The sequence below is a fragment of the Phaeobacter sp. B1627 genome (genome assembly GCF_006265095.1).
Taxonomy (GTDB): Bacteria; Pseudomonadota; Alphaproteobacteria; order Rhodobacterales; family Rhodobacteraceae; genus Epibacterium.
The window spans coordinates 57,240-114,432 of record NZ_VCNK01000014.1; the positions used below are offsets into that span (position 1 = coordinate 57,240).

General features: G+C 62.7%; 50 protein-coding genes, 1 tRNA gene and 1 pseudogene (2 of these 52 only partly in view). 27 read left to right on the forward strand and 25 right to left on the reverse strand.

Going from position 1 to position 57,193, the window contains the following annotated elements:
• The 3 genes in view from FGE21_RS08270 to FGE21_RS08280 are tightly spaced (at most 26 nt apart) and all read right to left on the reverse strand, a layout consistent with a single transcriptional unit that may run on beyond the window.
• Positions 1 to 801: the 5' portion of an MATE family efflux transporter gene (locus tag FGE21_RS08270; protein WP_139662829.1), read on the reverse strand. It extends 522 nt beyond the left edge of the window; the window shows 801 of its 1,323 coding nt (coding positions 1–801); the start codon lies at positions 799 to 801; its stop codon lies off the left edge, out of view.
• A gap of 26 nt (positions 802 to 827) precedes the next feature.
• Entirely contained in the window at positions 828 to 1,346 is a 519-nt protein-coding gene (locus FGE21_RS08275; protein ID WP_139662830.1) for a PaaI family thioesterase, read from the reverse strand.
• A complete protein-coding gene (locus tag FGE21_RS08280) occupies positions 1,343 to 1,765 on the reverse strand; it encodes a PaaI family thioesterase (RefSeq protein ID WP_139662831.1) in 423 nt (140 codons plus the stop codon). Before FGE21_RS08280 ends, FGE21_RS08275 begins: the two co-directional genes overlap by 4 nt.
• Before the next feature lie 126 nt (positions 1,766 to 1,891).
• Here FGE21_RS08280 and FGE21_RS08285 point away from each other — a divergent pair, with 126 nt between their 5' ends.
• The 9 genes from FGE21_RS08285 to FGE21_RS08325 all read left to right on the forward strand — a co-directional run bounded on the left by FGE21_RS08285 (position 1,892) and on the right by FGE21_RS08325 (position 11,284).
• Positions 1,892 to 2,260 carry a MerR family DNA-binding transcriptional regulator gene (locus FGE21_RS08285; RefSeq protein WP_139662832.1) on the forward strand — a complete coding sequence of 123 codons (369 nt, stop codon included), beginning with the start codon at positions 1,892 to 1,894 and terminating at the stop codon, positions 2,258 to 2,260.
• 411 nt (positions 2,261 to 2,671) lie between these two features.
• A complete protein-coding gene (locus tag FGE21_RS08290) occupies positions 2,672 to 3,073 on the forward strand; it encodes a MerR family DNA-binding transcriptional regulator (protein ID WP_139662833.1) in 402 nt (133 codons plus the stop codon).
• Positions 3,074 to 3,170: 97 nt separating this feature from the next.
• Entirely contained in the window at positions 3,171 to 4,952 is a 1,782-nt protein-coding gene (locus FGE21_RS08295; RefSeq protein ID WP_139662834.1) for an acyl-CoA dehydrogenase C-terminal domain-containing protein, read from the forward strand.
• A 97-nt stretch (positions 4,953 to 5,049) separates the two neighbouring features.
• Positions 5,050 to 5,262 carry a hypothetical protein gene (locus FGE21_RS08300; RefSeq protein WP_139662835.1) on the forward strand — a complete coding sequence of 71 codons (213 nt, stop codon included), beginning with the start codon at positions 5,050 to 5,052 and terminating at the stop codon, positions 5,260 to 5,262.
• 35 nt (positions 5,263 to 5,297) lie between these two features.
• The gene (locus tag FGE21_RS08305; protein WP_139662836.1) at positions 5,298 to 6,461 is read left to right on the forward strand and encodes an acyl-CoA dehydrogenase family protein; all 1,164 of its coding nucleotides are present in this window, start codon (positions 5,298 to 5,300) and stop codon (positions 6,459 to 6,461) included.
• Between the two features lie 285 nt (positions 6,462 to 6,746).
• Positions 6,747 to 7,379: a glutathione S-transferase family protein gene (locus tag FGE21_RS08310; protein WP_139662837.1), complete on the forward strand. Its 633-nt coding sequence runs from the start codon at positions 6,747 to 6,749 to the stop codon at positions 7,377 to 7,379.
• Positions 7,380 to 7,389: 10 nt separating this feature from the next.
• Positions 7,390 to 8,601 (forward strand): acetyl-CoA C-acetyltransferase, encoded by a 1,212-nt coding sequence (locus FGE21_RS08315; RefSeq protein ID WP_139662838.1) that lies wholly within the window; start codon positions 7,390 to 7,392, stop codon positions 8,599 to 8,601.
• A complete protein-coding gene (locus FGE21_RS08320; RefSeq protein WP_139662839.1) occupies positions 8,601 to 9,086 on the forward strand; it encodes a cupin domain-containing protein in 486 nt (161 codons plus the stop codon). The genes FGE21_RS08315 and FGE21_RS08320 overlap by 1 nt, the downstream gene beginning before the upstream one ends.
• Entirely contained in the window at positions 9,083 to 11,284 is a 2,202-nt protein-coding gene (locus FGE21_RS08325; protein WP_139662840.1) for a 3-hydroxyacyl-CoA dehydrogenase NAD-binding domain-containing protein, read from the forward strand. Before FGE21_RS08320 ends, FGE21_RS08325 begins: the two co-directional genes overlap by 4 nt.
• 228 nt (positions 11,285 to 11,512) lie before the next feature.
• Here FGE21_RS08325 and FGE21_RS08330 read toward each other — a convergent pair whose 3' ends face one another.
• Both FGE21_RS08330 and FGE21_RS08335 read right to left on the reverse strand, forming a co-directional pair.
• Positions 11,513 to 12,205: a Hint domain-containing protein gene (locus FGE21_RS08330; protein ID WP_139662841.1), complete on the reverse strand. Its 693-nt coding sequence runs from the start codon at positions 12,203 to 12,205 to the stop codon at positions 11,513 to 11,515.
• Positions 12,206 to 12,351: 146 nt separating this feature from the next.
• Positions 12,352 to 13,002: a sulfotransferase family 2 domain-containing protein gene (locus tag FGE21_RS08335; RefSeq protein ID WP_139662842.1), complete on the reverse strand. Its 651-nt coding sequence runs from the start codon at positions 13,000 to 13,002 to the stop codon at positions 12,352 to 12,354.
• Between the two features lie 199 nt (positions 13,003 to 13,201).
• On the opposite strand from FGE21_RS08335, the gene FGE21_RS08340 reads away from it, so the two are divergent.
• Both FGE21_RS08340 and FGE21_RS08345 read left to right on the forward strand, forming a co-directional pair.
• A complete protein-coding gene (locus FGE21_RS08340; RefSeq protein WP_139662843.1) occupies positions 13,202 to 14,830 on the forward strand; it encodes an AMP-binding protein in 1,629 nt (542 codons plus the stop codon).
• Positions 14,831 to 14,941: 111 nt separating this feature from the next.
• Positions 14,942 to 15,952: a hypothetical protein gene (locus tag FGE21_RS08345; protein WP_139662844.1), complete on the forward strand. Its 1,011-nt coding sequence runs from the start codon at positions 14,942 to 14,944 to the stop codon at positions 15,950 to 15,952.
• A gap of 241 nt (positions 15,953 to 16,193) precedes the next feature.
• On the opposite strand, the gene FGE21_RS08350 is transcribed toward FGE21_RS08345, so the two are convergent.
• The 6 genes from FGE21_RS08350 to FGE21_RS08375 all read right to left on the reverse strand — a co-directional run bounded on the left by FGE21_RS08350 (position 16,194) and on the right by FGE21_RS08375 (position 22,907).
• Positions 16,194 to 17,630, reverse strand: coding sequence for an SPOR domain-containing protein (locus FGE21_RS08350; protein ID WP_139662845.1), 1,437 nt, complete (start codon positions 17,628 to 17,630; stop codon positions 16,194 to 16,196).
• A 182-nt stretch (positions 17,631 to 17,812) separates the two neighbouring features.
• The gene (upp, locus tag FGE21_RS08355; RefSeq protein ID WP_139662846.1) at positions 17,813 to 18,445 is read right to left on the reverse strand and encodes a uracil phosphoribosyltransferase; all 633 of its coding nucleotides are present in this window, start codon (positions 18,443 to 18,445) and stop codon (positions 17,813 to 17,815) included.
• Between the two features lie 154 nt (positions 18,446 to 18,599).
• The gene (locus tag FGE21_RS08360) at positions 18,600 to 19,844 is read right to left on the reverse strand and encodes a phosphopentomutase (RefSeq protein WP_139662962.1); all 1,245 of its coding nucleotides are present in this window, start codon (positions 19,842 to 19,844) and stop codon (positions 18,600 to 18,602) included.
• Complete coding sequence (locus FGE21_RS08365) at positions 19,844 to 21,148, reverse strand: thymidine phosphorylase (RefSeq protein WP_139662847.1); 1,305 nt, start codon at positions 21,146 to 21,148, stop codon at positions 19,844 to 19,846. Before FGE21_RS08365 ends, FGE21_RS08360 begins: the two co-directional genes overlap by 1 nt.
• A 5-nt stretch (positions 21,149 to 21,153) precedes the next feature.
• Positions 21,154 to 21,591, reverse strand: coding sequence for a cytidine deaminase (locus tag FGE21_RS08370; RefSeq protein ID WP_370285573.1), 438 nt, complete (start codon positions 21,589 to 21,591; stop codon positions 21,154 to 21,156).
• 224 nt (positions 21,592 to 21,815) lie between these two features.
• On the reverse strand, positions 21,816 to 22,907 hold the full coding sequence (locus FGE21_RS08375) for a cupin domain-containing protein (protein WP_139662848.1): 1,092 nt from the start codon (positions 22,905 to 22,907) through the stop codon (positions 21,816 to 21,818).
• A gap of 243 nt (positions 22,908 to 23,150) precedes the next feature.
• Between FGE21_RS08375 and FGE21_RS08380 the strand changes: the two genes are divergently transcribed.
• A complete protein-coding gene (locus FGE21_RS08380) occupies positions 23,151 to 25,430 on the forward strand; it encodes an NADP-dependent malic enzyme (protein WP_139662849.1) in 2,280 nt (759 codons plus the stop codon).
• A gap of 370 nt (positions 25,431 to 25,800) precedes the next feature.
• Positions 25,801 to 27,690, forward strand: a complete 1,890-nt coding sequence (prpE, locus tag FGE21_RS08385) for a propionate-CoA ligase PrpE (RefSeq protein WP_139662850.1) — start codon at positions 25,801 to 25,803, stop codon at positions 27,688 to 27,690.
• A gap of 243 nt (positions 27,691 to 27,933) precedes the next feature.
• Here the strand turns inward: prpE and FGE21_RS08390 are convergent, their stop codons facing one another.
• On the reverse strand, positions 27,934 to 28,143 hold the full coding sequence (locus FGE21_RS08390; RefSeq protein ID WP_139662851.1) for a CsbD family protein: 210 nt from the start codon (positions 28,141 to 28,143) through the stop codon (positions 27,934 to 27,936).
• A 214-nt stretch (positions 28,144 to 28,357) separates the two neighbouring features.
• A complete protein-coding gene (locus FGE21_RS08395) occupies positions 28,358 to 28,900 on the reverse strand; it encodes a hypothetical protein (RefSeq protein ID WP_139662852.1) in 543 nt (180 codons plus the stop codon).
• Positions 28,901 to 29,050: 150 nt separating this feature from the next.
• Here FGE21_RS08395 and FGE21_RS08400 point away from each other — a divergent pair, with 150 nt between their 5' ends.
• Complete coding sequence (locus FGE21_RS08400) at positions 29,051 to 30,484, forward strand: amidase family protein (RefSeq protein ID WP_139662853.1); 1,434 nt, start codon at positions 29,051 to 29,053, stop codon at positions 30,482 to 30,484.
• Positions 30,485 to 30,615: 131 nt separating this feature from the next.
• Here FGE21_RS08400 and FGE21_RS08405 read toward each other — a convergent pair whose 3' ends face one another.
• Positions 30,616 to 31,371: an NAD kinase gene (locus tag FGE21_RS08405; RefSeq protein WP_139662854.1), complete on the reverse strand. Its 756-nt coding sequence runs from the start codon at positions 31,369 to 31,371 to the stop codon at positions 30,616 to 30,618.
• Positions 31,372 to 31,546: 175 nt separating this feature from the next.
• On the opposite strand from FGE21_RS08405, the gene glyA reads away from it, so the two are divergent.
• On the forward strand, positions 31,547 to 32,842 hold the full coding sequence (gene glyA, locus FGE21_RS08410) for a serine hydroxymethyltransferase (protein WP_139662855.1): 1,296 nt from the start codon (positions 31,547 to 31,549) through the stop codon (positions 32,840 to 32,842).
• 112 nt (positions 32,843 to 32,954) lie between these two features.
• Here glyA and FGE21_RS08415 read toward each other — a convergent pair whose 3' ends face one another.
• A complete protein-coding gene (locus FGE21_RS08415) occupies positions 32,955 to 33,320 on the reverse strand; it encodes a hypothetical protein (protein ID WP_139662856.1) in 366 nt (121 codons plus the stop codon).
• 179 nt (positions 33,321 to 33,499) lie between these two features.
• Here FGE21_RS08415 and FGE21_RS08420 point away from each other — a divergent pair, with 179 nt between their 5' ends.
• Positions 33,500 to 34,258, forward strand: coding sequence for an alpha/beta fold hydrolase (locus FGE21_RS08420; protein WP_176695389.1), 759 nt, complete (start codon positions 33,500 to 33,502; stop codon positions 34,256 to 34,258).
• Between the two features lie 65 nt (positions 34,259 to 34,323).
• Here FGE21_RS08420 and FGE21_RS08425 read toward each other — a convergent pair whose 3' ends face one another.
• Complete coding sequence (locus FGE21_RS08425) at positions 34,324 to 35,226, reverse strand: Dam family site-specific DNA-(adenine-N6)-methyltransferase (protein WP_139662858.1); 903 nt, start codon at positions 35,224 to 35,226, stop codon at positions 34,324 to 34,326.
• Between the two features lie 75 nt (positions 35,227 to 35,301).
• Between FGE21_RS08425 and rffA the strand changes: the two genes are divergently transcribed.
• From rffA to FGE21_RS08440, 3 genes are read left to right on the forward strand one after another with little or no spacing between them, the layout of a single operon-like run.
• The gene (gene rffA, locus FGE21_RS08430; protein ID WP_176695390.1) at positions 35,302 to 36,555 is read left to right on the forward strand and encodes a dTDP-4-amino-4,6-dideoxygalactose transaminase; all 1,254 of its coding nucleotides are present in this window, start codon (positions 35,302 to 35,304) and stop codon (positions 36,553 to 36,555) included.
• 1 nt (position 36,556) lies between these two features.
• Positions 36,557 to 37,120: a DapH/DapD/GlmU-related protein gene (locus FGE21_RS08435; protein ID WP_139662859.1), complete on the forward strand. Its 564-nt coding sequence runs from the start codon at positions 36,557 to 36,559 to the stop codon at positions 37,118 to 37,120.
• Complete coding sequence (locus FGE21_RS08440) at positions 37,117 to 38,028, forward strand: hypothetical protein (RefSeq protein WP_139662860.1); 912 nt, start codon at positions 37,117 to 37,119, stop codon at positions 38,026 to 38,028. The genes FGE21_RS08435 and FGE21_RS08440 overlap by 4 nt, the downstream gene beginning before the upstream one ends.
• Before the next feature lie 403 nt (positions 38,029 to 38,431).
• Here FGE21_RS08440 and FGE21_RS08445 read toward each other — a convergent pair.
• Positions 38,432 to 38,506, reverse strand: a tRNA-Asn gene (locus tag FGE21_RS08445).
• A gap of 332 nt (positions 38,507 to 38,838) precedes the next feature.
• Here FGE21_RS08445 and FGE21_RS08450 point away from each other — a divergent pair.
• Both FGE21_RS08450 and FGE21_RS08455 read left to right on the forward strand, forming a co-directional pair.
• Positions 38,839 to 40,587, forward strand: a complete 1,749-nt coding sequence (locus FGE21_RS08450) for a methyl-accepting chemotaxis protein (protein WP_370285576.1) — start codon at positions 38,839 to 38,841, stop codon at positions 40,585 to 40,587.
• A gap of 245 nt (positions 40,588 to 40,832) precedes the next feature.
• A complete protein-coding gene (locus FGE21_RS08455) occupies positions 40,833 to 41,054 on the forward strand; it encodes a hypothetical protein (RefSeq protein WP_139662862.1) in 222 nt (73 codons plus the stop codon).
• A 16-nt stretch (positions 41,055 to 41,070) separates the two neighbouring features.
• Here the strand turns inward: FGE21_RS08455 and FGE21_RS20355 are convergent.
• The 3 genes and pseudogenes from FGE21_RS20355 to FGE21_RS08465 form a co-directional block, all read right to left on the reverse strand.
• Positions 41,071 to 41,323, reverse strand: a pseudogene (locus FGE21_RS20355) (hypothetical protein); the annotation flags it as partial.
• 98 nt (positions 41,324 to 41,421) lie between these two features.
• Entirely contained in the window at positions 41,422 to 43,884 is a 2,463-nt protein-coding gene (locus tag FGE21_RS08460; protein WP_255731448.1) for an ATP-binding protein, read from the reverse strand.
• A 67-nt stretch (positions 43,885 to 43,951) separates the two neighbouring features.
• Positions 43,952 to 44,425: a molybdopterin-dependent oxidoreductase gene (locus FGE21_RS08465; protein ID WP_176695391.1), complete on the reverse strand. Its 474-nt coding sequence runs from the start codon at positions 44,423 to 44,425 to the stop codon at positions 43,952 to 43,954.
• Positions 44,426 to 44,767: 342 nt separating this feature from the next.
• Here FGE21_RS08465 and FGE21_RS08470 point away from each other — a divergent pair, with 342 nt between their 5' ends.
• Positions 44,768 to 45,382 (forward strand): response regulator transcription factor, encoded by a 615-nt coding sequence (locus FGE21_RS08470; RefSeq protein WP_139662864.1) that lies wholly within the window; start codon positions 44,768 to 44,770, stop codon positions 45,380 to 45,382.
• 270 nt (positions 45,383 to 45,652) lie between these two features.
• Here the strand turns inward: FGE21_RS08470 and FGE21_RS08475 are convergent, their stop codons facing one another.
• Complete coding sequence (locus FGE21_RS08475; RefSeq protein WP_139662865.1) at positions 45,653 to 46,969, reverse strand: mannose-6-phosphate isomerase; 1,317 nt, start codon at positions 46,967 to 46,969, stop codon at positions 45,653 to 45,655.
• 360 nt (positions 46,970 to 47,329) lie between these two features.
• Here FGE21_RS08475 and FGE21_RS08480 point away from each other — a divergent pair, with 360 nt between their 5' ends.
• Complete coding sequence (locus FGE21_RS08480) at positions 47,330 to 47,665, forward strand: TfoX/Sxy family protein (protein ID WP_139662866.1); 336 nt, start codon at positions 47,330 to 47,332, stop codon at positions 47,663 to 47,665.
• A 145-nt stretch (positions 47,666 to 47,810) separates the two neighbouring features.
• Here FGE21_RS08480 and ndk read toward each other — a convergent pair whose 3' ends face one another.
• Complete coding sequence (gene ndk, locus FGE21_RS08485; protein ID WP_139662867.1) at positions 47,811 to 48,233, reverse strand: nucleoside-diphosphate kinase; 423 nt, start codon at positions 48,231 to 48,233, stop codon at positions 47,811 to 47,813.
• A gap of 290 nt (positions 48,234 to 48,523) precedes the next feature.
• Positions 48,524 to 50,113 carry a DUF2235 domain-containing protein gene (locus FGE21_RS08490; protein ID WP_139662868.1) on the reverse strand — a complete coding sequence of 530 codons (1,590 nt, stop codon included), beginning with the start codon at positions 50,111 to 50,113 and terminating at the stop codon, positions 48,524 to 48,526.
• 227 nt (positions 50,114 to 50,340) lie between these two features.
• Between FGE21_RS08490 and FGE21_RS08495 the strand changes: the two genes are divergently transcribed.
• Genes FGE21_RS08495 through FGE21_RS08505 form a run of 3 tightly spaced genes read left to right on the forward strand, consistent with a single transcriptional unit; the run spans position 50,341 to position 53,448 of the window.
• Positions 50,341 to 52,197 (forward strand): ABC-F family ATP-binding cassette domain-containing protein, encoded by a 1,857-nt coding sequence (locus FGE21_RS08495; RefSeq protein ID WP_139662869.1) that lies wholly within the window; start codon positions 50,341 to 50,343, stop codon positions 52,195 to 52,197.
• On the forward strand, positions 52,194 to 52,817 hold the full coding sequence (locus FGE21_RS08500) for a MarC family protein (RefSeq protein ID WP_139662870.1): 624 nt from the start codon (positions 52,194 to 52,196) through the stop codon (positions 52,815 to 52,817). Before FGE21_RS08495 ends, FGE21_RS08500 begins: the two co-directional genes overlap by 4 nt.
• 49 nt (positions 52,818 to 52,866) lie before the next feature.
• Positions 52,867 to 53,448 carry a TIGR02281 family clan AA aspartic protease gene (locus tag FGE21_RS08505; RefSeq protein WP_139662871.1) on the forward strand — a complete coding sequence of 194 codons (582 nt, stop codon included), beginning with the start codon at positions 52,867 to 52,869 and terminating at the stop codon, positions 53,446 to 53,448.
• A gap of 171 nt (positions 53,449 to 53,619) precedes the next feature.
• Here FGE21_RS08505 and FGE21_RS08510 read toward each other — a convergent pair whose 3' ends face one another.
• A complete protein-coding gene (locus FGE21_RS08510; RefSeq protein ID WP_139662966.1) occupies positions 53,620 to 54,093 on the reverse strand; it encodes a DNA polymerase III subunit chi in 474 nt (157 codons plus the stop codon).
• 8 nt (positions 54,094 to 54,101) lie between these two features.
• Positions 54,102 to 55,574, reverse strand: coding sequence for a leucyl aminopeptidase (locus FGE21_RS08515; protein WP_139662872.1), 1,473 nt, complete (start codon positions 55,572 to 55,574; stop codon positions 54,102 to 54,104).
• 641 nt (positions 55,575 to 56,215) lie between these two features.
• Here FGE21_RS08515 and lptG point away from each other — a divergent pair.
• Positions 56,216 to 57,193 carry the 5' portion of an LPS export ABC transporter permease LptG gene (gene lptG, locus FGE21_RS08520; protein ID WP_139662873.1) on the forward strand. 129 nt of this gene lie beyond the right edge of the window, so 978 of the gene's 1,107 nt are visible here — the first part of the coding sequence; its start codon is at positions 56,216 to 56,218; the stop codon falls past the right edge of the window.

Consider the following 57,193-nt stretch of genomic DNA (forward strand, 5'->3'; position numbering starts at 1 on the left):
CGTGACATCGCCGAGGTCCGCTGCGAGAAAGAGAAAGGTGGTGAAGGACACCGTCAGCAGCACCGAGCGCAACATGATGTCGCCATTGACCTGCATCATCCGCCGCAGCCGCCCGCGATCAAAGATCCGGCCCCAATCATACCACTGATTGCCCCGAAACGCCGATCCGCAGAGCCAGAGCCCCAGCGCCAGCCCGGTCCATTCCGCCAGCAACGTCGCCGTCGCGACCCCCTCGACGCCCCAGCCGAGGCCCAGAACAAACCACAGATCCAACAGGATATTCAGCCCGTTCATCCAGATCTGCAGCACAAAGACGCCGCGGGTGCGTTCCATTGCGATCAGCCATCCGGTGACCGCATAGAGGCCGATGGTCGCAGGCGCCCCCCAGATCCGGATTTCCAGATATTGCCGGGCCAGGCTCTCCACTTCGGCGCTGGCGGGCGAGAGCGCAAAGGCACCGCGGAACACGAGGGCCTGCGCGAGGATGAAGAGCAGACCGGCCGCCCCCGCAAGGATCAGCCCCCGCATCAGCAAGGCGCCGGTCTCGGCCTCATCACCGGCGCCACGGGCCTGCGCCGCCAAGCCGGTGGTGCCCATGCGCAGGAAGCCGAAGACCCAATAGATGGTTGACAGGATCACCGCGCTGATACCGACGGCCCCGATCGGCGCCGCCTGCCCCAGCTGCCCGACAACGCCCGTGTCGACCGCACCGAGGATCGGGACGGTGGCATTGGACAGAACAATGGGCAGCGCAATTTTCAGCACCCTTGCGTGGGTGATCGGCCCGCTCGCCTCAGACATGTGCAACGTCCCTTGAAACGATCAGATCAGCTCTCGGACGCGCGGTCCTGCGGCATCAGGAAATGGCCGGTGGCCTGGGCAAACAGCTTGTCCTTGTGATCCTGCCAGGCCTCCACCTGGACCGACGCATAGCGCCGCCCCGAGCGGTTGACAGTGGCGCGCGCGTAGGAATCGCGTGGCAGGCCCGAACGCAGATAGTCGACGGTGAAATCGATGGTCTTCGGCAGCCGTGGCATCTGTCCGGATGTCATCGCCTCCACATCCAGCGCGCCGGATTCGAACTGCGGCCAGAGGTGGAACCATTGCAGGGTGATCACCGCCGTGACCTCCAGAAAGGCCGCCGTCGCGCCGCCGTGCACTGCTGGCAGCAGGGGGTTGCCGATCAGGTTGTCATGGAAATGCATGGTCGAGGTCACCTCGTCCCCGCGCCGCTCGAAGGTGATGCCGAGAAAGCCGATATAGGGCACCGATTCGACCAGCGCGCTCAATGCTGCATCGCGACGTTGCTTGATCACCTGTACGGGTTCCGGACGGGGGCGGCTCATCGCTTGATCTCCACGGTGAAGGCGCCCGAGGCCGTTGCCACCGGGGTTTCGGTCTCATCATCGGTGGCAATCGCCCGCACGAAGGCCACGTTGCGGGTGACATGGTGACAGGTGGCGGTGGTGCGGATGGTCTGCCCCGGCGTGGCCCCGCGCATATAGTCGATGCGCAGATCGATGGTGGCGGTGCTGGAGGGGGCGCTCGGGTGGCTCATCACGGCCGCGCCGCAGCAGGTGTCCATCAGCGCGGACACGGCGCCGCCGTGGATCACGCCGGTGTCCGGGTCGCCGATCAGCTTCTTGTCATAGGGCATCACGATCACCGCGCGGCCATCGCCGATCTCGGTCAACTCCATCCCCAGCGCCCGCGAATGCGGGATTGCTTCGATGAACTGACGCGCCAGTTGGGTCTTGTCGGCCATGAGCTGCTCCTTGCCCGGATGTCCCCCTTTTATTCCGCGCAGCCCGCCAAAGCGCAAGGCCTGCAAAAACTCGCAGTTGCACCACTTGGTTCAGTTGCATAGGTTGCGCCTCAAGGGAGGACGTGGATGACCGAGACATTACTGTCATTCAAGGAGATGTGTGCGCAGTTCGATGTAACCCCGCGCACCCTTCGGTATTATGAATACATTGAACTGCTGAAGCCGGACCGGCAGGGTCGGTCACGGTTTTACGGTCCCCGCGAGGTCGCGCGCATGAAGCTGATCCTGCGCGGCCGGAAATTCGGGTTTCAGCTGGAAGAGATCCGGCAATGGCTGATGATCTATGAAAACGAAGGCAACGCGGCGCAGATGCGCGCCTTCATCGAAATGGCCGACCGCCAGATGAAAGAGCTGCAGTCGCAGCGCCAGCAGATCGAGGACGCGATGCGCGAACTGGGCACGCTGCGCGAAGCAACGCTCAAGCTGCTGGACTGAGGGAACGCAGACGCGCCGGACAGGAGGACAGGCTGGCAGAACAGGCGGGCAGAACAGGCTGGCCCGCCCTCTGACCCTGTCCCTTCTGACCCTGTCCCTCATACCTCGCACCTCATACCCCGGCATATCCCGGCCGGTGCCTGTGCACCCTGAGTATTTCGTCTGATAATTCCCCCCGGGCGCCGGCCCCGTCGGCGCGGGATTTCGTTGACCCTTCATTTTTACGAAGTTTTCGCGATCCCCCCGGTTCGTTTCGGGCGAGGATCACCTTGACGTAGCGTCACCTCCCCTTGTCACAACGTCACCTTCAGAAGTGACGCGGCGTCGAAGTTACGTAAACGTAAAGTTCATGTTGTAACCTTTGGGCAGACGCCTAAAGTTGACGTTGTGACCATCAACGTAAAGAGACCCGTGACCGAAGACATCAAATCCATTCGCGAGATGTGTGACGAGTTCGGAGTGACTCCGCGCACGTTGCGGTTCTACGAGGCCAAGGAACTGTTGTTTCCGACCCGGGATGGTCAGAAGCGTCTGTTCACCAAACGCGACCGCGCCCGGCTGAAATTGATTCTGCGCGGCAAGCGCTTTGGCTTCAGCCTGGAGGAAATCCGTCAGCTTCTGGACCTCTATCACATGGGCGACCAGCAACTGACCCAGCTGAGCCGCACCTATGAGATCGCGCAGGACCGTCTGGCCGACATGGAACGTCAGCGCGACGAGCTGAACGAAGCCATCGACGACCTGAAAGATCAGCTGAAATGGGGCGAGAAAGTCATCGCCTCCATGCGAAACGGTGCGAAGGCCGCGGAATAACCCCGCAGGCCCTCGTGCAACCGGCCATTCGGCCAGCCGGCCCCAAGTGCCGTCCACCAATATCTGACCGCGAATAGCGCAACCGACGAGGAACGCGATGCCAAGCTACACCGCCCCCACCAAGGACACACAATTCGTCCTGCATGACGTTCTGAACATCAAAGACTCCGGTATTCCGGGCTATGATGAGCTTGATCCGGAGTTCACCGGTGCCGTCCTCGAAGAGGCGGGCAAGATCGCCAGCGCCGTGCTGCATCCGCTGAACACGGTCGGTGACACCGAAGGCTGTCGGCTGGAAAACGGCGTGGTCTATACGCCGACCGGCTTCAAGGAGGCCTTCGAGCAGGTCAAGGAGGGCGGCTGGACCGGTCTCGACATGCCGGAACAATACGGCGGCCAGAACATGCCCTATGTCATGGGCACCGCCGTGGGCGAGTTCTTCTCTGCCGCGAACCAGGCGTTCACCATGTATCAGGGCCTGACCCATGGTGCGGCCTCGGCAATTCTGGTGCATGGTACGGACGCGCAGAAGGATATGTATCTGCCCAAGATGGTGTCCTGCGAATGGACCGGCACCATGAACCTGACGGAGCCCCACTGCGGCACCGATCTCGGGCTGATGCGCACCAAGGCAGAGCCGCAGGACGACGGCTCCTACAAGATCACCGGCCAGAAGATCTTTATCTCGGCGGGCGACCACGACATGGCGGAGAACGTTATCCATCTGGTGCTGGCCAAGATCCCCGGCGGCCCCGAGGGCATCAAGGGTGTGTCGCTGTTCATCGTGCCGAAGTTCATTGTCAACGATGACGGCACCCCCGGCAGCCGCAACGGTGTCTCGGTCGGAAAGATCGAAGAGAAGATGGGTATCCACGGCAATTCCACCTGCGTGATGGATTATGACGCGGCCACGGGCTGGTTGCTGGGCGACATGCACAAGGGCATGCGCGCCATGTTCACCATGATGAACGAGGCCCGGCTTGGGGTTGGCATGCAGGGTCTGGCACAGGCCGACGCCGCCTACCAGAACGCGCTGGACTACGCCAAGGACCGCCTGCAGGGGCGCGATGTCACCGGCGTCAAGAACCCCGACGGCCCGGCTGATCCGCTGATCGTGCACCCGGACATCCGTCGCAACCTGATGGATCAAAAGAGCTTTGTCGAAGGCGGCCGGGCGTTCCTTCTGTGGGGGGCGACGCTGATCGACAAATCCCACCGCGGCGAGGACAAGGACGCGCTCGGGCTGATCTCGCTGATGACGCCGGTCATCAAGGGCTTCTTGACCGACAAGGGCTACGACATGACCGTGCAGGCCCAGCAGGTCTATGGCGGTCATGGCTACATCGAGGAATGGGGCATGTCGCAATACACCCGCGACGCCCGTATCGCGATGATCTACGAGGGCGCCAATGGCGTTCAGGCGCTGGATCTGGTCGGCCGCAAGCTGGCGCAGGACGGCGGCAAACACGTCATGGCCTTCTTTGAGCTGATCAAAGCGTTCTGCAAGGAAAACGGCGATATTTCCGAGGCCTACACCAAGGAGTTCATCGATCCCCTGAAGGCGGCCTCGAAGGATCTGCAGGCGGCTGGCATGTATTTCATGCAAAACGGCATGAAGAACCCCAACCACGCGCTCGCCGGGTCCTATGACTTCATGCATATGTTCGGGCAGGTGTGCCTCGGCCTGATGTGGGCGATGATGGCAAAGTCGGCGCAATCGACGCTTGACGCGGGGGCCTCTGACGCGGCGTTCTACGAGACAAAGATCGCCACCGGCCGCTACTACATGGCACGTCAGCTGCCTGCCACAAAACTGCACCTCGCCCGTATCGAGACCGGCGCCGACACGGTGATGGCGCTCGCGGCCGATCAGTTCTGATTGCAGCAGGCTGTGACCTGAGAAACGGATGCGCCTTTCGGGGCGCATTCGGTCCCTGTGACGGCCGGGGCGCATTTGGAGATGAGAGGATCCGGATATGCCCAAACGCTTTCGCCTGACCCGCCGCTTTCCCGTCGCCATGACGGAGGACGGCTATCGCAGGCTCAAACGGTTTGCCCATGAGGCCGGTCTGGATGAGGGAGAAGCCCTGTCCTTCCTGTTCGAACATTTCGACAGCGTCACGGACACCGAAAACCTGAGCCACCGGCTGCGGCTGTTCAACGCCGAACTGGAGGCCCGAAAACGATAGCGCAGGTCGAACAGATCGCGCCAAAGGGGAGAGAGATGGACGCAGATTTGGATTTTCGGTCCTCTTCCGCATGGATGACCGACGAACATCAGATGCTTGCCGATATGACCCGGAGCTTCATCAGCCGGGAGTGGGCACCGAAGTTCGAAACCTGGCGCAAGCAGGGCGAGATGGACCGGTCGACCTGGTCCGAGGCTGGCGAGCTGGGGCTGCTGTGTCCGTCTGTTCCCGAAGAATATGGCGGCGTCGGCGGCGATTTTGGCCATGAGGCCGCGATTCTGATCGAAGCCAGTCGCGCCAATCTGGCCAGCTGGGGCCACGGCATCCATTCTGGAATTGTTGCGCATTACATCCTGTCCTACGGCACCGAAGAGCAAAAACGGCGGTGGCTGCCGAAGATGATCACCGGCGAGTTGGTCGGCGCCCTTGCGATGACGGAACCCTCTGCGGGCTCGGATGTGCAGGCGATCCGGACAAAGGCCGTTCTGGACGGGAATATGTACCGGTTGAGTGGTCAGAAGACATTCATCACCAACGGTCAGCACGCCAACCTCATCCTGGTCGCGGCCAAAACCGACCCCTCTGAGGGCGCCAAGGGGATCTCTCTGGTGGCGCTGGAGACCGACCACGCCAAAGGTTTCACGCGCGGTCGGAACCTGGAAAAGGTCGGCCTGCATGCAGCGGACACCTCCGAATTGTTCTTCGACAACATCGCGGTTGCGCCGGAAAACATTCTTGGCGGTGGAGAAGGTCAGGGATTCTACCAGATGATGCAGCAGCTGCCACAGGAGCGTCTGATCATCGCCTGTGGCGCTGTCGGCGCCATGCAGGGCGCGGTGGAACGCACCATTGCCTACTGCAAGGAGCGTGAGGCCTTTGGCGGACCGCTGACACAATTTCAGAACACCCGATTCAAGCTGGCCGAATGCCTCACCAAAAGCAAAGTTGCCCGCGCGTTTCTTGATGAGTGCATGGTGGAGCACCTACGTGGAGAGTTGACGGTCGCAAAAGCCGCCATGGCAAAATACTGGATCACCGACACCCAGGGAGACGTGCTGGACGAATGTCTGCAACTGCATGGTGGCTACGGTTTCATGCAGGAATATGCGGTGGCGGAGATGTGGGCCGACGCGCGCGTGCAACGCATCTATGGCGGAACAAACGAGATCATGAAGGAACTGATTGCGAGGTCGTTGTGACACATCAGTCGCGGTTCTGTGATGAGATCGGTGGATGCCTCCGGCGGAGGTATTTCAGAAAAGATGAAAGCAAGGGGTGCATCCGCCCCCTGGCCTTGCGCCTAATGGGCGGATGCACTTTCACCTTTTACGGCCATCGGCTCCCCAGCCTGTACCGCACCGCCATATTGCCGCCTTCTTGGTTAATATTCCCTCAATTCAATTCATCTTTTGAGAAATACCTCACGGGGGTGTGGGGGTGTGAAACCCCCACCGTGCCATCACCAGAAAGAGGAGCGGTTTGATATGGAACTCTATTGCTTCGGAGAAAGCGGACATTCGTACAAAGCGGCACTGGCGCTGGAGCTCGCGGGGCTGGAATGGACCCCGGTGTTTGTTGATTTCTTCAGCGGCGAGACACGTGGCGAAGATTTTCGCGATGCGTTGAACGAAATGGGCGAATGCCCGGTTCTGATTGATGGCGACCTGACGCTCAGCCAGTCGGGGGTGATTCAGCAGTATCTGTCTGACACCTACGGGCATTTCGGCGGCTCCGGCGCGGAAGACAAACGCGAAATCCTGCGGTGGCAGCTTTGGGACAACCACAAGCTCTCATCCATGGCTGGCATGTGCCGGTTTTTGATGAATTTCATACCCCGGGACAAACGCCCGGCAGAGGTCATTGCCTTCCTGCAGGGGCGTCTCAGAGGTGCCTATGGAATTCTGAATGCGCATCTGGCGGAGCGTGACTGGATGGTCGGCCAATCTGTGACCAATGCCGATCTGACCTGCTGCAGCTACCTATACTACCCAGAACCCTTCGGGTTTGACCGCACCGAATGGCCCCATATCGACACCTGGCTGGCGCGTATCAGCGACCTGCCCGGCTGGAAACACCCCTATGATCTGATGCCCGGCAACCCGTCGGATCGAGCTTGAGGAGACTATAATGACCGAAGCGTATATCTATGATGCCGTCCGTACCCCACGCGGCAAGGGCCGCAAGGATGGCGCGCTGCAGGAGGTGACCTCGGTACGCCTCTCCGCGCTGACGTTGAACGCGGTGAAAGAGCGCAACAACCTGGAAGGCCACGCGGTCGAGGATGTGATCTGGGGCAATGTGACCCAGGTGATGGAACAGGGCGGCTGCCTGGCGCGCTCGGCCGTGCTCGCCTCTGATCTGGATCAATCCATTCCGGGCCTGGCGATCAACCGGTTCTGCGCCTCCGGCATGGAGGCCGTGAACCTGGCGGCCAACCAGATCAAGGGCGGTGCGGGCGATGCATATATCGCCGGCGGCGTGGAGATGATGGGACGCGTGGCCATGGGCTCGGATGGTGCGGCCATCGCGGTCGACCCGACATTGGCGATGGAGACCTATTTCGTGCCCCAGGGCATCTCGGCTGACATCATCGCCACCGAATATGGCTTCAGCCGCGATCAGGCCGATGCATTGGCCGTTGAATCCCAGCGTCGCGCCAAGGCGGCCTGGGACGACAACCGCTTTGCCAAATCCATCATCACCGTGCGCGACCAGAACGGGCTGCCGATCCTCGGCCATGATGAATACATGCGCCCCGGCACCGACATGCAGGCGCTGGGAGCGCTCAATGCATCGTTTCAGATGATGGGCGAGGTGATGCCCGGCTTTGATGCGGTAGCGAAACTGAAATACCCGCATCTGGAGCGGATCAACCACATCCACCACGCGGGCAACTCCTCCGGCATCGTCGATGGCGCCGCGGCCGTTCTGATCGGCAACAAGGAATTCGGCGAGAAACACGGGCTGAAACCGCGCGCCCGCATCCGCGCCACCGCCAAGATCGGCACCGACCCGACCATCATGCTGACCGGCCCCGTGCCCGTCACAGAAAAGATCCTTGCCGACAGCGGCATGAAGATCTCTGACCTCGACCTGTTTGAGGTCAACGAGGCCTTTGCCTCGGTGGTTCTGCGCTTCATGCAGGCCTTTGATATCGACCCGGCCGTAGTGAACCCGAACGGCGGCTCGATCGCCATGGGTCACCCGCTGGGCGCCACCGGTGCGATCATCATCGGCACCCTGCTGGACGAATTGGAACGCCAGGACAAGGAATGCGGTCTGGCCACGCTCTGCATTGCGTCCGGAATGGGGGCCGCAACCATCATCGAGCGCGTCTGATGCCAAAGCTCGACCTGTCACAGATCCCGGCGCGGGACGGAACCAGCTACCCAGGCCGGCTCGCTGCGTGTGTTGCCGGGCGCAGCGCACAACCGCTCGGCGATGCCGGGGGGCTCAGCCAGTATGGTGTGAACCTGGTGCATCTGGAGCCCGGCGCCCTGTCGAGCCTGCGCCACTATCATATGGAGCAGGACGAGTTCGTCATGGTCACCGCGGGCGCTCTGGTGCTGGTGGATGATCAGGGCGAGCAGGCGATGAACCCGGGCGATTGCGCCGCCTTCCCCAAGGGCGACGCAAACGGCCACCACCTTATCAACCGTAGCGATGCGCCGGCCTCTTTCCTCGTGATCGGAACGAGGACCGCAACCGAGACCGCAATCTACAGCGACCTCGACATGATGGTGCAGGTCGCAGACGACATATCAAGCTACACCCGGAAAGACGGCAGCCCGCTGACGGCTGACCAGATCGGAGACGAAACATGAGCGATTTCACATACGACGTAGACGCAGACGGCATTGCCATCATCACCTGGGATGCGGTCGACAAGAGCATGAACGTATTGACCCGCGAGGCCTTCAGCCTGGTGGAGGAGTTCATCGACCGCGCCCTTGGCGACGATGCGGTCAAGGGCGTGGTGATCACCTCGGGCAAGAAGGATTTTGCCGGCGGTATGGACCTGAACGTGCTGGCCTCCATCCGCGAGGAATCCGGTGAGAACCCGGCGCAGGGCCTGTTTGATTTCACCATGAACGGGCACCGCATCCTGCGCAAACTGGAACGCGCCGGCATGGAGCCCAAGACCAACAAGGGCGGCAAGCCCATCGCCTGTGCCATCAACGGCACCTGCGCGGGCATCGGCACCGAAATCGCACTGGCCTGCCACTATCGCGCCATGACCGACAATCCCAAGGCAAAGATCGGCCTGCCGGAAATCCTGCTGGGCATTTTCCCCGGTGGCGGCGGCACGATCCGCTACTCCCGCATGGTCGGGGCCGTGGCGGCCGCGCCCGTGCTGCTTGAAGGCAAGATGCTGGACCCGAAAAAGGCCAAAGGCGCGAGCCTTGTCGATGAGGTCGCCGCCGATCCGCTGGAAGCGGCCCGCCAATGGGTGCTGAACGCGAAACCTGCTGACATCGTCAAACCCTGGGATGCCAAGGGCTATAAAATGCCCGGTGGCGCGCCCTATCACCCGGCCGGTTTCATGAACTACGTCGGCGCATCGGCGATGGTGCATGGCAAGACCCAGGGCGCCTTTCCGGCCGCCAAGGCGCTGCTCTCTGCCGTCTATGAGGGCGCGCTGGTCGATTTTGACACCGCGCTGAAGATCGAGGCGCGCTGGTTCACCCATGTTTTGATGAACCCATCCTCCTCGGCGATGATCCGGTCCCTGTTCCTGAACAAACAGGCGCTGGAAAAAGGCGCTGTCCGTCCCAAGGGGATCGAGGACCAGACCGTGCGCAAGGTTGGTGTTCTGGGCGCGGGCATGATGGGCGCGGGCATCGCGCTGGTGTCGGCGCAGGCCGGCATGGAGGTTGTGCTGGTGGACCGCGATCAGGCCGCCGCCGACAAGGGCAAGGCCTATTCCGCGAATTACATGGATCAGGGCATCAAGCGCGGCAAGGCCACGGCGGAAAAGAAAGAGGCGCTGCTGGCCCAGATCACCGCAACGCCCGATCTCGATGCGCTGAAGGGCTGCGATCTGATCATCGAGGCCGTGTTTGAAGATCCCGGCGTCAAGGCCGAGATGACCCGGAAGGTCGAGGCGATCATCCCCGACGACTGCATTTTTGCCTCCAACACCTCCACCCTGCCGATCACCGAACTGGCCAAGGCCTCAAGCCGCCCCGAGCAGTTCATCGGCATCCACTTCTTCTCGCCGGTTGAAAAGATGCTGCTGGTGGAGATCATCAAGGGCGCGGAAACCGGAGATCGCGCGGTGGCCAAGGCGCTGGATTACGTGCGCCAGATCCGCAAGACGCCGATCGTGGTCAATGACGCGCGCTTCTTCTACGCCAACCGCTGCATCATCCCCTATATCAATGAGGGCCTGCGCATGATCACCGAGGGCGTCAGCCCGGTGCTGATCGACAATGCCGCGCGTCAGCTTGGTTTCCCGGTGGGGCCCGTGCAGCTCAATGACGAGACCTCGATTGATCTCGGCGCCAAGATTGCCCGCGCCACCAAGGCGGCGATGGGCGACGCCTATCCCGAAAGCCCCGCGGATGATCTGATCTTCTGGATGGAGGCCGAAGGGCGTCTGGGCCGCAAGGCGAATGCGGGCTTTTTCGACTATGACGAAAAGGGCAAGCGCACCCACTACTGGCCTGGTCTGGCGGAGAAATATCCCCATGCAGACAGCCAGCCGTCGCTGATCGAGGTGCAGGAACGGCTGATGTTCTCGCAGGTGCTCGAAGCAGTGCGGGCGCTGGAAGAAGGTGTGCTGATGGACATCCGCGAAGGCGATGTGGGCGCGATCCTCGCCTGGGGCTTTGCCCCCTGGTCCGGTGGCCCGCTCAGCTGGCTCGACATCATCGGTGCCCCCTATGCCGCCGAACGCTGCGACCAGCTGACCGAGGCCTACGGCGATCGCTTCGCCTGCCCGGCGCTGCTGCGTGAGATGGCGGAAAAAGGGCAGACGTTCTATGGCCGCTTTGCCCCGGCAGAAGATCAGGCCGCCTGATCCGCAGGGTCTCGGGACAACGCAGGGTCTGGGGACAACAGAGGGTCGCCTTCAGGGGCGGCCCTTTTTCGTGCCCGTTCAGGCCCCACTCAGGCCCCGTTCAGGCCAGCTCTCGCGCCGTGCTGGCCGGTTCAGGCGTCGTTCCGCCGCAATCCTGACCCGGGCCTGTGCGCCCCAGGTCCGCACGCGCGACCGAGGCCGGCACGCGGTCAGCTCGCTGCGGGGGCGTCAGTTGTAGGTGGCGTATTGCGGCTCTCCGGTGCCACCGCCGCCGGCCAGCACGCCGGGTGTCCAAAAGCTATCTTCGGTGATCATATCAATGACCAGTTCGCGCGCTTCGAGGGCAGAGAGCGGCGTGTAGAGTTTGTCGTCCTGTTCGGTGACACAGTAGTGTATCAAATCCTGCCGGGCGGGACAAAACGCCAGAATATCGGCGTCGATATAGATGACCTCATCCTGATCGAAGGTCAGAATGATTGCCTCCATCGTGACCTGCTGCGGCGAGCGGGAGATCCCGCGATAGCCTTCCAGCGTGCAGGCCGGAACGATGGCATAGGGATCGCCCAGCTTGTCCTCGACCAGGTCATGTTCGATCATGATGCCCTGCTCGGACTTCACCCACATCGGGTTGCGATTGCCGATGGCATCCCGGGGAATGTAGATCGGAGCCATGTCCTGGGCGCAGGCGGTATCTCCGAGCACCAGCACCTGCCGCTGAATGGTCTTCACCGCCTGCATGCCGTGATCGAAGGTCAGGACCTCATCGCCGATATTGAGCAGCTCGACCGGCCGCCAGCCAAAGGAGGTGGCAACCATGGTCCCGGTGAGAAACCCCGCATGGCCCGTGGCCACCATGGGATATTGCGTTGTAAATGCCTCTGCTATCGGGGAGGCATTTCGTTTTGCAAACCAATCCAGCATGTTCCTGTCCTTTCGACCTGATCTTGTGCGACGAACCTCTCAAGGGTTCAAAGCTCCAGCGACCGGTCCATGTTCACGAGTGTAGCAAACCGGTTCGGCCTGGGCGCGGTCTCTTTCGGAGCCGCCAATAGGCAAAGGGATAGGCGTTATTCGTTAAAAGAGTATTCAAATCGTTCGATTTCAACCGCACAGCATTTCCTCACGGCAGAGGCGGCGGCGTCATCGTAATAGGGCCGCCAGTCCCGCTTGCGCTCCGACATATTGGTGCGCGGCAATTTCAGCCGGAACCCGAGATGGTCAAACAGCGGCTCTGCATCGGTCCCGAAATGTTCCAGCCGGATATAGAGGCTGCAATGCTCCTGGCCGTCGGATTGCCGCATGTAAGACGGCACTGGCGCATCGGAAAACGCGCGCATCACCAAAGGGTCGGTGATGAACCCCACAAAGGAGCGAGACTGCGCCAGCGGCACCATCGGGTGGTCGAAACGCTGATGCTGCAGCCAGTGATAGAGGCTGACCGCGCGGTCCCAGGGATTGCGCACGAGGGTGAAGGCAAACATCTGCCGCAGCTCTTCGGGTGTGGCCAGACCTTCGATGTCCGCCAGGGTGGAATGTTTCCACAACCGGCCGCGCGTCGTGACCCCCTGCAGGCGGTGGCGACGTTTTTTCGCCTTGGGCGTGTCGCCGAGCATCTCATCGCTGGCCATGGCGCGCGATTCCAATGCCAGCGCCAGCGCCGTTCCCCCGGTTTTCGGAGCATGGATAAACACGTAATTGCGGCCGCGCGACAGGATCATATGCGCAGGCTAACCCATTCAAACCCATCCCGAAACCACCTTTGACCCGCGCCGCGAACAGAAGAATGGCAGGGCCTTTGCGCAATCTCTTTCAATTTCCGCAAGAGCAGCGCAATATTCCATCCGACGGGGGAATTTCGGACAGGTTACAGGTCCAGACAGGGTACAGGTCCAAACAGGATACAGGGGAGGAGAGCTCATGGGGTGGCTGGCGGATGAAACGGGATTGGAGCGGACGGCAGCGAACTATGTGCCGCTCACGCCCCTGTCGCACCTGCAGCGCGCGGCGCATGTTCATGCGGGCGAAACCGCGCTGGTCTACGGCCAGAGCCGGGTCAGCTATGCCCAATACCATGACCGCTGCACCCGGCTGGCGGCGGCCCTCGCGGGCATGGGGGTGACACCGGGCGATGTGGTGGCCACGATCCTGCCCAACATCCCCGCCCAGGCAGAGGCCCATTTCGGCGTGCCTGCCTGTGGCGCGGTGCTGAACACGATCAACACCCGGCTGGATGTGGAAACGGTTGCCTATATCTTTGACCATGGCGAGGCCAAAGTGGCGCTGGTGGACAGCGAGTTCCTCACGCTCGCCGAGGCGGCCAAGGCGCAGATGGAGGGTGACGGCCCGATCCTGATCGAAGTCCCCGACGGGGAGGCCGGGATCAGCGCCAGTGGCCGCCACCCCACCTATGAGGACATCCTGGCCGAAGCCCCGCATGATTTCGACTGGATCATGCCCGAGGACGAATGGGAGAGCCTTGCGCTCAATTATACATCCGGCACCACCGGGCGGCCGAAGGGCGTGGTCTGTCATCATCGCGGCGCCTACCTGATGACCATGGGCACGGTGATTTCCTGGGGGCTGCGGATCCGTCCCGTCTATCTGACCATTGTGCCGCTGTTTCACTGCAACGGCTGGAATCACACCTGGATGATGCCGGTGCTCGGCGGCACTGTCGTCTGCTGCCGCAATATCACCGCCGAGGCGATCTACACGGCCATCGCGCAGGAGGGCGTGACCCATTTCGGCGGCGCGCCCATCGTGTTGAACATGATCGTCAACGCCAGCGATGCGGATCGACGCGCCTTTGATCATACGGTCGAGGTCTTTACCGCTGGGGCGCCCCCTGCCCCGGCCACGCTGGAAAAGATCGAGGCGCTCGGGTTTCATGTCACCCAGGTCTATGGCCTGACCGAGACCTACGGGCATGTGACCGAATGCCTGTGGAAGGACAGGGAATGGAACAGGCTGGACACCGCCGGACGCGCCGCGATCAAGGCCCGCCAGGGGGTTGCCTTTCCGATGATGGAGGCGGTCACGGTTCTCGATGACACTCTGACGCAGGTGCCCAAGGACGGGCGCACGCAGGGCCAGATCGTGATGCGCGGGAATTCCGTCATGAAGGGCTATCTGAAAAACCCCACCGCCACCGCCGAGGCCTTTGAGGGCGGATATTTCCATTCCGGCGACATCGCCGTGCAGCATCCCGACGGCTATATCCAGATCGCCGACCGGGCCAAGGACATCATCATCTCCGGCGGCGAGAATATCTCGTCTGTCGAGGTCGAGGGCGTGCTGATGGGGCATCCCGATGTCAATCTCGCGGCGGTGGTGGCGAAACCGGATGACAAATGGGGCGAGGTGCCCTGCGCCTTTGTCGAACTGAAGGCCGGTGCCCAGGTCGATGAGGCGGGGCTGATTGCCTTTGCGCGCCAGACTCTGGCCGGGTTCAAGGCGCCAAAGGCCGTCATCTTTGAGGAATTGCCAAAGACATCGACCGGGAAAATCCAGAAGTTTGAGTTGCGCAGACGGTTCAAGACCTTCTGAACACACAATAATCACCTCATATGACCATTGGGCCAGCAAACCGGTTTGCCGCCGGTGCCCGGCCCGTGCTAAAGCCGGTGAAGAACAAGATGGAGCAGGCAGACCGGTCTGATGACGGTACTCCGTGAATTTCAGCGGCTCGAGGCGTCAGGGATCTGGCGCCCGTCGCCAGACGACCAGCGGCGGGACGTGATCGTCTCGCTTGGGGACGCGACGCTGACCATAACCGATATGCAGGACCGACCGCTGGCGCATTGGTCGCTGGCCGCCGTTGAACGCGCCAATCCCGGTGCCTTTCCGGCGATCTACCATCCCGATGGCGACCCCGGCGAAACGCTGGAGCTGGGCGAGGATGAGGTCACCATGCTCGACGCCATCCAGAAGGTGCAGGCCGCCATCCTGCGGGCCCGTCCCCATCCCGGTCGGCTGCGTCTCTTTGGCGGGCTGGGCGTTCTGGTGCTGGCGGTGATCCTGCTTGGCTTTGGCCTGCCCCGCACCATGCGCCAGCAGACCCTCGCGGCCGTCTCCGACGTGCACCGCAAGGCGATTGGACAGGCCTTGCTGGGGCGGATCGAACGGGTCTCGGGTCAGGCCTGTTCAACGCCCGAGGCAGATCCGATCCTGCGGGCCCTCGCCGAGCGCGCCGGCGTGCGCCGGGTGGCGGTGATGCGCTCCGGCATTGCCGAAAGCCTGACCTTGCCCGGCGGCATCGTCCTGATCCACCGCGCCTATGTCGAGGATTTCGAAGATCCCGCGGTCGCCGCCGGGGCCGTCCTCATCGAACGCGCCCGTACGCAAGACCATGATCCGATGGCAGAAATCCTCGATATCGGTGGCATCGTCGCGACCTTCCGGCTGCTGACCACCGGCGAAATCAAGCGCGAGACCCTCGACCGGTATTCCGAGGCGGTACTGGCCGCGCCTCGCCCTGCGGTCGCGGATGAGACCCTGCTGGCCGAATTTGCCCGCGCCGCGATCCCGTCGACGCCCTACGCCTATGCCCGCGATGTGACCGGAGAGAGCACGCTGGGCCTGATCGAGGCCGATCCGATGGCCGGTCGCGATCTGGCGCCGGTGCTCAATGACAGGGATTGGGTTCAGTTGCAGAATATCTGCGGCTGACAGCGGAACCTGTGACCGCCCACAGGACGCCGCTCGCGGGACCTGCTCTGGCCGCGCCCTGCCCACTCCCGAATGGTTGGCTCCCAACTTGGCCCCAGCTGACTGTGGACCCGGCGATTTGGGTTCCAACTGACAAGACCCAAACGGCCTGAACCTGGGCTGACCGAACCTCGCCTGCCCGGATCTCGCCTGCCCGGACCTCAACTGACTGGCCCCCAAATTGACGGACGGCGGGCGCTCTTCAGTTGCTGAGCCGTGCACCCTTGAAACCGGCCGCCTGCACCCGCCGCAACGCTTTTTGCGCACTGCCCGTATAGGGCCCGGACAGGACGACGCTATAGGTCTGACTGCCGCGTGTGACTGTTCCCAGGCGCATGATCAGGCCGGTCGCCTCGGCAAGGCTGTGCGCAACGGCTTGGGCCTCGGCAGGGTCGGCAAAGGTGGCGGCGCGGATATACCGCGCGGGCGCGGATGAGCGATCCGCTGCGGGGCGCGGCGCGCCGGCGGCAGAGCGGGTGGACAAGCGCAGCACCAGATCGCTGTCTCCATCCTGACCGGCGGCAGACCGACCGGGGGTCCCAGCCTGTGCCCCAGTCTGCACCTGTGTCTGTGGCTCTGTCTGTGTCTGGGCCAGCTCGGCGGCGTATAAACGCTGGGCCTTGCGAAGGGAGAACGGGACTTTATCCAGCGGTTGCAGCACCTGTTTGCGCGGCAGCCCGTTGGTCCAGACCTGAGCCATCTGCGCCTCTCCCGCCGCTGTATGCATGCCGCGCGACGCGCTCATGCGGTTGTCATCGCGATTGACGCGCATATAGCCTTTCGGCACCGAGGGGCTCGCCAGCACCGCAGGCCGGATGGTCCGCTCTGCGCGATGCGGGTTCAGGCGTCCGTCCTGCCAAGCGGGCCGATAGCCCTCCGGCACACGTACGTCTGCAAGCAAGAGGCGCTCCTCGTACAGGTGACGCGGCAGGATCCGGGTATCCGGTGTCAGCGTGCTGAGCGGATCCTCACGCTGCGGCCCGCAGCGGACGCCGGGTCCTTTATTGATGTACTGCTGGCTCAGGGCAGAGGCTCCGGCGCAGGGGCCGGTGGCAGGGGCCGGTATCGGCTGTGGCACAGGCGCAGTGGCCGGCCGCACCGGTTGCGGCGTCGGCTGTTCTGCTGGCAGCACCCTGCGGGGCACCACTGCCGCACCGGTGGAGGTCGAGGCCGGGGTCCGTTCGGGCCTGACCGTGGTGACAGGCGGCCGCGCCGCAGCCACCCGAGCCGCCGCAGCCGCAGCCGTTGCGCCGGTCGCCGTCGCGGCCGTCGCATCCGGTGCACGGTCTTGCGCAGCTGCAGGGCCGGACACTGCCGCGGGCTCTTCGGGGGCGAGAGTGATGACATCGGGCCCTTGTTGCGAGACGGGGCGGTTCTTGGTTGTGCCCGCCACGGCGGTCGGCTCGGCTCCGCATAATTGCTGGCGCGCCCGGTTCACCCGCGGCACCCAGTTCACGTTGCCATCGACACCGGCGCGAATAAAGATGCAGCCCTTGCTGTCCACATACTGACGCCCCTGATAGGAGGTCGGCGGAAATTCAGCAGGCTCTGCGGCGCTGCGGATGGTCTGCGCGCCAGCACCTGTGCTCAGTCCGGTCGCCAATATAATGGATACTGCCGCAATTCTTGTTATTTTCATGGACCCGCCCCACAAGATATAGGCTCAGGATGCCCGAAGTCCGAATCCGAGTAAAGCCGTTGGCGGCAACAATATGGCCGCGCGGACCAAATCATCGCCGTTTTGTCCCTCGTTTCGTCGCTCGGGTTTTCCCGCACCTGCAGCCCGGACCCCAGCGTCTGTTCGGACGCTCGGCAGCGGCGTTATTTCGTGCCGAACATCCGGTCGCCTGCATCCCCCAGACCGGGCATGATGTAGCCCTTTTCGTTCAGCTGACGATCCAGCGAGGCCGTGACGATCGGCACATCCGGATGCGCCTCCTTCATCCGTGCGACGCCTTCGGGTGCGGCCAGCAGGCACAGGAAACGGATATCGGTCGCGCCTGCCTCTTTCAGCAGGTCGATGGCCGCAACCGAGGAATTGCCGGTGGCCAACATCGGATCCACCGCGATCACCATCCGGTCGGAAATCTGCTGCGGCACCTTGAAGTAATACTGAACCGGCTGCATCGTCTCTTCGTCGCGGTACATGCCGACAAAGCCGACCCGCGCCGAGGGCACCAGTTCCAGCACCCCGTCCAGCATCCCGTTGCCCGCCCGCAGGATCGACACCAGCGCCAGCTTCTTGCCCGCAAGGATCGGGGCCTCCATGTCCTCCATCGGGGTCTCGATCGAGGTGGTGGTCATCGGCAGTTCGCGGGTGACCTCATAGGCCAGCAGCTGGGTGATTTCGCGCAGCAACTGGCGGAACTCCGACGTGGAGGTGGCCTTGTTGCGCATGATTGTCAGCTTGTGCTGCACCAGCGGGTGGTCAACGACTGTCAGGTGGTCACTCATCGGGCGCGCTCCTCTTTGGCTTTTGTGTCTCATAGTCGGCAGGCCGGGAGGCAGGCAAGGTGTTTTCCCGCTCATGCCCCCGCGCCCGTCCTGTCCACCGTCCCGGATTGGCCCCTGATCGGCCCCGGAGCGGCCCTGTCTCACCCCCGACCAGCTACAGAAACGACCGCCCCGGCCCCTGTGCCGCCACCCCGAGATGCGCCGCAACCGAGGCCGCCACATCGGCAAAGGCAACCAGCCCGAGGCCCCCGGCCCCGGCGCCCGCAACCAGCACCGGCACCCGTTCGCGCGTGTGATCCGTACCCGGCCAGCTCGGGTCATTGCCGTGATCGGCGGTCAGGATCAGGAGGTCGCCCTGCCGCAGCCCGTCGATGACCCGGCCGATCTGCCCGTCGAACCACTCCAGCGCCCGGGCATAGCCCGAGATGTCACGCCGGTGGCCATAGAGGCTGTCGAACTCGACGAAATTGGCAAATGTCAGGCTGCCGTCCTCGGCGGTCTCCACCGCATCGAGGAGATGCTCCATCAAGGTGGCATCCTCGCCTTTTTGCAGCGTGTCGATCCCCTGCATGGAGAATATGTCGCCGATCTTGCCGATGCCATGCACCCGTCCCCCTGCCGCCTGCACCCAATCGGTCAGGATCGGGGCCGGCGGGCGGATCGCAAAATCGCGCCGGTTGGCGGTGCGGGTGAAGCCGGTCTCGGGCGTTCCCACAAAGGGGCGCGCGATGACACGCCCCACCTTCATCGCATGCAGGCGCGGGGCGACGGCTTCGCAAAGCGCCAGCAGCCGGTCGAGGCCAAAGCTCTCCTCATGGGCGGCGATCTGGAACACGCTGTCCGCAGATGTATAGCAAATCGGCCGGCCGCTCTGCATATGGGCGGCGCCAAGATCGGCAATGATGGTGGTGCCCGACGCGTGGCAATTGCCCAAGATACCGTCCGTGCCGGCAGCCGCCGCCACATGGGCCACCAGATCCGGATCGAATGCGGCGCCGGTTTCCGGAAAATAGGTCCAGTCCCAGGGCACCGGCACCCCGGCCAGTTCCCAATGCCCCGATGGCGTATCCTTGCCCGCGCTGATCTCGGTGGCGGCGCCCCACAGACCCTCGGGCCGCGCCACCGCCGATGCGCCGCCCCGGTCCTTTGCGTCGCTCACCCCCGGTGCCGGCTGATGTGACGCCAGCTGCACCGCCGCCCCCAGCCCCAATCGCACCAGCGTCGGGACGCGCAAGGGACCGGAGCGGCCCTCCTCTGCCCGCCCCTCGGCACAGGCCTGGGCAATATGGGCCACCGTATTGGCGCCCAGATCCGGCAGGTCCTTGTTGAAATACGCCGCCGCATCCGGCGCTCCGCCGATCCCGACAGAATCCATCACCACCAGAAAGGCGCGCGCCATCATCCGATCCTTTCATGCACCAGTGGCAGCACCGACGGGGCTGCAGACGCCACGCTCACCGCCGCCCGCAAGGCCGACGCCGCCTCTTGCGCGGCCTCCGGGCGGGCGGCATGGACCCGCGCGATCACATCGCCCCGCCCCACTTTGGTCCCAAGCGGCACCACATCGGACAGACCAACCGCCGGGTCGATTCCGTCGCTTTCCACCATGCGGCCACCGCCAAGCTGTACCACACACAGCCCGAGCGCCTCGCCGTCGATGGCGGCAACATATCCGGCTGCCTCGCTGGTCACTTCTAGAATGACCGGTGCCTCCGGCAGGAACCGCTCCCACTTGTCGGCAAATCCCAACGGGCCGCCCTGGGCCGCGACCATCCGTGCAAACCGCTCCGCAGCGCGGCCGTCCTTCAGGATCGCGGCAATCCGTGCCTCGCCCGCCTCCGCCGTTTCCGAAAGGCCCGATTTCTGCAGCACTGTCCCTGCCAGGGCCGCCGTCAAAGCGATGATCGGACTGTCCTGCCCGCTGGTCAGTGCCCGCATCACCTCGGCCACCTCCAGCGCATTGCCGAGGCTTGCAACCAAGGGCTGGTTCATATCGGTGATCAGCGCCTGTGTCGGGCAGCCCGCCGCATTGGCCGTCTCCACCAGCGAGACCGCCAGCGCCCGGGCCGCCTCCGGGGTTTTCATGAACGCGCCGGAACCGATTTTCACATCCAGCACCAGAGCCTCGGGGCTGGCCGCGAGCTTCTTTGACAGGATCGAGGCCGTGATCAGATCGAGGCTCTCGACCGTCGCGGTGACATCGCGCACCGCATAGAGCCGCTTGTCCGCCGGCGCGATCCGGGCCGTGGCCCCGACAATGGCACAGCCCACATCGGCAATGATCTGCTGCAGACGCGCCTGGGGCACCTGGGTGCTCAGGCCGGGGATGGCTTCCAGCTTGTCCAGCGTGCCACCCGTGTGACCCAAGCCCCGCCCCGAAATCATCGGCACGAAGGCGCCGCATTCCGCCAGCGCCGGCGCCAGCAGCAGCGAGACACAATCGCCGACGCCGCCGGTGGAATGCTTGTCGACCACCGGCCCCGGCACATCCCAGTGCAGCACATCGCCACTGTCGCGCATCGCCAATGTCAGGGCGCTCCGTGCCGTGGGCGGCAACCCGTTGAGGCAGACCGCCATGGCAAACGCCCCGGCTTGTGCGTCGCTGACCTCGCCGCTGGCAAGACCCTTGGCGAACCAGATCAGCTCCTCCTCCGTGGGGACCGCCTTCTGGCGGAGCTTGGCGATCACCGCGCGTGCATCCATTGCCGTCAACTCCGTTCCATATAGCCCGCATCAAAGGCACCGGGCAAAAGGTCACCGATGGTGGTGGTCTGCTCAACCCCGTCCGTGGTCGCAAGCGTGACAGAAACATCCGTTGCGCCGAACTCCTTGAGCTTCTGCCGGCAGCCGCCGCAGGGCGGCACCGGCGCGGGGCAATCCGCGATCACATAGGCCTCGGTCAGCTGTGTCTCGCCAGCCGCCACCATCGCGGCAATCGCCCCGGCCTCGGCACAGGTGCCCTCCGGGTAGGCCACATTCTCCACGTTGCAGCCCACATAGACGGTGCCAGACGCAGCCCGGATGGCGGCGCCGACCTTGAACTTCGAATAGGGCGCATGGGCGTTTTCACGCACCGCTGCGGCACGCGCACGCAATGGGTTTTCCGGCGGGGACAGTTTATCAGCAGACATGTTATCAGCAGGCATGGGCACACTCCATTTTCAGATTCTCCATTTTCAGATTTGAGCACCATTTGAGCGCCAGGGGGCGGAGGCGCGCCGTCGGGCTTTGAAACTTGCCATCCGTTCTTGCCGATCCTGACCAATTGGTCAAATGTGATCTGCCCTCTCTGGGGTCGGTCTGGGGCCTGCCGCCTCCGGTTGCCTCCCCTCTGCGCAGCGCAGCCCTGTCTCACTCAAGCCTGTCTCGCTCAAGCCAGATCCGTGTGGAACCGTCCCGGCAGGGTCACCTCCAGCAGTTCCAGATCCTCAGATGCCCCGCAGAGACGCGTCCGCATATGAGGCGGGATCACAAAGGCGTCGCCCTGCTCCAGATCATAGGGTGTGCGCCCCTCTCCTTCCAGCGTCACGGTGCCGGCCATCACAAAGGTGAAATGAATGTCGGTGTCATGGGCGGCCCAGGGACTGCTGCCCCCGCCCGGGACCGGCCGCACCACCTGGACCCCGGCCACGCCCCCGGTGTTCTCGGCTATGGTGGTGTCGCGACATTCAAATCCCGGCAGACGAAACGCCTGCCAGTCCGCCCCGGCCGCCTGATTGAAGACAAACCGCTGGCCGTCCCATTCGCGATCCGGCCGCAGATGCGGCGTGGGCAGCGTCATCTCGTGGTCGATCTCTGTCACATGTTCCGCGGGAACCCCGATTTCGATCACCTGAACATTGTCACTGGCCTCCAGCACCCGGTGGCGGATTTCAGGCGGCTGAATGAAGCAATCCCCCGGCGTCAGGCGCATCTTGTCGCCTTGATCCTCATAGACCACATCGACCCAGCCGTGGATGCAGAAAATGAGCTGAAAGCCGACCTTGTGGAAATGCACCATATCCGGCACCGGACCGCCATCGGGAATGCGGATGTGGCTGGCAATGATCGACCCACCCAGTCGGTCCGGCACCAGATCCCGGTACTGCATGCCGGCCCGGCCAATGATCCAGGGCGCCTGATCCTTGAGCCGCCGGACGACGAAACTGTGCACCGTTGGCGGCATCTCCAGCGGCGGGTTGCGCGGCTCGATCAGGATCCTGGTCCCGTTGGGCGCGGTCAGGGTCCGGGCCCCGTTCGCAAACGCCTCCGGGTCCTCGGTCAGGATGCGGATCAGCCCCGGCGCAGTCTCGGCATCGCGGTCGATCCGAACCCGGATCCCATGGCCGGAAAACACGCCAACCCGGGGATCATCAGCCGGGTATATCATATCAAGTTTCAGACCGAGGACCTTGGTAAAAAAGGGAATATCGTCCCGGAGTTCGGAAGTGGGCAAGAGGATCTCGGCGACCGTATCGGCCATGTGCTTCTCCCAATCAGTTTTGGCTGTGGCGTGATTTGCGTCACCCTGCGCGCTCCGTCGGCCTTGATCAAGGGCGTTTGCCCGTTGCTGCAGAGGGTCGCGCCCGCCCGTGACCCTCTGCAGGCAATTGCAGGCAGCGCTGCGCCGATCCTTCCCCGATCCTTCCCATGCGTCAAGAATGCCGGTTCCCCTCCGTCACAAGTTAGTTTAACACTAAACAATCACCATGAGGAGCGCCCTTTCATGACCGACAAGACCTCGGAATCCCTGCGCGACGCGGCTCTGCGCTATCACGAATTTCCGCGCCCCGGAAAGTTGGAAATCCGCGCCACAAAACCTCTGGCCACCGGCATTGACCTGGCCCGGGCCTATTCGCCCGGCGTCGCCGAAGCCTGCCTCGAGATCAAGGACAACGAAGACAACGCCGCCCGCTATACAGCGCGGGGCAACCTTGTCGCAGTGGTGTCCAACGGCTCTGCCGTGCTGGGTCTCGGCAATATCGGGGCGCTGGCGTCCAAACCGGTGATGGAGGGCAAGGCGGTCCTGTTCAAGAACTTTGCCAATATCGACTGTTTCGATATCGAGCTGAACGAAAGCGACCCGGAAAAACTGGCCGATATCGTCTGCGCGATGGAGCCGACCTTTGGCGCGATCAACCTTGAGGACATCAAGGCACCCGATTGTTTCATCGTGGAAAAACTCTGCCGCGAGCGGATGAATATTCCCGTCTTTCACGACGATCAGCACGGCACCGCCATCGTGGTTGGCGCCGCCGCCACCAATGCGCTGCATGTGGCCGGGAAACGGTTCGAGGACATCAAGATCGTTTCGACCGGGGGCGGCGCGGCCGGGATCGCCTGTCTCAACATGCTGCTGAAACTGGGGGTGCGGCGCGAAAATGTCTGGCTCTGCGATATCCATGGGCTGGTCTATGACGGCCGCAGCGAGGACATGAACCCGCATAAGGCGGCCTTTGCGCAGGCCTCGGACAAGCGCAGCCTGGATGAGGTGATCGATGGTGCAGACCTGTTCCTCGGCCTCTCCGGTCCCAATGTGCTGACACCCGAGATGGTCGCGAAAATGGCCCGCCGCCCGATCATTTTCGCGCTGGCGAACCCGACCCCGGAAATCATGCCCGACGCGGCCCGGGCGGTCGCCCCCGATGCGATCATCGCCACCGGGCGCAGCGATTTCCCCAATCAGGTCAACAACGTCCTGTGTTTCCCCTTCATCTTTCGCGGGGCGCTGGATGTGGGTGCGACCGAGATCAACGACGCAATGGAGATCGCCTGTGTTGACGGTATCGCGGAACTGGCGCGCACCACCACCTCGGCCGAGGCGGCAGCGGCCTACAAGGGCGAACAGCTCACCTTTGGCGCCGACTACCTGATCCCGAAGCCGTTTGATCCGCGTCTGGTGGCGGTGGTGTCCTCGGCCGTGGCGGGGGCGGCGATGTCGAGCGGGGTTGCCAAGCGCCCCATCGACGATCTCGGGGCCTATCGGTCGAAGCTGAACCAGAGCGTGTTCAAATCCGCCCTGCTGATGAAGCCGGTGTTTGAATCCGCCCGCGCCGCCTCGCGCCGCATTGTCTTTGCGGAAGGCGAAGACGAGCGGGTGTTGCGGGCCGCCCAGGAGATCCTGCGCGAAACGACCGAAACACCGATCCTGATCGGTCGGCCGGAAGTGATCGAAAGCCGCGCCGACCGCCTTGGCCTGTCGATCCGGCCGGGCAAGGATGTGGAGATCGTGAACCCGGAAAACGATCCCCGCTACCGTGACTATTGGTCCAGCTACCATCAGATCATGGAACGTCAGGGCGTCACCCCGGATCTGGCCAAGGCCATCCTGCGTACCAATACCACCGCCATCGGCGCCATCATGGTCCATCGCGGCGATGCCGACAGCCTGATCTGCGGCACCTTCGGAGAATACCGCTGGCATCTGAACTATGTGAGCCAGATCCTCGGCGGTGGCAAATATACCCCCCACGGAGCGTTGTCGCTGATGATCCTCGAAGACGGGCCGCTGTTCATTGCCGACACCCAGGTGCGGATTGAACCCACCCCGGAGGAAATCGCACAGACCGTGCTCGGCGCGGCCCGCCATGTGCGCCGCTTTGGCCTCAAGCCGCAGATCGCGCTGTGTTCTCAAAGCCAGTTCGGCAATATCCAATGCGACACCGGCGCCCGGCTGCGGGCGGCCATGAAACTCCTCGATGAGGCGCCCCGCGATTTTGTCTACGAAGGCGAGATGAATATCGATGCGGCGCTGGATGCGGATCTGCGCGAGCGGATTTTCCCGAACTCGCGCCTGGAGGGCGCGGCCAATGTGCTGATCTTTGCCCATGCAGACGCCGCATCAGGGGTCCGCAACATCCTGAAAATGCGCTCGGGCGGTCTTGAGGTCGGTCCGATCCTGATGGGCATGGGCAACCGCGCCCATATCGTATCGCCCTCGATCACGGCGCGCGGATTGCTGAACATGGCGGCCATCGCGGGCACGCCTGTCGGTCTCTACGGCTGAGCAACGGGGCTGGCGCCCCTGACCGGCCCCGGCTCCGGTCAGGGGACGGTCAGCGCCCGCCGCCAGACAGACCCGCGACCCCGACATTCCCAAGAAAGCAGCGGCCACTGAGTCGGTCCGCCGTACCCCAGTTTGCAAGTCGGATTGCAGCCCGGATTGCAGCCCGGACCGCTTTGCAACTTTGCAGAGATTGCGGGTCAACTTAGCGAAACCTGCTTCTGCCAGAGAGTTTGCAAAAATTTGCAATCTGCTCTGGCAAAATTCGCCTCAAAACAACGCCAATGTGACGCAGGGGCGCTCCGCCTGCTTGCCCCGGTGAAATGCTTGCGCCTACCCTCGCCGCCAAGAGGAGACAGAGAGGAGGATCGCGATGACATATTCTGAGGTCTACGCACAGTGGCAGGCAGACCCGGAGGGGTTCTGGATGGACGCTGCGGGCGCCATCAGCTGGGACCGAGCACCGACACGGGCGCTGAGCGATCTCGGCGAGGGCCTGTATGAATGGTTCGCCGACGCCCGCGTCAACACCTGCTACAATGCCGTTGACCGCCACGTCGAGGCCGGCCGTGGCGAGCAGGCCGCGATCATCTACGACAGCCCGGTCACCCACACCAAACGCGAGATTTCCTTTGTCGAGCTGCGCAACCGGGTCGCGACTCTGGCCGGGGCGCTCAGGGCCAAAGGGGTGGAAAAGGGCGATCGGGTGATCATCTACATGCCGATGGTCCCCGAAGCGCTGGAGGCGATGCTGGCCTGTGCGCGGATCGGCGCGGTGCATTCGGTGGTCTTTGGCGGCTTTGCGGCCAGCGAACTCGCCGTGCGGATCGACGACGCCACCCCCAAGGCGATCATCGCCGCGTCCTGCGGGATCGAACCGGGGCGGATCGTGCATTACAAACCGCTGCTGGACGGCGCCATCGAACAGGCCAGCCACAAGCCCGATTTCTGCGTCATCCTGCAGCGCGAACAGGAAGTTGCGGAGCTGATCGAGGGGCGCGATGTCAACTGGCACGGCTTTCAATACGGGGTGGAGCCTGCGGACTGCCTGCCGGTCGAGGGCAATCACCCTGCCTATATCCTCTATACCTCCGGCACCACCGGTCAGCCGAAGGGGGTGATCCGCCACACCGCAGGCCAGCTGGTGGCGCTGAACTGGTCGATGAAAAACATATATAATGTCGACCCCGGCGATGTGTTCTGGGCTGCCTCGGATGTGGGCTGGGTCGTGGGGCATAGCTATATTGCCTACGGGCCGCTGATCCATGGCAACACCACCATCGTGTTTGAGGGAAAACCTGTCGGCACGCCGGATGCCGGCACGTTCTGGCGGGTCATGGCCGAGCACAAGGTCAAAACCTTCTTTACCGCGCCCACGGCCTTTCGCGCGGTCAAGCGGGAGGACCCCGAGGGCGATTTCGTCAAAAAATACGATCTGTCCCACCTCGGCCAGGTCTTTCTCGCCGGTGAACGCGCCGATCCCGACACGATTGTCTGGGCGCAGGAGCAGCTGGGCGTTCCGGTGATCGACCATTGGTGGCAGACGGAAACCGGCTGGTCGATCGCGGCAAATCCGCTGGGGATCGAGGCGCTGCCGGTCAAACTTGGCTCTCCGGCGGTGCCGATGCCGGGCTATGAGGTGCATATCCTCGACGAGGGCGGGCATCCTGTCAGCGCCGGAGAACTGGGCGCGATCGCGATCAAACTGCCGCTGCCTCCGGGCACGCTGCCGACGCTGTGGCAGGCGGGCGATCGGTTCAGGACGAGCTATCTCACTGCTTTTCCAGGCTATTATGAAACCGGCGACGCCGGGATGATGGACGAGGACGGCTATCTCTATATCATGGCGCGCACCGACGATGTGATCAATGTGGCGGGTCACCGCCTGTCCACCGGCGCCATGGAAGAGGTGCTGTCGGGTCACCCGGATGTTGCGGAATGCGCCGTCATCGGGGTCGCGGACAGCCTCAAGGGGCAGATGCCGCTGGGCTTTCTCTGTCTGAACGCAGGCTGCAACCGCCCCCATAGCGAGATTGTCACCGAGGTCGTGAAACGGGTGCGGGAGAAGATCGGGCCCGTCGCCGCGTTCAAGCTCGCCTGCGTTGTGGACCGGCTGCCCAAGACCCGCTCGGGCAAGATCCTGCGCGCCACCATGGTGTCCATTGCGGATGGCAGCAGCTGGAAGATGCCCGCGACCATCGACGATCCGGCCATTCTTGATGAGATCAAGACCGCGCTGCAGGAATTGGGCTACGCCTCCTGATCCCCGCAGTTCTGTGTGGCCCCGGATGGATCATTCACACGCAAAAGCGGCCCCAGACGGGGGCCGCTTTCTGATCCGGACTGTTGTCGGATCCTGTCTGTTTTTCGTATCTGCGTTTCGAGCCTGTGTCGTGAGCTTGCGTACTGCGCCTGTGCTCTGGTCCGGCCTGTGGATCCCGGCGCACAGGGGCTCTCAGCGCACAGTGGCTATCAGGACACTGCGGCTCTCAGGATACTGCGGCGATCAAAGCAGCTCTTTTTGACGTTCGGCGAAATCGTCGATCTGACGTTCGGCCTCATCCTTGGCCATGCCATAGCGTTCCTGCAACAGGCCCACCAGTTTCTGCCGGTTGCCCGCCACCTGATCGACTTCATCCTCGGTCAGCTTGCCCCATTGGTTCAAGGCCGAACCCTTCAGCTGCTTCCATTTGCCTTCGATGATATCCCAGTTCATGATCTCTGCTCCTTTATGTTCAGGTCGGATCACAGTGCGCCATGCAGGGCGCGTGCTGCTTGACCGGACAACGTAGAGATGCGGGATTTGTTCCGCAGGCTGCGAAGATTTCGCGTGCGCGTCCACAGGTTCGCCTGTCACCCCCGAAACTGGCGGCGCGGCGTCCGGGGGCGGACAGGCGCGTGCGACACCTGCCCCCCCCTGTACAGAGAGGTCAGGGACGGACCGGCTTTGGCGTCGCAAAGAAGCGCACCGAAATCGCCGCCCGCGGCGCCGGATCGCCAATGCGGTGGCGGAACCGCACCTGATACTGCCCCTGGGCCATCGGATAGTAGCCGGCACAGGGTTCATCCCGATCCGCGGCCTGCGCCAACTGGGCCTGGATCTGCCGGGCATAGCTCTCGCCCAGTTCCGGCTGCCCGCCGGAGGAATAGGACACCCCCGGTCCCTGCCAGCTGGTCGAGCAGCCCCACCCCATCACGGTCTCATATTCCGAATGCGCCTGAAAGACCCAAGGGATGCCGCCCGGGTTTGGCATCGCAAACCATGATGTGTTGTAGATGATCCCCTCCTCCGAATACATCAGCGACACGCTGGAGCAACTGTCCGTCGCCGGATCGTAGTCGGCGCATTCATAGGGTGTGTCGATCATGTCCTCCATCACCTGATAGACCGAGACATAGTCCTGCGCCTGCAGGGGAGAGGCGAGCACGCCAGCACTGCCCAGCAATAGGGCACAAACTGCTATCGGTTTCATTTTGTTATCTTTCTCTCAAAAACAGGGGTCTTCAAACGGAGGTCGACCTTGCCACCACTCTGCACTCCGGCAATGAAGAAACAGCTAAGGCCAAACCCCCTTCTCACAGCCGGACGGGCGCATTAGGCTCCCCGTTCAAGGAGACCCCATATGGCACATCAAGACCTCTGGCGCCTCAGCGCGCGTGAATTGTCACATCTCACCACCCACGGCGAGGTCACCCCGACCGAAGCCGTGACCTCCACGCTTGCCCGGATGGACGCGGTCAACCCTGCGCTGAATGCGGTGGTCGAGGATCTGCGTGACGAAGCCCTGGCCCGCGCTGAAGCTCTTGATACCCAGGCGGCGCTTCTGCGCGGCCCGCTTTACGGGGTGCCGGTCACCATCAAGATCAACGTTGATCAGACCGGACACGCCACCTCGAACGGGGTGACCGCACTCAGGGATCTGATCGCCCCGGATGACGCTCCGGTGGTGCAGAACCTTGAACGTGCGGGGGCAGTGGTGATCGGGCGCACCAACACGCCCGAATTCTCCTTTCGCGCCGATACCGACAATCCGCTCTTTGGCCGGACCCATAATCCCTGGGGCCCGCATATTTCGCCGGGCGGCTCTTCCGGCGGCGGCGGCGCGGCGGTCATGGCAGGCATCGGCGCCCTCGCCCATGGCAATGACATCGGCGGCTCCCTGCGCTTTCCCGCCGCCGCCAATGGTGCGGTCACCGTGAAGCCCGGCCTCGGCCGCGTCCCCGCCTGGAACCCCAGCCAAAAAGCCGAACGGGGCCTGTTGGCACAATTGATGAGCGTTCAGGGCCTGATAACGCGCCGCGCTGCGGATCTGCACCTCGCCATGCCCGCGCTCATTGCCGCCGACATCCGCGATCCGTTCCATGCCCCGGTGCCCTGGAACGGCCCCACCCCCGGCGCTCCGATCCGGGTGGCCTTCACCCGGAACACCTTTGGCTACGACTTGCACCCCGAGGTCGAAGCCGCGCTCCTCGCCGCCCGCGATGCCCTCACCGACGCAGGCTATATCGTCGAAGAGGCCGAGCCCCCGAATGCCTTCGAGGCCGGGCGCACCGGCTACCGGGCCTTGATGGGCGAAGTCCAGTCCCTGCTGAAACCAGATATCGACGCCCATGGATCAGATACCATCCGCGCGCTCTTTGACACCTACTTTCAGGAGTTTCCACCATTCACCGGCGATGCGCTCCTGGAAGTCTATGCAAAACGCAGCCACTATGCGCGGCAATGGGCCATGTTCATGGCCGACTATCCGCTGGTCCTGACCCCCTTCCTGCCACAGCCCTTCTTTGCCCCGGACCGCGACCTCGAAGGCGCCGAAGGGGCCCATGATGTGCTCGGTTGTGCGGTTTATTCCTACGCCATGAACTACATGGGACTGCCCGCCGCCTGTGTGCCCTCCCGTTTGGCGGCGCTGCCGAAGGGCCCACAGCCCATCAACGTCCAGATCGTGGCACAACGCTGGCGCGAGGACATGGCGGTTGATGCAGCCATCGCCATCGAGGACCGCATTGGGCCGATGGCGCCGCATCTCTGGGAGCAGATGACCGCCCCGTCCTGACCGCCTTCCGTCCCGAGCCCGCCTCCCTCGGTTTCATCTTTTTGAAAATACCTCCGCCGGAGGCATCGCCCCGGGCCAGAGGTCCGGGGCTGGTCCTGTCGCGCGTCAGCGCGCCCGCATGGGTGATCCGACTAGTTGAACTGTTCAGAGATCAGCCGCTCTTCCAGCCCATGGCCGGGATCAAACAGGATCTTGTGACTGATGCGCCGCTCACTCTGGATCTCAACCCAATCGATATCCTTGAACGAAACCGAGTCCGCCTCCGCCATCACCGGCCGTTTGGCAGCGTCGATCACGTCGAACCGAACCGTCGCGCCACTGGGCAGCAAGGCCCCGCGCCAGCGCCGGGGGCGAAAGGCCGCGATCGCAGTCAGTGCAAGCACATCCGCCCCGATCGGCAGGATCGGACCATGCGCCGAGTAATTATAGGCGGTGGAGCCTGCAGGTGTCGCCACCAGCGCCCCGTCACAGACCAGCTCTGCCATCCGCTGGCGCCCATCGACAGAGATCTTCAGCTTGGCCGCCTGCGGCCCCTGCCGCAGCAGCGACACCTCATTGATGGCCATCGCTTCATGCAGCCCGCCCCGGCGATCCCGCGCCCGCATCCGCAGCGGGTGAATTGTCTCCTCCACCGCCGCCGCCAGCCGCTCCAGCAGCCCCTCTTCGCTATAGCTGTTCATCAGGAACCCGACGGTGCCGCGGTTCATGCCGTAGATCGGGACATTCAGATCAATGGTGTCGCGCAGGGTGTGCAACATGAACCCATCCCCCCCAAGCGCGACAATGACATCCGCCGCTGCCGCATCGACAGTGCCGTAATGCGCAACAAGTCCCTCCCGCGCGGTCTGCGCCAGAGGGGCCTCGCTGGCCAAAAATGCGATTCTCATGCGGCGCGATCCTGTTTCCGGAAGGGTCCAATCGGTTCCGAAACAAGCACAGGTTTTCCCCAATGACCAGACTTGCCGTTCCCCCGGCAGATTTCGTCGCTTTACAGTCTTTCAGATCGGCAGAGTTTCCGATAGGAAATCCCGCAAAGATCATCCCCAACCAGACGGAGCCAGCATGACTGTGACCACCCGTGACCCCGGTTTCTTCACTCAGAGCCTCTCGGAGCGTGACCCCGAACTCTTTGCTGCCATGCAGGCGGAACTCGGGCGCCAGCGCGATGAAATCGAACTCATCGCCTCCGAGAATATCGTCTCTGTTGCGGTGATGGAGGCCCAGGGCTCTGTCCTCACCAACAAATATGCCGAAGGCTATCCGGGCCGTCGCTACTATGGCGGCTGCCAATATGTGGACGTGGCCGAAAACCTCGCCATCGACCGCGCCAAGCAACTCTTTGGCTGTGAGTTCGCCAATGTGCAGCCCAATTCCGGCTCGCAGGCCAACCAGGGCGTGTTTCAGGCGCTGCTGAAGCCCGGTGATACCATCCTCGGCATGAACCTCGCCTCCGGCGGGCACCTGACCCATGGCGCCGCCCCGAACCAGTCCGGCAAATGGTTCAACGCCGTACAATATGGCGTGCGTCAGCAGGATTGCCTGATCGACTATGACGAGGTCGAGGCTCTGGCGATCGAGCATCAGCCGAAAATGATCATCGCCGGTGGCTCTGCCATTCCGCGCATCATCGATTTTGCCCGTTTCCGGGCCATCGCCGACAAGGTTGGCGCCTATCTGCACGTGGACATGGCCCATTTCGCCGGTCTGGTCGCCGCGGGCGAGCACCCCTCGCCCTTCCCGCATGCCCATGTGGCCACCACCACCACGCACAAGACCCTGCGCGGCCCCCGTGGCGGCATGATCCTGACCAATGATGCGGACATTGCCAAGAAAGTGAACTCGGCAATTTTCCCCGGCATTCAGGGCGGCCCCCTGATGCATGTGATCGCGGGCAAGGCAGCAGCCTTTGGCGAGGCGCTGAAGCCCGAGTTCAAGACCTACCAGAAACAGGTGCGCGCCAATGCGGTGGCGCTGGCGGACGAGCTGATCAAGGGCGGTCTGGACATCGTGACCGGCGGCACCGACACCCATGTGATGCTGGTGGACCTGCGCCCCAAAGGCGTGACCGGCAATATCGTCGACAAGGCCCTGGGCCGGGCGCATATCACCACCAACAAGAACGGCATTCCCTTTGATCCGGAAAAGCCCACCGTGACCTCCGGCATCCGCCTTGGCACGCCCGCAGGCACCACCCGCGGCTTTGGCGAGGAAGAGTTCCGCGAGATCGCCCGCCTGATTGTCGAAGTGGTGGACGGGCTTGCGCGCAATGGAGAAGAGGGCAACGCCGAGGTCGAAGCGGCCGTGCGCGAGAAGGTCTCGGCACTCTGCGCCCGCTTCCCGCTCTATCCAGACCTCTGAGTGATCTGCCGGCGCCCTTGGGTCTCAGGGCGCCGAACACGAAAGAGAGACGAAACGCCGCCGCGCCCTCCACGCGTGGCGGTGTTTTGCATGCGGGCCCCTCCCGGACCCATCAGGCAAATCCGCGCCAGCGCAGCACGACCAACAACAGTGCGATGACCACCAGCAGCGCAAATCCGGTCGTCGCCGCAATGTCCAGCACCCGCCCCTTGCGCCGGTCGGCCAGATCCAGCTCGCTCAGATAGGCACGCAGACGCCGGGCCTTGCGCAACAGCCGCGCCTGATCCAGCGTCACCGCCAGCCGCGGGTTGCAAGACGCCTCTTCTGCCGAGGCCAGATCCTCGGCGACCCGGCGCAACCTGTAGGGCAGATGCCGCCGGGCCCGCCGCAGACTGTCCGACAGGCTGCCGCTCAGCTTCAGCCGCTGTTCCAGCAACAGGCTGATTTCGCTCAATTCGCCTTGTAGCGTCTCGGTCATTGGCTCGGGTCTCCGCAGATGGTGGCGGCAATGACCCTACGCGCCGCCGCCCAAAAGCTCAATGTCGGCCCGGCCACAGAACCGGGCGGATCGGGGCAGATCAGGGCAGATCGGATCGGGACAGATCACCCCGCCATATGGGGGCTGACAGTCGCTTGAGTTGCGGCTATCACGGCGACATGCTGAACACGATCTCCCATGGCTCCCCGACCGACCGCCCTCCTCTTTTGATCGCGCACGGGCTCTATGGCTCGGGCCGCAATTGGGGGGTGATCGCGAAACGTCTGTCCGATGAGCGCCTAGTCATCGCCGTCGACATGCGCAATCATGGCGACAGCCCCTGGCAGGACAGCCACAGCTACACCGATCTGGCCGAAGATCTCGCCGAGGTCATTGCGGCACACGGCGGACAGATGGATGTGGTGGGCCATTCCATGGGCGGCAAGGCCTCCATGATGCTCGCCCTGAACCACCCGCAACTGGTGCACCGGCTGGTGGTGGCCGATATCGCCCCCGTCAGCTACAGCCATACCCAGGCCCATTTCATCACCGCCATGCGCAGTGTCGATCTCGACGCGGTGACACGTCGCTCGGACGCGCAGGAGCAACTGGCCGAGGCCGGTGTCGATGCCCAGCTTCAGAGCTTTTTCACCCAGTCGCTCGATGTCGAAAACCGCCGCTGGCGGCTCAATCTCGACGCGCTGGAACGCGAGATGCCCCATATCCTCGGCTTCCCCGAGGTCAGCATCTCCTGGGCCGGTGCCGCCCTGTTCCTGACCGGTGGCACCTCTGACTATGTGCAGCCCGCCCATCGCGACCGGATCAAACAGCTGTTCCCCAAAGCGCGCTTTGCCAAGATCCCCGATGCCGGGCATTGGCTGCACGCCGAGACCCCCCGCGCCTTCGAGGCAACGGTGCGCGCCTTTCTGAACGCCTGACAGCCCTGCGAACAGGCGGGGCGGTTGCGGAGGGCTGCACCAAGGGCACAGCCTGACAGCCCCCCTCAGTACGTCAGCAGCAGGCGGTCCCGCACCGCCTCGGTCTCCATACGCTGACCGCCCATCTGGAACCGTTTCAGCATCGACTGGCCGGTATTGACCAGCGTTTCGCGCTCAAACAGCCCCGAGGGGATTTCGATGTTGCAGTAGACATCGCCCGATTTCTTGGTCCCGTCGATGGAGAGGGCCACCCGCACGCCGCGCGCCTTGCAGGCGGCGATGGTGGCAAACAGCTCCTCCAGACGGAAGGCCTGCGCCCCGTAGAGGATGGTCTGGGAATGCGCATAGGGCGGGTCGCAATAGATCACATCCCCTGCCCGCGCCTGCGCCATAGCCATCCGGTAGTCGAGACAGGCAAACCGGGCGCCGGCCATGCGGTCGCGCCAGACCCCGACCCGCGTGGCAAATTTCTCCGGGCTGATGAGCGGGTGGCTGCCGCAGGGCGTCGACATATAGCTGTCCTTGCGCCGAAACCGCACCACCCCGCCATAGCAGGCGCGACACAGAAACAGGAAATCCGCCCCGTTGGGCGCCGCATTGTAGCGCGCCTTGATCGCCTCATAGACCTGTATCCGGTCGCCGCTCTCAAAGGCCGCATAACGGTCGCCATACCACGAGATCAACGTCTCCGGTGTTGCGCTGAGCGCCTGCCAGATCTCGACCAGCGGTGCGAAACTGTCGGATCCGAGCGCCCGGTGAGGCCGCAGGTTCGCCATCACGCCACCGGCGCCCAGAAACGGTTCGAAATAGGTGCCGTAGTCCTGCGGCAGGAAGGACACGATCTCATGGGCAAAGCGCTGCTTGTTGCCGACCCACTTCAGAAGCTGGCTCTTGAAGGGCGCAGGCGGCAGCCCGGTGGCCCCGGAGGATGGCAGCGCCCCGTCCGCCTCCGTCAGCGCTGTCTTCATGCCTGGGGGTCCCCTCTGTGATACTCTGGCATTCTGGAATTCCGGGCTTTATGACCCAGAAACCGCCATGGCGCCATGCGAAACAGCCCTGCGCCGCAGGCCGCATTTCACCTTTTGATCCGGCCCGCGCGCGACTATAGTGATCGCCGGACCGTGGAACTGGAAAAGGCTGTACTGGCTGTGACTTCGATCAAAGTCCCTTTTAACCGCCCCTCGTTTGTCGGGCAGGAACTGCGGTGGGTCACTGACGCCATAGAACGCGGTCAGCTGTCCGGCGACGGCCATTTCACCCAGCTCTGCAACCAGCAGATCAAGGAGACCACCGGCGCCCGCGCCGCGCTGCTGACCCATTCCTGCACAGCAGCGCTCGAGATGGCGGCGATCCTGTGCAATCTGGAGCCGGGCGATGAAGTCATCATGCCCTCCTTCACATTCGTCTCCACCGCCAACGCCGTGGTGTTGCGGGGCGCGGTGCCGGTGTTTGTCGACATCGATCCGCTGACCCTGAATATTGACCCCGCCCGCGTCAGCGCGGCCGTCACCGGCAAAACCCGCGCCATCATTGCCGTCCACTACGCAGGCTTCCCCGCCGATATGGATGCCCTCGCCGAGATCGCCCTGGCGCATGATCTTGTCCTGATCGAGGACGCCGCACAGGCCTATGGCTCCACCTACAAGGGCCGCCCTGCGGGCTCGCTCGGCGATATGGCCGCCTTCAGCTTTCACGAGACCAAGAATATCATCAGCGGCGAAGGCGGCGCCCTGACCCTGACCCGGCCAGACCTGGTGGACCGCGCCGAGATCATTCGAGAAAAAGGCACCAACCGGTCCCGTTTCTTTCGCGGTCAGGTGGACAAATATACCTGGGTCGACATTGGGTCATCCTTCCTGCCGGGCGAACTGATCGCAGCCTTCCTGCATGGGCAACTGGAGATGGAGCCAGAGATCCGGCGGCGGCGTTGTGGTCAGTTTGACCGCTATATGGCGGCCTTTGCCGATCTGGCGGCAGAGGGGGCCGTGGCGCTGCCGGTGATCCCGGCGCAGACCACAGGAAACGGGCATATGTTCTATCTGCGGCTGCCCGATCAGCAGCGGCGGGATGCCCTGATTTCCTACCTGAAGGAGCGCGGCATCATCGCGCCGTTTCACTACGTGCCCTTGCATTCAGCCCCGGCCGGGCTGAAATACGGCCGCGCCGCCGGTGATCTGCCGGTCACCGACAACACCTCTGACTGCCTGTTGCGGCTGCCGATGTTCTACTCTCTCGGCGACCAGATCGAAGAGGTGATATCAGCCGTGACCGCCTTCTTTCGCAGCGGTGGCCGCTGACATGGCCTATCTCACGCCGGCGCAGCTGGAGGCCATGGGATTTGCAGGCCTGGGCCGCAACGTCCGCATCAGCGACAAGGCATCGATCTACGAGCCGGAAAAAATGTCGCTCGGCGATCACACCCGGATCGATGATTTCTGTGTGGTGTCCGGGCATGTGACCACCGGGCGCAATGTGCATATTGCGCCGCTGTGCCTCGTTGCAGGCGGCGCGCCGGGCATTCGGTTTGGCGATTTTTCGGGCCTTGCCTATGGGGTCAAAGTCTTTGCGCAATCCGATGATTATTCGGGCGCCTCCCTGACCAACCCGACCGTACCGGCGGCCTACAAGACCGAGACAATGGCGCCTGTCACCCTCGGACGGCATGTGATTGTCGGCGCCAATTCCGTGGTATCGCCGGGGGTTGACCTCGGCGAGGGCACGGCAGTGGGCGCGGGTGCCGTCGTACTCTCCTCCAGTGCGCCCTGGACCATTCTCGCCGGGGTGCCCGCGAAGGCGATCAAGGCGCGCTCGACAGAGCTTTTGCACCTGGAGCAGGACTTCCTGCGGAGTGAAGCGCCGTGAGGCCTGACCCTGCCCGCGCCAACTACGTCATCTATGCGCCGGGCTTTGATCCCGACAGCGGCGGCGCGATCTTTCTGCACCAGCTGGCTCATGCGCTGACCGCGCTGGGCGAGGACGCCGCCCTGTGGCCCTGGGGCGTGCCCGCAAAGCGGTCCTTCGGCGGGTGGCTGAAACAGGTGCTGCGCAAACCGCGCGTCCTGTGGCAGGGAAATGCCGCCTTGTTGCGCAGGAACCCGACCTTGACGACCCGGGTCGCCCGACCCCGCGATCTGCGCGACACGACGGTCGTGGTCTATCCCGAAGTCACTCTGGGCAACCCGCTGGAGGCCCATCGCATCGCCCGCTGGCTGCTCTACAAACCCGGGCAAAAAGACCCCTATGCCTTCACCGAAGGAGAGATGTTCTTTCGCGCAGGCGAAATGTCGGATCTGCCCGAGATCACCGGCGGCGCGCAGGATCTCTACCTCTGGCAACGCCATCCCGCCTATCGCAACGAGAACCGGCCCGACCGCAAGGGGGCCTGCTATATCCTCCGCAAGGGCCATGAAAAGGCGCGCATCCCGCAGACCGAGGATGCCATCTGTATCGACGGGATGTCACATGAGGAGACCGCGGAGGTCTTCAACGCCTGCGACACGTTCTACAGCTATGACGAAGCGACGTTTTATTCGCAATATGCCGCCATCTGCGGTTGCACCAGTGTCATCATCCCCGGCGCTTTCCGCACCCGCCAGGACTGGGTTGCCTCGCATCCGATCGGGCGGGTCGGTGTCGCCTATGGGCTCGACGATCTGGACCACGCCCGCGCCACGCAAGACCAGGTAGCCGAAGTACTGGCCGCTCAGGAACGGGCCGGGCTGGACACTGTTCGCAATTTCATCTCTCGGACCCGTGCCCCCTCCCCCTAGCAGGCTCCGGCAAGAGAAATGCCCTCTCAGACCGGCAGAATCGATTTTCCCGGATCGCCACCCGCCCTCTTTTGCTTGGCGCGCTTATTGCAGTCGTATGTCAGCGCCGCCCTCCCGATCCCCCCGACGCCCCTGATGCCCCCTGACGGCGCGTCAGCCGAGGACCTCGACCGCTCCCCTGGCCGCGCTGCTGGCCAGGGAGGACATGGCACTGAATGATCTGGCTTGCGGCTCAGCGTGTCGACAAACTGGGCGGGCGACCTTCAGCCGCAAAGACCTACAGCCGCGAAGGTGTGAGCGGCAGTTGGCAACGAATGTTGTGGAGTTGCTGCAGAGCCTATCGAAAACGACAAAGGCCGCTCTGATGAGCGGCCTTTATGCCATTGATCCCTTTGAGAGATTCTGGCTCCGGCGGTAGGGATCGAACCTACGACCAATTGATTAACAGTCAACTGCTCTACCGCTGAGCTACGCCGGAGTGTGGGGGCTCGTATAGCTTCGTGAACCGGGGGCGTCCAGCGAAAATTGCGTCTTCAGAACAAAGAATTTCACTGAGACCCGAGCCGATTTCGCCCAGCCGCTTAACACCCGCTCAACCGCCTTTATGCCCGGCTCACCCCGTTTCAGGACCGCCCACCAATAGGGAATTTCCAAAGCGCTTCTGCCGTGTTCCACTTAACGAAATAGAAATTGTCTTGAGCGAAGCTGGGTCATGCGAATTGGAGGGACACCGTGTTGTCAAAGTCTTGGTTTCGGAACATGCCAGTTAAACAAAAAATCCTGCTTCCGGGGATGGCTGGTCTGTTAATTATGATTGGCGTGATTACGACGTTCTGGGCGCAACGGTTGTCCTCGGCGCTCTATACCGGTTTTGAGCAGCAGGTCGAACTAACCGAAACCTATATTGCCGCGCCGCTGGCGACCGCAGCATGGAACTACAACGAAGAACTGGCAGAGAGCACGCTGCAGTCACTTGCAGAACGCGAAAGCTTTGTATTCGCGCGCGTCGTCAGCAGCGGAGATCTTCTGGCTGAGGCCTCCAAGGGCGACGCGATGCAAGAAGACTGGATCGCCAAAGCGGATGAATTGCTGGCTTCCGACACGCCGCGCCTTGAGACCGACGGGATCACCTACTTCCAAACCCCGCTGCTGTTTGAAGGCGAGCTCGCTGGAACCATGGTTTGGGCGCTCGATACGTCGGTTATCACAGGCCAGATCATGCAGGCCAATATCGTGGCTGCGGGGCTCGGATTCGCCATTTTTGCAGTTTTCTCGGTTATCTTTTACATGATTGCCAGTGCGGTATCCCGACCGATCAATTCGATTGTAACTCACATCGACGCACTTCAGCAGGGCAACATATCACTTGAAATCCCGGAAGCCGCGCGACGGGACGAAATCGGCGCTCTCGGCAAGGCTCTCGTCGACTTTCGTGACACCACCGCTGAACAGCAACGCATGGAAGAAGAAAAGCGAAAGCGCGATGAAATGCAGTCGCATGTCGTCTCTGCCCTGAGCGAGGCCCTTGGCAATCTGTCAACCGGCGACCTGACAGCGCAGATTACAGAGTGCTTTCCGGATGATTATGAAAAGCTGCGCACAGATTTCAACGCATTGGTCAATCGGTTGTTTGATACAGTTTCTGCTGTCGTTGAGGCCGCGGACAGCATCCAGAACGGTTCAGCTGAGATCAGCGCCGCTTCGGACGACCTTGCCCGACGCACGGAAAGCCAGGCCGCCACATTGGAAGAAACTGCGGCTGCCCTAGACGAACTCACCGCATCTGTTCGTCAGGCGGCAGAAGGCGCCAGCAGCGTCTCTGACACAATGGAAGAAGCTAAATCCGAAGCGGTGAACAGCGGCACAATCGTCAACAGCGCAGTGTCAGCAATGACTGAAATTGAACAATCGTCCTCCCATATTGGCCAGATCATCGGCGTGATCGATGACATTGCCTTCCAAACCAACCTTCTGGCCCTGAACGCGGGCGTGGAAGCCGCGCGAGCGGGTGAGGCCGGGCGCGGTTTCGCGGTCGTGGCCTCCGAGGTGCGGGCCCTTGCGCAGCGGTCCTCTGACGCAGCCATGGAAATCAAGACTTTGATCGGAAATTCCTCCATACAGGTCGACCGCGGCGTCGATCTGGTCGGCAAAGCCGGCGAAGCGCTTCATTCCATCGTAGAACGCGTGACCCAGATTTCCGGATTGATTTCCAACATCGCCCAGGGGGCCAGCGAACAATCTGCCGGCTTGGGTGACATCAACAGCGGCATGGTCGAATTGGACCAGGTAACCCAACAAAACGCGGCCATGGTCGAAGAATCCACAGCCGCCAGCCACATGCTGAAAGCGAACGCGACAAACCTCGCTTCCATGGTGTCTCATTTCAAGCTCGGAGACGGCGTCCGAAGCATCCAGGAGGTGGCCTCACCCGAGATCATGGAAGACGCGCCAGTCACGCCCTCTGCACATGGTGATGAATGGGACGAATATACCCCCGAGCCGACGCAAGCAGCAGTCGGCGCTCAAGGCGGGACGGGCAAGATTTGGGATGATTTCTAAGGCCTGACCTACTGGGATGAACTACCTTCCCACCAACCCGCTGCTATTGCGGCGGGCATAGGTGGGCGATGATCACAACGCAGAGGCACTTGCCGAAGCCGCGACGCGCCCGGCGAAGTCACTCGTCGCAATCGAATCGGAGGAACAGCTTGACCTCCAGGCCTTTCACCCGGCGCAGCAGCCTCTGGTGTCGGTCAGGAGGCGGCTGGCCAATCAAGGGTCGCCGCTTCCTGATGGAACGCGGCATGCGGGTTGGAACAGGGCGCCACGTCGTTCAAGAGGAACAGGCCAGATTGGCTGCGAAGGGCAATGACGATCTCTCGCACTCAATGCCGACACTTCTGTCTGTCATGACGCCACAGCTGGACGTGATCAATGACCGAATCGCAGCGATTGATGTCGAGATCACGGTTCTGGCCAAGGCGGACCCCGAGATGCAGTGGTTGATGGACAACAACCTGAGCTGACTGTCTGAAAGAGCTGGATCAGTCGCACCTCGTGGCCCAGCTTGCCGATCTCACGGCCGCATAAAACGGGCGCCGCTGTGAGCTTCCATCGCGACAACGCACGTTGGCAGATGGCAGATGGCTAAAAACTCCAAGACCTGGCCCTCGTCGCCGATTCTTGCGCAGGACTGCGCACCCTGCTCTTGGACGACAGTCTTCGCCAGATCTAGCCCGACCGTGACAATCTCCGAAACAACCGTCCTCCTTTGTGGATCATCCCAGCCCCCCATTGGCACATTGATGCCGTCAGGGAGCTGTCACATCATCAAGGCCCCCTGATGAGCCAATATAGGAGAGTACACCAATGGGGCGACGCCAAAGCGCGGCCTCAATGGCTGACGAAACTCCCCAGCAGTGTGTCCGCAGTTGCCCAAGCCTCGTATAGCCCGTCCAACATAGGAACTTCATCTGTAGAGACCTGCTCGATTGCAAGCATCGAATCCCGCAGCTCCGCCAGTCCCAATACCGCCGCAGATCCAGCCAAACGATGGGCTTCCTGGCGATGGTCGGTCGTCAACTGCGGGCTTCTCGCCAGTGTATCGCCCAGTTTGTGCATATCGCTGCGGAACACGGACAGGAAATGCTGAGCCTTCTCGCGGCCAACAGCGGCGATGAATTGTTCGATATCGGACTCCGTCTCGGAAGGCCGGTCATCGCGTTTTGGGCGCGTCACGGGTGGAGCGCTGCAGCTGCGGCGATCCACCAGGTCCCCGAGATCGGCACGGCTGATTGGTTTGGTCAAGACTTCTGCGAAACCAGCAGCGAGAATACGCGCGTGATCCTCGGCCGCAGCATGGGCCGTCAGGGCGACAATATCGACCCCCTCGGCCAGCCTCTCGGCGCGCGCGCGACTCAAGACTTCCAGCCCGTCGATCTCTGGCATACTGATATCTGTCAGGATCAAATCAAACGCCTGCGCCCTTAACGCGGCAATCCCTTCGCCGCCCCCCGCCGCACACACCACCTCATGTCCGAGTTTCCCAAGCATTTTCTCAAGCAACAGACGGTTTACGTCATTGTCTTCTATGACCAAAATCCTTTTGGCGCGCTGAGCATCAACCTTCTTGGGGGATTTGTCCTGCGGAATCAACTTTGACGGCGGCAATGGAATGGTAAAGCTGAACGTACTCCCCTCCCCCAGCTCGCTGTCGCAAGAGATCTGCCCGTCCATCAACTTGACCAACCGTTGCGAAATCGCAAGCCCGAGACCTGTGCCCTCGCTTCCACGGGTGTAGCTCGGATCGATCATCATAAAATCATCAAAGATATGGTCGAGATGTTCAGCCGCAATCCCTTTGCCAGTGTCAGCAACACTGAATTCTACCCGGTCGTCTTCTTTGCGGATGACATCGACCGAAACCGCGCCCTCTTTGGTGAACTTCAGGGCGTTGCCGATCAGATTGAGTAGGATCTGCTGGATGCTTCGGGCCCGGCCAATAACACCGGCCTCAGGACCAAGACTGCAGAACACGCTGAGGTCATTGCTATTTTTCTGTGCATTGGCCTGCTGGCTGTCGACCAGACTGTGCACAAGCCCCTCCAGATCGAAGCTGCGTGCGGTCTCAAATTCGGCCCCCGCTTCGAGCCGCGACAATTCCAGGACATCGTTCACATGATGCAGCAGCAATTCACCAGAAACACGCATGGCCTGAAGAAACTTCTGCTGTTCCAGAGAGGGCTCCATGTCATCCAGGATATCGAGAGACCCCAAAATCCCGGTAAGCGGCGTGCGCATTTCGTGGCTCATTACGGTAAGCAAACGGTCTCTGGCCTTGACCCCCGCCAATGCATCATCGCGCGCCTGGCGCAATTCCTCCTCCGCACGCAGCCGCCTTGATATATCCCGCACATAGCTGACCAGCACCTGATTGCCGGCGGAGCGGCTGACGGTGAGCGAGACCTCAACCGGCAGACAGGCACCGGATTTCCGCGTTGCGGTCAGTTGAATGCGCCCGTCCCTTTCCCCCATTCCCTCCGGGAGTTGCCCGGCGGCAATCTTGGCCGGGTCGGCAGAGACGAGGCGCTCAAAGGGCATGCCCATTGCTTCATCCGCAGAATAGTCGAATATCTGCTCGGCCGCGCCGTTCATCGCGGTAATCCGTCCGCTCTCGTCCGCCATCAAAATCGCGTCGAGCGAGGAGGTCACCATAGCCTCCGCCCGGGCAGCATCTTGTGCCTGCAAATAGGCCAGACGTTGCCCCCGACGATAGAGCCAGAGGATCAGCAAGGCCGTCATGGTCAGAGCAAGCAGCAGCGTCACCACGACGATCGACAACCGCAAAAACAGCGTGTGCAGGATGACCCGTTCCACCCCGGCTGTTTCGGCCTGCAAAACAACACCGATCAATGCGAGTTTGCGCACATCGTCGCCGTCTTGCGCGACCAGCTGGCGCAAGAGGTCAAGACCCCCCAGCAGCACGTCGTCTGACGAATCGATCAGACCTGCCTGCTGTGTCAAACCTTGCTTGATCCGTTCGAGTGTCGCCCCGCCTTCTGTATTATCGCGTATTTTAGCGTAAAGCGCGCTTTCACGATAGGTTGCGACCCGACTGTAATAAATATCGAACTGACGTCGGAGTTCGGGCAGATCCGCCGCCGTCGAGGCGCCGAAAACGGAGCGTTGATATTTCAGATAATCGACCTCCGCCTGTGACAGATTCCACTGCAGGTTATCTGTTGCGGCGGAGGCCAGCGCCTCGATCCGGCGCTGTACGTCTTTTCCCAATCGAACGGACTGAACCGCCAATAGTATCAAAACTACGGCGGCGGCAGCGATCAACCAACGTTGCACAAGCGGAACCTTTTGGCTTTGCAAGGGCCCAGGTACTCCTCAATCGTAGCCACCGAAGCGGCAAAGTTTATCTTACGGTAATCCTGTTCAGCTGCCAGATGCTGCGTGAATAGATTTCCTCGGTACGGAATTCGGCACTACTATCATAAGGATAGACGAGCCATAGCGGCCCTTTGTCCCGCAAGGACATCGTCTTGCCGTTTCGCATATAAGCAATGATCGGGCCGCCTTCGCGGGCGTCCGACATGGGGATTTCAACAGCGTAGTCATTCACAGCAGCAGCTTCCAGAACTCCGCTGCTCACGCCGGCATGGTCCAGCAACTCATTGAGCGAGACCCCCACGAATTCCTGCACCCCATCACTCCAGATGGTGGTGGTATCCACTGCCCGTTCTTCGATGTCACGCAACTGCGGTATGGAAAACTCATGAACATCGTCCCCATTGCGTAGTGTCAGAACAACATCAGCCTCCGACGCCATGGCAGGTTGGGAAAACATCAGAGCAAATATCGTCGCCACAATCGTAAAAATGCGGGTCATAAGGCATCTCCTAAATCGGTCAGGCCCCGTGATGAGGCGTCGCCCGATAGTGGCATGGCGCAGCAAAAACGGAATGAGCGCCTGCGTATAGTCTGCTAGACTTTCGTATAAGAAGGGTAAACCACATCGCTCAAAGGTGAACTGTTTTGTGCCCCTCATGTGCACGGGGTGCTCTAGCTTTGATATCAGCATGGCACTTTGGCCGGCCGCGTCAGGGAGGAGCACCACATGAGAAGCCATTTTAAGGCGCTCAGTACACGATTCAGCTCAAATGTTGATGGAAATGAAAGACCTGCGCCGGTACAGTCCCTCTACAATGGTAAAAATAGGGTACCGGGCCACATGCGTATTCTTCTGGCAGATGATCACGACATGGTACGTGACACAATTTCGGCGTATCTCAGCTCCGAAGGCGGAGCAGAGATCACGGCGACTACAGATCTGCCCCGCGCCATGAAGGAACTCGAAGACAACGGCCCCTTTGACCTGGTGCTTCTGGACTATAATATGCCTGGCATGAATGGTCTGGATGGTCTGACACGTGCGCTCAAGGCCAATGGCGGCGGCGGCGTGGCAATTCTCTCCGGCAGCGCTCCGACAAATACCGCACAGGACGCATTGGATGCCGGGGCTATCGGTTTCATCCCGAAAACCATGGGGGCCCAATCACTGTTGAACGCAGTGCGCTTCATGAGCGCCGGCGAAATATACGCCCCGGTGGAGCTCATGCGGCGCGACGCCGCGGCGCCGACCCATCCACTGCTTGCGCAACTCAGCCCGCGCGAGATCGAGGTCCTGAGTGGCCTGTGCCGCGGTCAGTCAAACAAGGAAATAGCGCGCGATCTGGGTCTGCAGGAAGTGACCATCAAATTGCATGTGCGCACGCTCTGCAGAAAGCTGGACGCCAAGAACCGCACGCAGGCTGCTATGACCGCCAAAGAGGCCGGTCTGTTCTGAGCCGTCCGCCTGCCGCGCGCGTCTTGACGCAGGCGTCTGATAGCGACAGGCGTCATACCATGAGGTTGGAAAAATATCACGAATGTGAAAAGGTTTGTGGCCGCTGCTGTATTCGGGGCCGCTGCCCTGGCGGATCCAATCCACGCAAATGAGCCGCATTTCCCTGGCGATCTGTTTCCGCTCCATATGCGGCGGTTCGGGCCGATAGGCCGCTTCGCAGCCCGCGTCACGTCAACGCCCCGCAACCGTACGGCAAAGCCCGCGACAGGCTCAGGCGAAGCCCGCTGGAATGCCGCCGATGGCTGCGGGCGTCGATGGTGCGGGCGGCGTCGCGGATGCGACTTGCATCTGCACCATATGGAGCGGCATAGAGCCGGAATTCTCGATGCGTCTGCTCCGGCCCGCAGGGATACGGGCGCTCTGGGTCTCCCAGATCCTTCGGATGTGAGCTCCCAGCGTGACCAGCGCATCGCCCTTGACCACAATCCAATGCTCGGCCCCACCGGGTCCCGCCCGGAGCCGGACGGCCTCGCCCGGCTTGACCACCAGACGCTTCAGCGACAAACCCGGCCCCATCGCCACAGTCTCCCGGCGTCCCCAATCGAAATCCACAGAGCTAGAAACGGGCGCGCCGCCGGCCTGGGCTGAGGCAAGGCTTTGGTACAGGGCAATCATGTCGGCAGCATGGGGATGAGCGGCCGCCTGTTCCTCAAGACAGTCCGCGTGCCAGCCGGCAACCCCCGGATCCTGGCGGCGATCCAGGGCCGCATCGCGATCCCACTCGCTATATTCGGTCCAGGCCTGATCGACCTGGATCGCCACCACACTGCGGGCCCGCTGGGCCACCGTCTTTTCAAAGGATTGCGGCTTCACGCGGCGATAATTCTCGTTGTCCAGAAGCAGGGCGCCGCCCGAGACTGTGGCGCATTGGAAGGCATTCTTCACCGGCAGGAACACCCGACTTGCATGAAATTTATAGGCCGCCAGAAGCATATCAACCCGTGCAACATAGACCCCCAGCCCGCACAGCTGATGGTTGCCGACCAACAGATTGGACAGCGAGGTTTGCCGGTCAGATGGCATGACCCGGTTGACCGCCACAGGGTTTGTGTCGCGCGGGATCGAGGCGACCTCCAGGCTGCCATATCCCATGTAGTCGCGGCTGCGCCGTTGCCCAAGCATGACAATCTCGCCGCGTTGCGCCGCCGGGATGGCCTGACACAGAGCTTGATCCAATTGGCTTGCGTCCTCAAAATCAGCCGAGGCGGGAGCGACCACAACCAGCGCATGCGGCGTGTTCTGAAGCGACAGGACGGCACTCAGCAGAGCCGCCGCTGGCTTGTGTTCACCGGGTTCGAGGATCAATCGCGTCACGGCGCCCGGCTGTGACTGCTGGCGGACGAGCGCGGCGCACTCCTGTGGTGCCACCACAACCGCCGGGGCGAAAATGTCACCGGATAATCTGGTCAGGAGGTTCGAGAACCGGCTCGCCACCCCAGGCGCATCTTCAAAGTGCATCGGACGCACACCGGATGTGAGATCGTCGGACTGTTGAGTGGAACCGGCGAGAATGATGGGATGCAGCATTTGAACCTCGTTTGGTTGGTATTCCGTTGCATACATATTTAAACGAAATCCCTTGGTTCTGCGCCTATCCATCCGTCTCTCCCCCGCTTGCGAAAGGATAGAGACCGATCTTTGGGATAGATTCGCCACCTCCGAGGGTCACAAATTACCGGCATTTGAGATATCATTATTTCATTTCGGAAAGACTAACGGCCCTTAACCATAATTTCCCTCAACTATCTGAAATAATTAACCAAGTATTCACCGAATCAAGCAAGGCGAGGTTTCTGTTGGCCGCCCTTCCAGGGCGCCCGTCTAGGCTCGGCAGCGGGCTGACGACGGGGGCTGACCTTTGAGCAAAGCCGCGATAATGTCACGGCTATGACCACCCCCGTCTCCAGCATCCGCAACCTTGGACCCGCCTATCAGGAGGCCTGTACCCGCGCGGGCATTGACAGTGCTGAAGACCTGCGCAGGCTCGGCGCGGATGCGGCCTATGCCCGGCTGCTGCAGTCCGGGTCCAAGCCGCATTTCATCGGCTATTACGTATTGGTCATGGCGCTTCAGGGGCGACCGTGGAACGATTGCAAGGGCGACGAGAAAAAGGCGCTGCGCAAGCGGTTCGACGCCATCAGGGCACAGTCATTTGATAGCGAGCAATCGGCCCTGGATGCGATCCTCGACGAGATCGGCGTGATCGAGCGCCGCCGCGGGTGACCGGCACGTCCCGGACTACCAAATCCCGCATTCCGCAAAATGAACACGAAAAAACCGCCACGCGCGATCACGTGGCGGTTTCAGACTGCCAGCCCCTCGGGGCATATACCCCGGCTGGCCGGTATCTTTTCAGGCGCGACGCGGCTTAGCCGACCAGTTCGAGGCCTGCGAAGAAATATGCGATTTCTTCCGCTGCGGTTTCTGCGGCATCGGACCCGTGTACGGAGTTCTCACCCACGGATTCTGCGAATTCGGCGCGAATGGTGCCGGCTGCTGCATCGGCGGGGTTGGTGGCGCCCATGATCTCGCGGTTTTTCGCGATGGCGTTTTCGCCTTCCAGAACCTGCACAACCACCGGAGCGGAGCACATGAACTCGCAGAGTTCGTCGTAGAAGGGGCGTTCGGCGTGGACTTCGTAGAATTTGCCGGCCTGTGCCTTGGTCATGTGGATGCGTTTCTGCGCGACGATGCGCAGGCCTGCTTCTTCGAACTTGGCGTTGATCGCACCGGTCAGGTTGCGGCGGGTTGCATCGGGTTTGATGATCGAAAAAGTGCGTTCCAGTGCCATCAGGCGATCTCCTTGGTCAGGTATATGTCGTAGGTTCAGTCGAGGTCAGAAGACCTCCGCAACGATCTGGCGCCGGGTAACACGGCTGATGCGTCATGGGAAGGGGCTTGTCGGTGCCTGAGTGCGCAATCCCTGCCCTGCGGTCCAGTGGAGCCGCGTTTCTTGCCGCTGCGACAGGCTGAAGAGGCGAGCCCCGGCGCGGAAAGCCCAGCGCGAGACTTACGGCGCGAGACCCACGGCGCGATGGCTCCGCCGGGCCACAGTGGGCAACACAAGGGGCAACACAGGGGTCAACTCTGACGCTCGATCCGGACTGACAGGCTGCCTGCGTTATTGCCGTACATGTGCCAGGCGTCATTGGCAAAGAGGTAGAGATAGCCACTTTGTTCCGCTGTGAAGGTCACGTCCTTGCCAAGGCGGTGGATCTCGTGCTCTTCGACGCCTTCGGCAAATTCGCTGGCCCCCTGCCCGTTCGCGATCGCCCCGATCAGGGCAAACCAGGGCGCATCGGGCACCCGGCGCGTGAAGGGCACATCCGCCTTTGCCAAACGTTTCACCGAGCGCAACAGGCCGCGCAGGGCTTCTGGCACCGCAGCAAGCCCATAGGCGATCTTGCCCAGATGGGCACCCGATTTGGCACCATCCGCCGTGGCGGGCACAGACGCATCCAGCCACTCCCCCTTGGCGATCACCCGGTAGGTTGCACCCTCTTCGATATAGATGCCGGTGCTGTTCCATCTCGGCCGCGCGCTGGCCTGCGTCTGACAGCTCTCTCCCGGAGCCAGACGCAGGCTCGGCCAGTAGCTGCGCTCTCCGGGCGGGGGGGTCCGATGGCGGCTGAGGACAGAAGTATCAAAGCAGGTCCGTCCGTCCCAGCCGCCCGCACAGGACGCGCCGCCTGTCACTTCGGGCACCGCGCGGGGCCGGGTCGGCCGGTAGCGGAACAGACCAAGGAAAGAATTATGCCGCATCGCAAAGGCATCCGGGTTCAACTGACCGGGTGCGACGGGGCGCAGGCCCAACCCGTTTTTGCGCGCGTCCTGCAGCATCCAGTCGAGAGTGAGATCGCCGAGACCGCAGTCTGAGTAGCTTCCTCCCACGTCGCCGTGCACGCCGGGAAACCACCGTTGCTGCACATCCTGACCGGGGGCCCATTTGGTCCAGAGGGTGGGCGTGAAGTCCTGTCGGCGTTCATCCATGGCAAGCGCCTGACGCGCGCATACCACATTGCCCCCAAGCTCCGTGTCGCGGAACCCGTGTTTGCGCGGGTCCCCGAGCACCAGCCGCAACAGCCCCTTGTCGTCGGGAATGCCCAGCGCGCCCACCGTGTCCCAGACGCCGATGAACCGGAACCCGAGCGTCTCGCGGTCGTGAAATGCGGTGCGCGTCAGCGGGCGCTCTCGCAGCAGGGCCGTCTGCAGAACCGTTTTCTCCCCCCGCACCTTGTTGGACTGATAGCGTTCCATCAGTCGCTTCACGATCTGCCAGGGGTCCTCATAGGGGGAGAGATGGTCCGGTCTGAGATCCGCAAGCCCCACATTGGACACCATCCCGGCGAGGCTGCGCACGGTATAGGCGCCCCGGCTGAACCCGAAGAGAAAGATCTCATCCCCCGGGGCGTAGGTCTCGGCCAGGAACTTATAGGCGCTCATGATATCATCTTCGAGCCGCAGCCCGATGGCACCGCCGAGGACGCGGCGGAAAAAACCACCCGAGGTGCCAACGCCGGTGCGGTAATAGACGATCTGCTCGGTTCCGGTGCTGTCTTGTGTATCCACCAGCGAATGCAGCTTTGCCACATTGGTGGGCGTCGGCGTGCCGTTGTCATGCTGATCCGCCGTGTTCCACGTTCCGTCGCAACAAATGACCAACCTGCGCATATCGAAATTCCCCCTTGATAAAAAAAACATTTGCACCGGGGGGCAGTCCCCCCGGAGCGCTTAAAACCGGGGGCAGCCCCCCGGACCGCTTAAATATGACAAGGGTAGCATATTTGCGCTCAGGACCAATGCAGGAACCGGCCTTTCCCTGTCCTGCGGCAGACAGAGTTCCGGCAGGCGGCGGATAGTCATTGACCCCCTTCCCCGCTTTCGACATGAGAGACCCCATGCTCAGGATCGAAAACATCACATATTCCGTCGAAGGCCGTCCCCTCATGGAGGAGGCTTCCGCCACCATTCCGACAGGTCACAAAGTCGGCGTCGTCGGCCGCAACGGCACCGGCAAGTCCACCTTGTTCCGCATCATACGCGGCGAGCTGGCATTGGAGGGGGGCAGCATCAGCCTGCCGTCCCAGGCCCGGATCGGCGGCATCGCACAGGAAGTGCCCTCCTCGTCGGACTCGCTGATTGACACCGTGCTGGCGGCAGATGTCGAACGCGCGGCGCTGATGGCGGAATCCGAGACCGCCACCGATGGCACACGGATCGCCGAGATCCAGACCCGGCTGGCCGATATCGACGCCTGGTCAGCAGAGGCCCGGGCGGCCTCCATCCTCAAGGGGCTGGGCTTCGACGATGTCGACCAGCTGCGGCCCTGCTCGGATTTCTCCGGCGGCTGGCGGATGCGGGTGGCTCTGGCTGCGGTCCTGTTTGCCCAGCCCGACCTGCTGCTCCTTGACGAGCCGACCAACTACCTCGATCTCGAAGGGGCGCTGTGGCTGGAGAGCTATATCGCCAAATATCCCCATACGGTGCTGATTGTCAGCCACGACCGCGGCCTTTTGAACCGCGCGGTGGGGGCGATCCTGCATCTGGAGGACCGCAAGCTGACGCTCTATCAGGGGCCCTATGACACCTTTGCGCAGACCCGCGCCGCCCGCATCGCCGCCGCCCAGTCCGAGGCGCAGAAACAGGATGCCCGCCGCGCCCATCTGCAGAGCTTTGTCGACCGCTTCCGCGCCAAGGCCTCCAAGGCGAAACAGGCCCAGTCGCGCCTGAAGATGATCGAGAAGATGAAACCGATCTCTACCCCGCAGGAGGCGGCCATGCGCGCGTTCTCCTTCCCGGAGCCCGAGGAAATGTCGCCGCCGATCATCCACCTTGAGGGCGGCACCACGGGCTATGGCGAGGTCGAGATCCTCAGCCGGCTCAACCTACGTATCGATCAGGACGACCGTATCGCCCTCTTGGGCAAGAACGGTCAGGGCAAATCCACCCTGTCGAAACTGCTGGCCGACCGCCTGCCGCTGATTTCGGGCAAGATGGTGCGCTCCTCCAAGCTGCGGATCGGCTATTTCGCCCAGCATCAGGTGGACGAGCTCTACGTCGATGAAACCCCGATCGATCACCTGCGCCGCCTGCGCCCGAATGAGGCGCCCGGCAAATGGCGCACCCGGCTGGCGGGGTTCGGGCTGCGGACAGAGCAGGCGGACACGCTGGTGGGGCGGCTTTCGGGCGGTCAGAAGGCGCGGCTGTCGCTGCTGCTGGCCACGCTCGACGCGCCCCATATGCTGATCCTCGACGAGCCGACCAACCACCTCGATATTGAGAGCCGCGAGGCGCTGGTGGACGCGCTGACCGCCTATAGCGGCGCCGTCATCCTGGTCAGCCACGACATGCACCTGCTGTCGATGGTCGCCGACCGTCTCTGGCTGGTGTCCGGCGGCACCGTCTCGCCCTATGACGGGGATCTGGACAGCTATCGCGATATGCTGCTGTCGCGGGAGAAACCGGCGTCAAAGTCGGCCCCGAAACCCGCCAAGAAGCCCAAGCGCCTGACCCGGGACCAAATCCTCGCACTGCGCTCTGAGGTGCGCAAGGCGGAGGCACGGGTCGTCAAACTGTCGGAGATGCGTGAGAAGCTTGACGACAAGCTCGCCGACCCGGAACTCTACGAAAAGGGCAAGACCTCCGGCGTCGAAGTCTGGCAGAAGAAACACGCGGAATGCATCGAGGCGCTGGAGCGGGCAGAGGCGATGTGGATGAAGGCGCTGGAGAAGCTTGAGGTGGCAGAGGCTCAATGATCGACACGGCGTTTTTGGTCACATCCTTTGTGACGCTCTTTGTGATTATCGATCCCATCGGTCTGATGCCGGTGTTTCTGGCGCTCACGCAGGGCATGACCTCGCGCCAGCGGCGTGCCATCGCCCTCCGCGCCTCTCTGACAGGGGTCGGCATTCTGACGGTTTTCGCGCTGTTCGGGGAAAGCGTTCTGGGCTTCATCGGGATTTCAATGCCGGCCTTCCGCGTGGCCGGTGGGGTGCTGCTGTTCCTGACCGCGCTCGATATGCTGTTTGAACGTCGCGCCGCGCGTCGGCAGCATCAGGGAGACGATATCGCCCCGGAGGATGACCCCTCGGTGTTTCCCATGGCGATCCCGCTGATTGCGGGTCCCGGCTCCATTGCCACCGTGATCCTGTTGACGGGACAGCATCCGGGCATCGAAGGGCTGGCCTCGGTGATGGCCATCGTGGTCGCCGTGATCCTGCTGATGCTGGGGCTGTTCTCCATCTCCGGTCTGGTGGAGCGCCTGCTTGGCCCGGTCGGGATCAATGTCGCCACCCGGCTGCTGGGTATGCTGCTGGCCGCGCTTTCGGTGCAGTTCGTTCTGGAAGGTCTGCGCGCCTTTGGCTTTGCCAACTAGACATCGCGGCACCGGATACCTAGGTCCAGCATCAGGAGGACGCCTTTCAATGACATCAGATGATATGGGCCGGCTGGTCTACCTGATCGTATTGCTGGTGGCGGTCGGATCCTGGGTCTTCGTCCAGAACCGGCAGTCCCTGGGCAAGACCGCGCAGTATCTGGCCATCTGGGGGCTGATTTTTCTCGGCGTGCTCGCGGCATATGGGCTGTGGGATGATATCCGCGCGACGGTTCACCCCCGCCAGGCTATCGTCGCCGGAGGCGAGCAGATCACCGTGCCCCGCGCCCGCGACGGCCATTATTATCTGACATTGCAGGTCAACGGCCAAGCGGTCGAATTCCTCGTGGACACCGGAGCCAGCCAGATGGTTCTGAACGCGGCAGTGGCCGAACGCATCGGCATCGACACCAGCGACCTTGCCTATCTCGGCCGGGCGATGACCGCGAATGGCGAAGTGCGCACCGCCCGGGTCAAGCTCGACACCGTGACGCTGGGCCCCGTCACCGACAGGAATGTGGTGGCCTGGGTCAACGAGGGTGAGCTGGACCAGTCCCTGTTGGGGATGGGCTACCTGCAGCGGTTCTCGGGGATTGAGATCCGCAACAACGAGCTGATCCTGACGCGCTAGGCCAATGGGCGCCTGAACAATCGCCACACGTTTTGGCGCCCCGCGCGGGTTCTGAACCGCAGACCGTTTCTGCACTGCTCACCACAAGCAAAACCGCACGCCACTGGAAAATTCGGACAAAGCGGCCCTCCCCCTTGCCCCTGACAGGCCAGCCCGCAACCGGCAACGCCCCTAGGCAGAGGCCGCCTCGCTCTCGGCCTTCTTTTCCCATCGTCCCGACTCTTCGGACCAGTATTGCGCCGCGCAGCCCGCCCCCGTCAGCGCCTTCCATTGGCCACGCGCCTGCTGAACCGCCTGCGGGTCAGTACCGTCAAACAGGATGCAAACCCGCTCCAGCGTGGTGACGTCCTCCGGGGTCACGGCCGCTCCGTCCACGCTCATCACACAGGCCGGCTGATTGGGGGCCTGCGCCGATGTGGTCAGCAGGATCGGCTGAAGCGCGTCATGCGCGCCCCCCGCGAGCCCATGCGGCAAAAAGCTGGTCTCCCCCCCGGACCAGAGCACATCATCCAGCCACGCCAATCGGTCCGGGTCAGCGCCGCGCACCGCGATACGCCACCCGGCGCCGCGCGCCTTTTCCAGCAGCACAGGCAATGTCTCCTGCAACGGCTTTCGCGTCAGGTGATAGAAATAGGCCGCCCCCATCTGATTGCTCATTCGTCCTCGAACTGATCTCTCACCAGACGGTTCAGGGACATCACCCCCCAGCCCGTGGCCCCTTTGGGCGCGTAGGTGGTGTTGGATTTGACCGAGGCCACCCCCGCGATATCGAGGTGGATCCACGGGGTTTCATCCTTGATGAACCGCTTCAGGAACTGTGCCGCGGTGATGGCTCCGCCGGGACGGCCCCCGACATTCTTCATATCCGCGATATTCGACTTCAGCTGGTCATCATACCCCTGGCCCAGCGGCAAGCGCCAAGCCCCTTCATCCTCGGCCCCGGCCGCCTTCAGGAAAGCCTGGCACAGCTTGTCGTCATTGGAGAAAACGCCCGCGTTTTCATGTCCGAGACCGACAATCACGGCGCCGGTCAGCGTTGCCAGATCAATCACCCCTGCCGGTTTGAACCGCTCCTGCGTGTACCACAGCACGTCACACAGAACGAGCCGCCCCTCGGCGTCGGTATTGATGATCTCGACCGTGTCCCCCTTCATCGATGTCACCACATCGCCGGGGCGAATTGCTGTGCCCGAGGGCATGTTCTCGACCAGCCCCACAAGGCCGACCACATTGGCCTTGGCCTTGCGCAGGGCGAGCGCGCGCATAGTGCCCGCCACCACGCCTGCGCCGCCCATGTCCATGGTCATGTCTTCCATGCCCCCGGCCGGCTTCAACGAGATCCCGCCGGTGTCAAACACCACGCCCTTGCCCACAAGCGCCAGCGGCGCCGCCCCAGCCTCGCCTCCGTTCCAGGACATCACCACCACTTTCGACGGGCTGGCAGAGCCTTGCCCGACGCAGAGCAGAGTGCGCATGCCCAGCGACTCCAGATCGGCCTCTTCCAGCACTTCCACCTCGAGCCCGAGGCTCTTCATTTCCGTCAGGCGATCGGCAAACTCAGTGGTGGTCAATACGTTCGCCGGCTCGCTGACCAGATCGCGGGTCATGTGCACACCTTCGGCAACCGCCATCAGCGGCTGATAGGCGAGTTCGATTTCCTCGGGGCGGTTGTGGCCGATCACCACCTCGCCGCGCGCATCGCTGCTGGCGGTTTTATGGGCGTCGAAACTATAGCCCCGCAAGGCCAGCCCAAAGGCGAGATCCGCCGCACGGGCCATATTTCCCGCTTTGACCATGAGCGCCGAGGTGCCCCGCGCCTCAGCCAGTTTGGCCCCGGCCTTGCGCGCCTCGACCGGCGTCATCCGGCGCGACAGGATCACAACATGCAGCGCCTCTGCCGCCAGACCCGCAGGCCATGCGAGGGTAATGACATGCCCCGGTTTGGCCTTGGCAAAGCTCTCGGAGGCGATCAAGCGGGCCACGGCCCCCTTGGTCAGCCGGTTGGCGCTGCGAGCGGCCTGATCCATTGTGCCCTCGGGCGTGACCACAATCGCAACATGGCCTTCGATGTCAGCCAGAGATTTGGGATCGTAGCTGGAAAAACGGATCGGTGTGAGCGCGCTCATTCGGGTCTCCTGTGGATCATCAGTTTCGGTGGTTCCGGACATGTCCGACCACTATTGCCCCCTAGGAGTAGCCGCTGCATCCAGCGAATACCAGTAGCGGAAGGTCGGGGGCTTCACTCCACGCAGAGCGCGTCGCGGACAGGGCCTGGCACGCATAGGTTTGATCCTGCCCCGCCCTGCGTGCCGACGCGCTTGCCAGCGGCCCTCCGGCCCCCCTCCCAGATCACTTCAAAGCAGCCTCCCTGCCCGATGCGCAACCTGACGCGCAGCCTGTGACCCATCTCGCATCTGCCGGAGAAGAATGCAGTTTTCCCCCCTGCACAATTCCTCTAAGGTCCCGGCAACAATCCGAGCGCAAGATCATGGGGGGATCGGGTGTCACATAACGACGGATACTTGTTGCCGCTCAGTCTGGCATACTGTCTGGCGCACAGTCTCGCGCACAGCCTGCCGTTCAGGCGCGCATACTCTCTGCCGCACTGGCTGGCATACAGTCTGGCACACAGTCTCTCGCTCTGCCACTCACTCTGCGGCCACGGGATCTCGGCCGCCTCCCGTACGGCTTCCCGCTCCGACGGTGAGGCCGGGCCCGGCGCGGCCCGGGCAGAGGTGCAGAACCTTCCGGGGAGAGGGCCTCTGCGATGATTTTGGATTTCTACTACGCCCGGCGCTTCACCCAGTGGTTTCTGGTGATCTCCGCCGTTCTCATGAGCCTCGTGATGCTGATCGACCTGAGCGAACAGGTCCGGCGTTTCGAAGCACAGGATCTGAACATTTCGCAACTTCTCGGCCTGACGCTGCTGAATGCGCCCGGCACGCTGAGCGAATTTCTGCCGCTGATCATGATCCTCACCACCATCGTGCTGTTCGTTGGCATGGCCCGCAGCAGCGAGCTGGTGGTGACGCGGGCGATTGGCCGCTCCGGCATCCGGGCCCTGGTGCCGCCGGTGGCGGTCTCGCTGGTCATCGGCGGCCTCGCCGTGGGTATTCTGAACCCGATGGTGGCCGCCACCACGAACCGCTACAAGGAACTCGCGGAGAGCTATCGCCAACCCGGCGCTGCGGCGGCCGTATCGCTGACCGGTGAGGGTCTCTGGCTGCGGCAGGGGGGGCAGAATGGCCAATCTGTCATCCATGCCGCCAACTACCGCGGCGATGCGGACGCGCTGTTCCTCTATGATGTTTCGATCCTCACCTACGCGCCCGACGGCGGCCCCGTACGCCGTACCATCGCCGAAGAGGCCTCGCTCGATGGCGAGGATTGGGTCCTGCGCGACGCCAAGGTCTGGCAGCTGGCCGTCGGAGTGAACCCGGAGCAAGGCGCGCGGCGCTATGACCACCTGCGGCTTCCCACGACACTCACAAACGAGCGCATTCGCGACACCATCGGCTTTGCCGAGGGGATCTCGATCTATGATCTGCCCCAGACCATCGCGGCCCTGACCGAGGCGGGGTTTTCCACCACCCGGTTCCGGGTCTGGCTGCAGGTCGAACTGGCCCGTCCGCTGTTCCTTGTGGCGATGGTCCTGGTGGGTGCGGCCTTCACCATGCGCCATTCCCGACTGGGGGGAACCGGGGTCGCGGTGCTGACCGCCGTCATGTTGGGGTTTTCGCTGTAT

Bases quoted from the DNA above. Each gene is read 5' to 3' on its own strand.
- FGE21_RS08275 (WP_139662830.1), bottom strand. From the start codon at position 1,346: ATGAGCCGCCCCCGTCCGGAACCCGTACAGGTGATCAAGCAACGTCGC.
- FGE21_RS08280 (WP_139662831.1), bottom strand. From the start codon at position 1,765: ATGGCCGACAAGACCCAACTGGCGCGTCAGTTCATCGAAGCAATCCCG.
- FGE21_RS08285 (WP_139662832.1), top strand. From the start codon at position 1,892: ATGACCGAGACATTACTGTCATTCAAGGAGATGTGTGCGCAGTTCGAT.
- FGE21_RS08295 (WP_139662834.1), top strand. From the start codon at position 3,171: ATGCCAAGCTACACCGCCCCCACCAAGGACACACAATTCGTCCTGCAT.
- FGE21_RS08300 (WP_139662835.1), top strand. From the start codon at position 5,050: ATGCCCAAACGCTTTCGCCTGACCCGCCGCTTTCCCGTCGCCATGACG.
- FGE21_RS08305 (WP_139662836.1), top strand. From the start codon at position 5,298: ATGGACGCAGATTTGGATTTTCGGTCCTCTTCCGCATGGATGACCGAC.
- FGE21_RS08310 (WP_139662837.1), top strand. From the start codon at position 6,747: ATGGAACTCTATTGCTTCGGAGAAAGCGGACATTCGTACAAAGCGGCA.
- FGE21_RS08315 (WP_139662838.1), top strand. From the start codon at position 7,390: ATGACCGAAGCGTATATCTATGATGCCGTCCGTACCCCACGCGGCAAG.
- FGE21_RS08320 (WP_139662839.1), top strand. From the start codon at position 8,601: ATGCCAAAGCTCGACCTGTCACAGATCCCGGCGCGGGACGGAACCAGC.
- FGE21_RS08325 (WP_139662840.1), top strand. From the start codon at position 9,083: ATGAGCGATTTCACATACGACGTAGACGCAGACGGCATTGCCATCATC.
- FGE21_RS08330 (WP_139662841.1), bottom strand. From the start codon at position 12,205: ATGCTGGATTGGTTTGCAAAACGAAATGCCTCCCCGATAGCAGAGGCA.
- FGE21_RS08335 (WP_139662842.1), bottom strand. From the start codon at position 13,002: ATGATCCTGTCGCGCGGCCGCAATTACGTGTTTATCCATGCTCCGAAA.
- FGE21_RS08340 (WP_139662843.1), top strand. From the start codon at position 13,202: ATGGGGTGGCTGGCGGATGAAACGGGATTGGAGCGGACGGCAGCGAAC.
- FGE21_RS08345 (WP_139662844.1), top strand. From the start codon at position 14,942: ATGACGGTACTCCGTGAATTTCAGCGGCTCGAGGCGTCAGGGATCTGG.
- FGE21_RS08350 (WP_139662845.1), bottom strand. From the start codon at position 17,630: ATGAAAATAACAAGAATTGCGGCAGTATCCATTATATTGGCGACCGGA.
- upp (WP_139662846.1), bottom strand. From the start codon at position 18,445: ATGAGTGACCACCTGACAGTCGTTGACCACCCGCTGGTGCAGCACAAG.
- FGE21_RS08360 (WP_139662962.1), bottom strand. From the start codon at position 19,844: ATGGCGCGCGCCTTTCTGGTGGTGATGGATTCTGTCGGGATCGGCGGA.
- FGE21_RS08365 (WP_139662847.1), bottom strand. From the start codon at position 21,148: ATGGATGCACGCGCGGTGATCGCCAAGCTCCGCCAGAAGGCGGTCCCC.
- FGE21_RS08370 (WP_370285573.1), bottom strand. From the start codon at position 21,591: ATGCCTGCTGATAACATGTCTGCTGATAAACTGTCCCCGCCGGAAAAC.
- FGE21_RS08375 (WP_139662848.1), bottom strand. From the start codon at position 22,907: ATGGCCGATACGGTCGCCGAGATCCTCTTGCCCACTTCCGAACTCCGG.
- FGE21_RS08380 (WP_139662849.1), top strand. From the start codon at position 23,151: ATGACCGACAAGACCTCGGAATCCCTGCGCGACGCGGCTCTGCGCTAT.
- prpE (WP_139662850.1), top strand. From the start codon at position 25,801: ATGACATATTCTGAGGTCTACGCACAGTGGCAGGCAGACCCGGAGGGG.
- FGE21_RS08390 (WP_139662851.1), bottom strand. From the start codon at position 28,143: ATGAACTGGGATATCATCGAAGGCAAATGGAAGCAGCTGAAGGGTTCG.
- FGE21_RS08395 (WP_139662852.1), bottom strand. From the start codon at position 28,900: ATGAAACCGATAGCAGTTTGTGCCCTATTGCTGGGCAGTGCTGGCGTG.
- FGE21_RS08400 (WP_139662853.1), top strand. From the start codon at position 29,051: ATGGCACATCAAGACCTCTGGCGCCTCAGCGCGCGTGAATTGTCACAT.
- FGE21_RS08405 (WP_139662854.1), bottom strand. From the start codon at position 31,371: ATGAGAATCGCATTTTTGGCCAGCGAGGCCCCTCTGGCGCAGACCGCG.
- glyA (WP_139662855.1), top strand. From the start codon at position 31,547: ATGACTGTGACCACCCGTGACCCCGGTTTCTTCACTCAGAGCCTCTCG.
- FGE21_RS08415 (WP_139662856.1), bottom strand. From the start codon at position 33,320: ATGACCGAGACGCTACAAGGCGAATTGAGCGAAATCAGCCTGTTGCTG.
- FGE21_RS08420 (WP_176695389.1), top strand. From the start codon at position 33,500: ATGCTGAACACGATCTCCCATGGCTCCCCGACCGACCGCCCTCCTCTT.
- FGE21_RS08425 (WP_139662858.1), bottom strand. From the start codon at position 35,226: ATGAAGACAGCGCTGACGGAGGCGGACGGGGCGCTGCCATCCTCCGGG.
- rffA (WP_176695390.1), top strand. From the start codon at position 35,302: ATGCGAAACAGCCCTGCGCCGCAGGCCGCATTTCACCTTTTGATCCGG.
- FGE21_RS08435 (WP_139662859.1), top strand. From the start codon at position 36,557: ATGGCCTATCTCACGCCGGCGCAGCTGGAGGCCATGGGATTTGCAGGC.
- FGE21_RS08450 (WP_370285576.1), top strand. From the start codon at position 38,839: ATGATTGGCGTGATTACGACGTTCTGGGCGCAACGGTTGTCCTCGGCG.
- FGE21_RS08455 (WP_139662862.1), top strand. From the start codon at position 40,833: ATGCGGGTTGGAACAGGGCGCCACGTCGTTCAAGAGGAACAGGCCAGA.
- FGE21_RS08465 (WP_176695391.1), bottom strand. From the start codon at position 44,425: ATGACCCGCATTTTTACGATTGTGGCGACGATATTTGCTCTGATGTTT.
- FGE21_RS08470 (WP_139662864.1), top strand. From the start codon at position 44,768: ATGCGTATTCTTCTGGCAGATGATCACGACATGGTACGTGACACAATT.
- FGE21_RS08475 (WP_139662865.1), bottom strand. From the start codon at position 46,969: ATGCTGCATCCCATCATTCTCGCCGGTTCCACTCAACAGTCCGACGAT.
- FGE21_RS08480 (WP_139662866.1), top strand. From the start codon at position 47,330: ATGACCACCCCCGTCTCCAGCATCCGCAACCTTGGACCCGCCTATCAG.
- ndk (WP_139662867.1), bottom strand. From the start codon at position 48,233: ATGGCACTGGAACGCACTTTTTCGATCATCAAACCCGATGCAACCCGC.
- FGE21_RS08490 (WP_139662868.1), bottom strand. From the start codon at position 50,113: ATGCGCAGGTTGGTCATTTGTTGCGACGGAACGTGGAACACGGCGGAT.
- FGE21_RS08495 (WP_139662869.1), top strand. From the start codon at position 50,341: ATGCTCAGGATCGAAAACATCACATATTCCGTCGAAGGCCGTCCCCTC.
- FGE21_RS08500 (WP_139662870.1), top strand. From the start codon at position 52,194: ATGATCGACACGGCGTTTTTGGTCACATCCTTTGTGACGCTCTTTGTG.
- FGE21_RS08505 (WP_139662871.1), top strand. From the start codon at position 52,867: ATGACATCAGATGATATGGGCCGGCTGGTCTACCTGATCGTATTGCTG.
- FGE21_RS08510 (WP_139662966.1), bottom strand. From the start codon at position 54,093: ATGGGGGCGGCCTATTTCTATCACCTGACGCGAAAGCCGTTGCAGGAG.
- FGE21_RS08515 (WP_139662872.1), bottom strand. From the start codon at position 55,574: ATGAGCGCGCTCACACCGATCCGTTTTTCCAGCTACGATCCCAAATCT.